The sequence below is a fragment of the Streptomyces huiliensis genome, from assembly GCF_020037025.1.
In the GTDB taxonomy this organism is placed as follows: Bacteria; Actinomycetota; Actinomycetes; order Streptomycetales; family Streptomycetaceae; genus Streptomyces; species Streptomyces huiliensis.
The window spans coordinates 1-55,592 of sequence record NZ_JAIQLH010000089.1; the positions used below are offsets into that span (position 1 = coordinate 1).

At 71.7% G+C, this 55,592-nt stretch carries 54 protein-coding genes; 21 read left to right on the plus strand and 33 right to left on the minus strand.

Annotated elements, in window-relative coordinates:
• Positions 1-709 (plus strand): alpha/beta hydrolase (locus JNW98_RS17605; protein ID WP_223769201.1); only part of this gene is annotated, 709 nt, incomplete at its 5' end.
• 150 nt (positions 710-859) lie between these two features.
• Here JNW98_RS17605 and JNW98_RS17610 read toward each other — a convergent pair.
• Positions 860-1,777, minus strand: a complete 918-nt coding sequence (locus JNW98_RS17610; RefSeq protein WP_372459267.1) for a menaquinone biosynthetic enzyme MqnA/MqnD family protein — start codon at positions 1,775-1,777, stop codon at positions 860-862.
• A 287-nt stretch (positions 1,778-2,064) separates the two neighbouring features.
• Here JNW98_RS17610 and JNW98_RS17615 point away from each other — a divergent pair, with 287 nt between their 5' ends.
• Positions 2,065-2,268, plus strand: coding sequence for a cold-shock protein (locus JNW98_RS17615; RefSeq protein ID WP_126914791.1), 204 nt, complete (start codon positions 2,065-2,067; stop codon positions 2,266-2,268).
• A 230-nt stretch (positions 2,269-2,498) separates the two neighbouring features.
• Here the strand turns inward: JNW98_RS17615 and JNW98_RS17620 are convergent, their stop codons facing one another.
• Positions 2,499-4,283, minus strand: a complete 1,785-nt coding sequence (locus tag JNW98_RS17620; RefSeq protein ID WP_223769202.1) for an AMP-dependent synthetase/ligase — start codon at positions 4,281-4,283, stop codon at positions 2,499-2,501.
• Positions 4,284-4,443: 160 nt separating this feature from the next.
• On the opposite strand from JNW98_RS17620, the gene JNW98_RS17625 reads away from it, so the two are divergent.
• Entirely contained in the window at positions 4,444-5,520 is a 1,077-nt protein-coding gene (locus tag JNW98_RS17625; RefSeq protein WP_223769203.1) for an AraC family transcriptional regulator ligand-binding domain-containing protein, read from the plus strand.
• 208 nt (positions 5,521-5,728) lie between these two features.
• Complete coding sequence (locus JNW98_RS17630; RefSeq protein WP_223769204.1) at positions 5,729-6,895, plus strand: lipase family protein; 1,167 nt, start codon at positions 5,729-5,731, stop codon at positions 6,893-6,895.
• Positions 6,896-6,914: 19 nt separating this feature from the next.
• Here JNW98_RS17630 and JNW98_RS17635 read toward each other — a convergent pair whose 3' ends face one another.
• Together JNW98_RS17635 and JNW98_RS17640 are read right to left on the minus strand one after the other, a co-directional pair.
• On the minus strand, positions 6,915-7,562 hold the full coding sequence (locus JNW98_RS17635) for a TetR/AcrR family transcriptional regulator (protein WP_223769247.1): 648 nt from the start codon (positions 7,560-7,562) through the stop codon (positions 6,915-6,917).
• Between the two features lie 561 nt (positions 7,563-8,123).
• On the minus strand, positions 8,124-8,768 hold the full coding sequence (locus tag JNW98_RS17640) for an ATP-binding protein (RefSeq protein ID WP_372459268.1): 645 nt from the start codon (positions 8,766-8,768) through the stop codon (positions 8,124-8,126).
• 110 nt (positions 8,769-8,878) lie between these two features.
• On the opposite strand from JNW98_RS17640, the gene JNW98_RS17645 reads away from it, so the two are divergent.
• From JNW98_RS17645 to JNW98_RS17660, 4 genes are all read left to right on the plus strand, one after another.
• The gene (locus JNW98_RS17645; RefSeq protein WP_223769206.1) at positions 8,879-10,219 is read left to right on the plus strand and encodes an NsdA family TPR-like regulatory protein; all 1,341 of its coding nucleotides are present in this window, start codon (positions 8,879-8,881) and stop codon (positions 10,217-10,219) included.
• Positions 10,207-10,929, plus strand: coding sequence for a creatininase family protein (locus JNW98_RS17650; protein WP_223769207.1), 723 nt, complete (start codon positions 10,207-10,209; stop codon positions 10,927-10,929). Before JNW98_RS17645 ends, JNW98_RS17650 begins: the two co-directional genes overlap by 13 nt.
• A complete protein-coding gene (locus JNW98_RS36625; protein ID WP_308015621.1) occupies positions 10,926-11,063 on the plus strand; it encodes an NUDIX hydrolase in 138 nt (45 codons plus the stop codon). The genes JNW98_RS17650 and JNW98_RS36625 overlap by 4 nt, the downstream gene beginning before the upstream one ends.
• Before the next feature lie 519 nt (positions 11,064-11,582).
• A complete protein-coding gene (locus tag JNW98_RS17660) occupies positions 11,583-12,290 on the plus strand; it encodes an SDR family oxidoreductase (RefSeq protein ID WP_223769208.1) in 708 nt (235 codons plus the stop codon).
• A 155-nt stretch (positions 12,291-12,445) separates the two neighbouring features.
• On the opposite strand, the gene JNW98_RS17665 is transcribed toward JNW98_RS17660, so the two are convergent.
• The 5 genes from JNW98_RS17665 to JNW98_RS17685 all read right to left on the minus strand — a co-directional run bounded on the left by JNW98_RS17665 (position 12,446) and on the right by JNW98_RS17685 (position 17,031).
• On the minus strand, positions 12,446-13,813 hold the full coding sequence (locus tag JNW98_RS17665) for a dicarboxylate/amino acid:cation symporter (protein ID WP_223769209.1): 1,368 nt from the start codon (positions 13,811-13,813) through the stop codon (positions 12,446-12,448).
• A 426-nt stretch (positions 13,814-14,239) separates the two neighbouring features.
• The gene (locus JNW98_RS17670) at positions 14,240-14,527 is read right to left on the minus strand and encodes a DUF4229 domain-containing protein (RefSeq protein ID WP_223769210.1); all 288 of its coding nucleotides are present in this window, start codon (positions 14,525-14,527) and stop codon (positions 14,240-14,242) included.
• 151 nt (positions 14,528-14,678) lie between these two features.
• Complete coding sequence (locus JNW98_RS17675; protein ID WP_223769211.1) at positions 14,679-15,200, minus strand: GNAT family N-acetyltransferase; 522 nt, start codon at positions 15,198-15,200, stop codon at positions 14,679-14,681.
• Positions 15,201-15,295: 95 nt separating this feature from the next.
• Positions 15,296-16,459 carry an aminofutalosine synthase MqnE gene (gene mqnE, locus JNW98_RS17680; RefSeq protein WP_223769212.1) on the minus strand — a complete coding sequence of 388 codons (1,164 nt, stop codon included), beginning with the start codon at positions 16,457-16,459 and terminating at the stop codon, positions 15,296-15,298.
• A gap of 116 nt (positions 16,460-16,575) precedes the next feature.
• Complete coding sequence (locus JNW98_RS17685; protein WP_004943663.1) at positions 16,576-17,031, minus strand: Lrp/AsnC family transcriptional regulator; 456 nt, start codon at positions 17,029-17,031, stop codon at positions 16,576-16,578.
• A gap of 129 nt (positions 17,032-17,160) precedes the next feature.
• Between JNW98_RS17685 and JNW98_RS17690 the strand changes: the two genes are divergently transcribed.
• On the plus strand, positions 17,161-17,304 hold the full coding sequence (locus tag JNW98_RS17690; RefSeq protein ID WP_223769251.1) for a hypothetical protein: 144 nt from the start codon (positions 17,161-17,163) through the stop codon (positions 17,302-17,304).
• On the opposite strand, the gene JNW98_RS17695 is transcribed toward JNW98_RS17690, so the two are convergent.
• Genes JNW98_RS17695 through JNW98_RS17710 form a run of 4 tightly spaced genes read right to left on the minus strand, consistent with a single transcriptional unit; the run spans position 17,301 to position 21,013 of the window.
• Entirely contained in the window at positions 17,301-18,005 is a 705-nt protein-coding gene (locus JNW98_RS17695; protein ID WP_223769213.1) for a UbiX family flavin prenyltransferase, read from the minus strand. The two genes, JNW98_RS17690 and JNW98_RS17695, sit on opposite strands and share 4 nt — an antisense overlap.
• A 48-nt stretch (positions 18,006-18,053) precedes the next feature.
• Positions 18,054-18,614: a Uma2 family endonuclease gene (locus JNW98_RS17700; RefSeq protein ID WP_223769214.1), complete on the minus strand. Its 561-nt coding sequence runs from the start codon at positions 18,612-18,614 to the stop codon at positions 18,054-18,056.
• Positions 18,615-18,656: 42 nt separating this feature from the next.
• Positions 18,657-19,559, minus strand: a complete 903-nt coding sequence (gene mqnP, locus JNW98_RS17705; protein WP_223769215.1) for a menaquinone biosynthesis prenyltransferase MqnP — start codon at positions 19,557-19,559, stop codon at positions 18,657-18,659.
• A complete protein-coding gene (locus JNW98_RS17710) occupies positions 19,556-21,013 on the minus strand; it encodes a menaquinone biosynthesis decarboxylase (RefSeq protein ID WP_223769216.1) in 1,458 nt (485 codons plus the stop codon). The genes mqnP and JNW98_RS17710 overlap by 4 nt, the downstream gene beginning before the upstream one ends.
• Positions 21,014-21,101: 88 nt before the next feature.
• Between JNW98_RS17710 and JNW98_RS17715 the strand changes: the two genes are divergently transcribed.
• Both JNW98_RS17715 and JNW98_RS17720 read left to right on the plus strand, forming a co-directional pair.
• Positions 21,102-21,440, plus strand: coding sequence for a PLD nuclease N-terminal domain-containing protein (locus JNW98_RS17715; RefSeq protein WP_223769217.1), 339 nt, complete (start codon positions 21,102-21,104; stop codon positions 21,438-21,440).
• 266 nt (positions 21,441-21,706) lie between these two features.
• On the plus strand, positions 21,707-23,122 hold the full coding sequence (locus tag JNW98_RS17720; RefSeq protein WP_372459269.1) for a phosphocholine-specific phospholipase C: 1,416 nt from the start codon (positions 21,707-21,709) through the stop codon (positions 23,120-23,122).
• 24 nt (positions 23,123-23,146) lie between these two features.
• On the opposite strand, the gene JNW98_RS17725 is transcribed toward JNW98_RS17720, so the two are convergent.
• The 9 genes from JNW98_RS17725 to hemL all read right to left on the minus strand — a co-directional run bounded on the left by JNW98_RS17725 (position 23,147) and on the right by hemL (position 32,933).
• Positions 23,147-24,769, minus strand: coding sequence for an FAD-binding oxidoreductase (locus JNW98_RS17725; protein WP_223769219.1), 1,623 nt, complete (start codon positions 24,767-24,769; stop codon positions 23,147-23,149).
• A gap of 157 nt (positions 24,770-24,926) precedes the next feature.
• Entirely contained in the window at positions 24,927-25,457 is a 531-nt protein-coding gene (locus JNW98_RS17730; RefSeq protein WP_223769220.1) for an SRPBCC domain-containing protein, read from the minus strand.
• Positions 25,458-25,493: 36 nt separating this feature from the next.
• Positions 25,494-26,051: a Uma2 family endonuclease gene (locus JNW98_RS17735; protein ID WP_223769221.1), complete on the minus strand. Its 558-nt coding sequence runs from the start codon at positions 26,049-26,051 to the stop codon at positions 25,494-25,496.
• A gap of 127 nt (positions 26,052-26,178) precedes the next feature.
• Entirely contained in the window at positions 26,179-27,330 is a 1,152-nt protein-coding gene (gene ccsB, locus JNW98_RS17740) for a c-type cytochrome biogenesis protein CcsB (RefSeq protein WP_223769222.1), read from the minus strand.
• Complete coding sequence (gene resB, locus JNW98_RS17745; protein ID WP_223769223.1) at positions 27,327-29,285, minus strand: cytochrome c biogenesis protein ResB; 1,959 nt, start codon at positions 29,283-29,285, stop codon at positions 27,327-27,329. The genes ccsB and resB overlap by 4 nt, the downstream gene beginning before the upstream one ends.
• 3 nt (positions 29,286-29,288) lie before the next feature.
• Positions 29,289-30,026 carry a cytochrome c biogenesis CcdA family protein gene (locus JNW98_RS17750; RefSeq protein WP_223769248.1) on the minus strand — a complete coding sequence of 246 codons (738 nt, stop codon included), beginning with the start codon at positions 30,024-30,026 and terminating at the stop codon, positions 29,289-29,291.
• 46 nt (positions 30,027-30,072) lie between these two features.
• On the minus strand, positions 30,073-30,705 hold the full coding sequence (locus JNW98_RS17755) for a TlpA family protein disulfide reductase (protein WP_223769224.1): 633 nt from the start codon (positions 30,703-30,705) through the stop codon (positions 30,073-30,075).
• A gap of 249 nt (positions 30,706-30,954) precedes the next feature.
• On the minus strand, positions 30,955-31,602 hold the full coding sequence (locus JNW98_RS17760; protein WP_223769249.1) for a histidine phosphatase family protein: 648 nt from the start codon (positions 31,600-31,602) through the stop codon (positions 30,955-30,957).
• Positions 31,603-31,640: 38 nt separating this feature from the next.
• Complete coding sequence (gene hemL, locus JNW98_RS17765; RefSeq protein ID WP_308015622.1) at positions 31,641-32,933, minus strand: glutamate-1-semialdehyde 2,1-aminomutase; 1,293 nt, start codon at positions 32,931-32,933, stop codon at positions 31,641-31,643.
• A gap of 327 nt (positions 32,934-33,260) precedes the next feature.
• Between hemL and JNW98_RS17770 the strand changes: the two genes are divergently transcribed.
• The 3 genes from JNW98_RS17770 (at position 33,261) to JNW98_RS17780 (ending at position 35,169) form a co-directional block, all read left to right on the plus strand.
• Positions 33,261-33,908, plus strand: coding sequence for a hypothetical protein (locus tag JNW98_RS17770; protein WP_223769226.1), 648 nt, complete (start codon positions 33,261-33,263; stop codon positions 33,906-33,908).
• A 106-nt stretch (positions 33,909-34,014) separates the two neighbouring features.
• Complete coding sequence (locus tag JNW98_RS17775) at positions 34,015-34,785, plus strand: SDR family oxidoreductase (RefSeq protein WP_223769227.1); 771 nt, start codon at positions 34,015-34,017, stop codon at positions 34,783-34,785.
• A 3-nt stretch (positions 34,786-34,788) separates the two neighbouring features.
• Positions 34,789-35,169 (plus strand): VOC family protein, encoded by a 381-nt coding sequence (locus JNW98_RS17780; protein ID WP_223769228.1) that lies wholly within the window; start codon positions 34,789-34,791, stop codon positions 35,167-35,169.
• Between the two features lie 28 nt (positions 35,170-35,197).
• Here JNW98_RS17780 and JNW98_RS17785 read toward each other — a convergent pair whose 3' ends face one another.
• From JNW98_RS17785 to JNW98_RS17795, 3 genes are all read right to left on the minus strand, one after another.
• Positions 35,198-35,917 (minus strand): DUF6406 domain-containing protein, encoded by a 720-nt coding sequence (locus tag JNW98_RS17785; protein ID WP_223769229.1) that lies wholly within the window; start codon positions 35,915-35,917, stop codon positions 35,198-35,200.
• Between the two features lie 155 nt (positions 35,918-36,072).
• Entirely contained in the window at positions 36,073-36,669 is a 597-nt protein-coding gene (locus JNW98_RS17790) for a DUF3592 domain-containing protein (protein WP_223769230.1), read from the minus strand.
• A 114-nt stretch (positions 36,670-36,783) separates the two neighbouring features.
• Entirely contained in the window at positions 36,784-37,977 is a 1,194-nt protein-coding gene (locus JNW98_RS17795; protein ID WP_223769231.1) for an RtcB family protein, read from the minus strand.
• 196 nt (positions 37,978-38,173) lie between these two features.
• On the opposite strand from JNW98_RS17795, the gene JNW98_RS17800 reads away from it, so the two are divergent.
• Positions 38,174-39,109, plus strand: coding sequence for a hypothetical protein (locus JNW98_RS17800; RefSeq protein ID WP_223769232.1), 936 nt, complete (start codon positions 38,174-38,176; stop codon positions 39,107-39,109).
• A gap of 105 nt (positions 39,110-39,214) precedes the next feature.
• Positions 39,215-39,913: a DUF3558 domain-containing protein gene (locus JNW98_RS17805; protein ID WP_223769233.1), complete on the plus strand. Its 699-nt coding sequence runs from the start codon at positions 39,215-39,217 to the stop codon at positions 39,911-39,913.
• 69 nt (positions 39,914-39,982) lie between these two features.
• Here the strand turns inward: JNW98_RS17805 and lysS are convergent, their stop codons facing one another.
• Positions 39,983-41,716 (minus strand): lysine--tRNA ligase, encoded by a 1,734-nt coding sequence (gene lysS / locus JNW98_RS17810; protein WP_223769234.1) that lies wholly within the window; start codon positions 41,714-41,716, stop codon positions 39,983-39,985.
• Positions 41,717-41,911: 195 nt separating this feature from the next.
• Between lysS and argS the strand changes: the two genes are divergently transcribed.
• A complete protein-coding gene (gene argS, locus JNW98_RS17815; protein WP_223769235.1) occupies positions 41,912-43,675 on the plus strand; it encodes an arginine--tRNA ligase in 1,764 nt (587 codons plus the stop codon).
• Between the two features lie 4 nt (positions 43,676-43,679).
• Here the strand turns inward: argS and JNW98_RS17820 are convergent, their stop codons facing one another.
• From JNW98_RS17820 to JNW98_RS17845, 6 genes are all read right to left on the minus strand, one after another.
• The gene (locus JNW98_RS17820) at positions 43,680-44,117 is read right to left on the minus strand and encodes an ATP-binding protein (RefSeq protein WP_223769236.1); all 438 of its coding nucleotides are present in this window, start codon (positions 44,115-44,117) and stop codon (positions 43,680-43,682) included.
• Positions 44,118-44,373: 256 nt separating this feature from the next.
• Positions 44,374-45,369 (minus strand): porphobilinogen synthase, encoded by a 996-nt coding sequence (hemB, locus tag JNW98_RS17825; protein ID WP_223769237.1) that lies wholly within the window; start codon positions 45,367-45,369, stop codon positions 44,374-44,376.
• Positions 45,366-47,015, minus strand: coding sequence for a bifunctional uroporphyrinogen-III C-methyltransferase/uroporphyrinogen-III synthase (locus tag JNW98_RS17830; protein WP_223769238.1), 1,650 nt, complete (start codon positions 47,013-47,015; stop codon positions 45,366-45,368). Before JNW98_RS17830 ends, hemB begins: the two co-directional genes overlap by 4 nt.
• Positions 47,012-47,974, minus strand: a complete 963-nt coding sequence (hemC, locus tag JNW98_RS17835; protein ID WP_223769239.1) for a hydroxymethylbilane synthase — start codon at positions 47,972-47,974, stop codon at positions 47,012-47,014. The genes JNW98_RS17830 and hemC overlap by 4 nt, the downstream gene beginning before the upstream one ends.
• Positions 47,971-49,362: a glutamyl-tRNA reductase gene (locus tag JNW98_RS17840; RefSeq protein ID WP_223769240.1), complete on the minus strand. Its 1,392-nt coding sequence runs from the start codon at positions 49,360-49,362 to the stop codon at positions 47,971-47,973. Before JNW98_RS17840 ends, hemC begins: the two co-directional genes overlap by 4 nt.
• Positions 49,359-50,156, minus strand: a complete 798-nt coding sequence (locus tag JNW98_RS17845; protein WP_223769241.1) for a redox-sensing transcriptional repressor Rex — start codon at positions 50,154-50,156, stop codon at positions 49,359-49,361. The genes JNW98_RS17840 and JNW98_RS17845 overlap by 4 nt, the downstream gene beginning before the upstream one ends.
• A gap of 392 nt (positions 50,157-50,548) precedes the next feature.
• Between JNW98_RS17845 and JNW98_RS17850 the strand changes: the two genes are divergently transcribed.
• The 4 genes from JNW98_RS17850 to JNW98_RS17865 all read left to right on the plus strand — a co-directional run bounded on the left by JNW98_RS17850 (position 50,549) and on the right by JNW98_RS17865 (position 54,728).
• Positions 50,549-50,818, plus strand: coding sequence for a glutaredoxin family protein (locus JNW98_RS17850; RefSeq protein WP_223769242.1), 270 nt, complete (start codon positions 50,549-50,551; stop codon positions 50,816-50,818).
• A gap of 172 nt (positions 50,819-50,990) precedes the next feature.
• Entirely contained in the window at positions 50,991-51,965 is a 975-nt protein-coding gene (locus tag JNW98_RS17855) for an HAD family hydrolase (protein ID WP_223769250.1), read from the plus strand.
• 470 nt (positions 51,966-52,435) lie between these two features.
• Positions 52,436-53,254 (plus strand): ECF subfamily RNA polymerase sigma factor, BldN family, encoded by an 819-nt coding sequence (locus JNW98_RS17860; RefSeq protein WP_223769243.1) that lies wholly within the window; start codon positions 52,436-52,438, stop codon positions 53,252-53,254.
• A gap of 244 nt (positions 53,255-53,498) precedes the next feature.
• The gene (locus JNW98_RS17865; RefSeq protein ID WP_223769244.1) at positions 53,499-54,728 is read left to right on the plus strand and encodes a DUF5667 domain-containing protein; all 1,230 of its coding nucleotides are present in this window, start codon (positions 53,499-53,501) and stop codon (positions 54,726-54,728) included.
• Positions 54,729-54,803: 75 nt separating this feature from the next.
• On the opposite strand, the gene JNW98_RS17870 is transcribed toward JNW98_RS17865, so the two are convergent.
• Positions 54,804-55,592 (minus strand): lysophospholipid acyltransferase family protein (locus JNW98_RS17870; protein ID WP_223769245.1); only part of this gene is annotated, 789 nt, incomplete at its 5' end.

Here is a 55,592-nt window from a genome sequence, read left to right on the forward strand (position 1 = left end):
CCCGGTGCTGATCGCGCTGCCGGGCGGCGCGGGGTTCCCGAGCAACTACTGGATGGGCGCGGACCTCAAGCTGGAGGACTCCGTCCAGAAGTGGGCCAAGGCGGGCAAGAGCCTTCCGTTCATCATCGCGATGCCCGTCCTCAACCCGGAGAACCACGACGGGAAGGGCGACCCGACCCCCGGCCGCTACTGGGACGGCAGTGACATCCCGGGCCAGCCGAAGATGGGCACCTGGCTGACCGAGGACGTCCCCCAGCTGGTCAAGGAGAACTTCCGGACGATCAAGTCCCGGGACGGCTGGGCCTTCATGGGCTCCTCCACCGGCGGCTCGGCCGGCCTGAAGTCGGTGCTCCAGAAGCCGGACAAGTTCAAGGCCGTGATCGCCTCCGGCCCGGACATCGTCCCCGACTCCCTCCTGTGGCAGGGCCACGAGAAGGAGCGGGCGGACAACAACTCCAAGGTCCTCGCCCAGCGGCTGATCGCCAAGGGCGGCCCCGAGGTCTACCTCGGCTTCCAGGTCGGCTCCAGCGAGTCGGTCAAGCCGCCGATCGACTCCTTCATCGCCAAGTACGGCAACAAGGGCCCGGTGAAGACGAAGTACCACGTCATCCAGGGCGGCGGGCACAACGCCAAGACCTACGTGCCCAACATGGAGGCCGGCGGCCTGATCCAGTGGATCAGCGAGCACATGCAGGGGCCCGTCGCCTGAGGCCCCCCGCACCACACCGCCCGGCCCCTCAGAGCCTGGGACCCAGCCCCTCAGGACCTGGGACCCGGCCCCTCAGGACCTCGGAGCCGGCCCCTCAGAGCTTGGGACCAGCCCCTCAGGACCTGGAGCCCTGCCCCCTCCCCCAAGGGGTCAGGGCTCCAGCAGTTCCACCCGGACGTCGGCGGGGAAGCCGGTCGTCGGCCCGGTGCGGCGGGCGAACTCGGTGACGCCCTCCAGCTGCCGGGGGCCGAAGCGGAAGTCCAGCGTCGTGAAGTAGCGCTCCAGCAGCTCCGCGTCGAACGCCTCCCAGCGCGCCGCCTGCTCCGCGACCTTGCCGACCTCCTCCAGGGACAGGTCCCGGGAGGCCAGGAACGCCTGGTGCACCTTGCGGACGGTCTCCGGCTCGCGGGCCAGGTAGTCGCGGCGCACGGCCCACACGGCGAAGACGAACGGCAGCCCCGTCCACTCCTTCCACATCAGCCCCAGGTCGTGGACCTCCAGGCCGAGCTTGGGCGCGTAGTGCAGCGAGGCCCGCAGCGCGGCGTCGCCGATGAGCACGGCGGCGTCCGCCTCCCGCATCATCAGGCTCAGGTCGGGCGGGCAGGTGAAGTACTCCGGCCGCACCCCGATCCGCTCGTCGAGCAGCAGCTGCGCCAGGCGCACGGAGGTGCGGGAGGTGGAGCCGAGGGCGACGCGCGCCCCGTCGAGCTCCTTCAGCGGCACCTGCGAGACGATCATGCAGGACATCACCGGGCCGTCGCAGCCGACCGCGATGTCCGGCAGCGCGACCAGCTCGTCCGCGTGGCGCAGGTACTCGACGAGGGTCACCGGACCGATGTCGAGATCCCCCCGGACGAGTGCCTCACTGAGCCGCTCGGGGGTGTCCTTGGACAGGTCCAGGTCGAGCAGCGCCCCGGTCCGCGCGAGCCCCCAGTACAGCGGCAGGCAGTTCAGGAACTGGATGTGGCCGACGCGGGGGCGGCTGCGCCGTCTGGGATGGGCGTCGGCGGCCGGTGCGGCAGGGGCGGGTGCGTCGGGGACGGGTGCGTCCGGTGCTGAATTGTCCACATCCGGAGGCTAGCCCCGCGGCGCCGGGGCCACCCGCCCGGGGGGTCGGCCCGGGTCCGTGCCCGACGGACGAGCTTTTCCTGCTTTGGCGGGCCGAAAACCCACCTTGAGCGTGATCTTCGACTCTTCCACCGCGAGAAGGCTCCGTGCTACGCTCGCCGCAAGTTGCAGTTTGGTTTCCCTTGCAGTACAGAGCCTGCGGAGCATGTAACCCGCAGGCTTTCGTCGTTTTAGGACTTCTCGCAGGTTCTGGAGCAGGGCAACCCTTTGGGCCCAAGGAGGGCTTTATGGCTACCGGAACCGTGAAGTGGTTCAACGCTGAAAAGGGCTTTGGCTTCATCGCCCAGGACGGCGGGGGCCCCGACGTCTTCGTCCACTACTCCGCGATCAACGCCGCCGGCTTCCGCTCCCTCGAGGAGAACCAGGCGGTGACCTTCGACGTCACCCAGGGTCCGAAGGGCCCGCAGGCGGAGAACGTCACCCCCGCGTAACACGGGGCCGGCCTCCGGGCCGGCGTGCGGTGACCGGCCGGTCGCGGCCGATACGCAGTACCACCAAGGAGCCCTGGCCCGCCGTTTCGACGGCGGGGCGGGGCTCCTGCCTTTGTGGACGGGAAGGCGGCGGTACGGAGATCAGGTTTTCCGGATTCTCCCCGCCCCGGGCGCCCCTCCCGCCACAAATCCCCCACCGCGCGGACTCACGGCGTTTGTTTAACGCATTCTTAACTCCGCACATCCATACGTTGTTCGTATAGAGCTTCGTACAAGGAGTCGATTTCCTTGGCGTACCGTTCGAGGATTACCGAACGGCGCAGCTTGAGGGTCGGCGTCAGCTCCCCGCTCTCCACCGTGAAATCGCCCGGCAGGACCGCGAACGCCCGGATCCTGGCCGGCCCCGCCGAGCGGGCGTTCGCCGCGTCCACCGCCTCCTGGCACAGCCGCCGCACGGCGGGGTGCCGCTCGGGCCCGGCGGGGCCCAGGTCGACGCCCTCCCGGGCCGCCCAGCCCGCGATCTCGGCGGCGTCCAGGGTGAGCAGCGCGACCGGGTACGGGCGGCGGTCGCCGACCAGCACCGCGTGGGAGATCCAGCGGGACTCCCGGAGGGCGGCCTCGGGGAGGGCGGGCGTGATGTTCTTGCCGCTCGACGTGATGACGAGGTCCTTCTTGCGGCCGGTGACGGTCAGGAACCCGTCGGCGTCCAGCGCGCCGAGGTCCCCGGTGCGCAGCCAGCCCTCGGCGTCCAGGACGGCGGCGGTCGCGGCCGGATCGCGGTGGTAGCCGGGGAAGATCCCCGGTCCGCGGACGAGGATCTCGCCGTCGGGCGCGATCCGCACCTCACAGCCGGGGACCGGCCGGCCGACCGTGCCCGGCCGGTACGCCCCCGGCCGGTTCAGCGAGACGACCCCGGCCGTCTCGGTCATCCCGTACCCCTCGTGGACGAGGACGCCGCAGGCGCGCAGGAAGTCCAGGGTGTCCGGCGCGATGGGCGCGGCCCCGGTGAGGGCCCAGCGCAGCCGACCGCCGAAGACCTCCCGCACCGGCGCAAACACGCGCTCCTCTGCGGCCTCCCAGGCGGCCCGCAGCGGCCCGTCAGGCTCCTCGCCGCGCTCGCGCAGGGCGGCGACCGCGACGCCGGTCCGCACGGCCGCCGTGAGCCGCGCCCGCCCGTCCGGCCCCTCGGCGTCGGCGAGGGCCAGCGCCATGCCGTGCACCTTCTCGAACAGGCGGGGCACCGACGGCAGGTGTGTCGGCCGCGTCGCGGCGAGCCCGGCGACGATGTCCTCGTTCCGGCCGCCGTGGTAGCAGAGCGTAGCGCCACGCAGCAGGGCACCGAACTGCACGAGCTGGGCGAGCAGATGGGCGAGGGGGAGGTAGAGGTAGGTGCTGTCGCCGGGCTCGTACCGGATGAGATCGGCCGTCGCGTCGTGGGCCGCGGCGAGGTTGGCGTGGGTGAGCCGGCAGCCTTTGGGGAGGCCGGTGGTGCCGGAGGTGTAGATGATGCCGCAGAGGTCTGAGGGGCTCACTTGCCCGGCGCGACGGAGAAGTTCCCCGAGGGACGCGGTGGGGTCGGTTCCCGCCGGAAGGTCCATACGGACGACGTGCCGCAACTCCGGCAGCCGCTCACGGAGTCCGCCGATCCGGCCCGCCTGAACCGCGTCCTCGACGACGGCGACGCTCGCGCCGGAGTCGGACAGCACCCAGCCGAGCTCCTCGTCCCCCGCCGTCGGGTAGACGGGCACCACGACGGCGCCGGCGGCGAGCGCCGCGAGCTGGACGTACGTCCACTCGGGCCGGGTGCGGGCGAGGACGGCGACCCGGTCGCCGGGCCGGACGTCCAGCGTGAGGAGGGCGCGCCCCACGGCCCGTACGGTCCCGCGCAGTTCCTCGTAGCCGACGTCCGTCCAGCCGCCGCCGTCCGGCGCGGGGAAGCGGAGGGCCGGGCGGCCGCCGTACCGGTCGGCGGTCCACTCGGCGAACAGGGCCAGGGTGCGGGGTCGGTCGGACATGGCGCCTCCGCTGGTCGGGGTGGTGCCCGGGGGCCGGCCGCCGGGCTTCCCACCCGTGCCCCGGGACCGCGCTCCGGAACCCTACGCACGCGGCCCGCGCCCAGGGATTGACCGGAATGCTCGGCACCCCAGGCCGTACCGCTCGGCGCACCATGCCCCCATGGCCCCCAAGTCTCCGTTCGCGACCGCCGAGCCCACGATCGGCACCCACTTCGTCCGGGCCGCCCTCGGCGGGGCCGTCCGCCTGGGCCACGACCCCGTCCCCCTGCTCCAGGCCGCCCGCATCCCGCCGCTGCTGCCGGGCGACGACCGGGCCCGGGTGACGCCCGAGCAGTTCACCCGGCTGGTCCGGGCGGTGCGGCGGGCGACCCGGGACGAGTTCCTGGCGCTGGGGACGGCGCCCAGCCGGCCCGGGACGTTCGCGATGATGTGCCACGCGTGCGTCGGCTGCCCGGACCTGGGCGCGGCGGTCGACCGGGCGACCCGGTTCTACGGCCTCTTCCCGGGAGGCCCCCGCCTGACCCTGGAACGCGGCGCGGCCGAGGCGGTGTTCGCGGTCCGGGACGACCTCGGCCACCTGCCGGAGGGGCGTTTTCTCGCCGAGTGCGCGCTGGTGATCTGGCACCGCCTGGCGAGCTGGCTCATCGGCCGCCGGATCACCCTGCGCTGGGCGGAGTTCGCCTACCCGGCACCCCCGTACGCGGCCGACTACGGACGGATGTTCGGCTGCCCGGTACGCTTCGGCGCCCGCCGGACGGGGGTCGGCCTGGCCCGGCACTGGCTGTCCGCGCCGGTCCTGCGGGACGAGGCGGGGCTGGCGGAGCTCCTCCGCCACGCGCCGGCCGACCTGCTGCACCGCCGCGACTACGGCACGACCGTCAGCGAGCAGGTCCTCGGCACCCTGGCCGGTGCACTGCGCGCGGCCCACCGCCCGGTCCGCCTCCCGGAGGCCACCGAGACGGCGGCCCGGCTCGCCCTGAGCCCGGCCACCCTGCGCCGCCGCCTTGCCGCCGAGGGCACGTCCTACCGCCGCCTCAAGGACCAGGTCCGCCGGGACGCGGCCCTGGCCGCCCTCACCACCCCCCACGACCCGACCACCACGGAACTGGCGGCCCGCCTGGGCTTCTCGGAGGACACGGCCTTCCACCGGGCGTTCCGCCGCTGGACGGGAACGACGCCGGGGGCATACCGGCGGGGGGCGACCGAGGAGCCGCCCACCAGCCCGTCCGGCGCTTGAGGACGAGCGGCGGAGCCGCGACAAGGGGGTCTGGGGCGCAGCCCCAGGAAACGGCGAAGGGGCGGGACCGGGGCACAACCACCCGCCCAAGCGGACCGAGCACCCCGGCCACCAAACCCGAGCACTCCAGCCACCCCCACCCCTACCGACCGGTCAGTACCGTACGCCCAACCAGCGCACACCACCCACCAGTTGGGAGACGAAGCGCATGCGCCTACGCACCCTGACCCTCACCACCATCGCCGCACTGACAGCGGCGCTGGGCCTCACAGGCCCAGCCACCGCCCACACTCCCGCCGCGACAACCCACGTCGCCCCCGGCAACGTCCTCACCTCCACCCCCACCTCCTTCCACCCCCTCCCAGGCCAACCCACCCCCACCCGCGCCTGGCACATCACCTACCGCTCCACCACCGCCAAGGGCGCCCCGAACACCGTCTCCGGCACGGTGATCGTCCCGAAGGACGGCAGAGACGACCGCCAACGCCCCCTGATCACCTACGCGGTGGGCACGGTCGGCCTGGGCGACCAGTGCGCGCCCTCCGCGGGCTTCCCGCGGGGAACGGCGGTCGAGGCCAACCTCATTCAGCTGCTGACGGCACGCGGCTGGGCCGTCGCCGTGACCGACTACGAGGGTCTGGGTACCGAGGGCGACCACACCTACGTCGTCGGCCGCTCGGCGGGCCACGCCGTCCTCGACGCGGCCCGCGCGGCCCTGCGGCTCCCCGAGGCGGGCCTGTCCAAGGACGCGCCGATCGGGATCATGGGCTACTCGCAGGGCGGCCAGGCCACCTCCTGGGCGGCGGAACTGCGCGCCGACTACGCCCCCGAGCTGAACGTCAAGGGCACGGCCACCGGCGGCGTCCCCGCCGACCTCCTCAGGACGGCGGACTTCAACAACGGCGGCATCGGCGCCGGCCTGATCCTCATGGCGGCGTCCGGCCAGAACGCCGCGTACCCCGAACTCCGCCTGGACGACTACCTCAACGACCGAGGCCGCGCCTACCTCCGCTTCCTCGACAAGAACTGCGTGGCGGCGAACGTGGCCGCCGGCCTCTTCAAGAAAATATCGGACGTCACCGTCCGCAACCCCCTCTACGAAGCCGACTGGCAGCGCGTCCTGCGCTCCTCGAACCTCGGCACGCGCGCCCCCGACCGCCCCGTGTACCTCTACCACGGGACGGTCGACGAGCTGATCCCCTATGACCTGGGGAAGCGCCTGCGCGCGGACTGGTGCGGACGAGGCGCGACCGTCCGCTGGACGCCGCTGCCACTCACCGAGCACGTGGGTGGCGCGGTGGTCCAGGCGATCCCGGCGGCGAACTGGCTGGCGGATCGTTTCGCCGACCGCCCGGACAACGGCAACTGCGCCTGAAGCACGCGCATTTCGCCCGTCAGACGGACGACGGGGGCCCCGCCTCGGCGGCGGCCTCCCATCGCCTCCCGCTCACGAGATTCTCCAGCCCCACCCACGCCACGTTCATCAGCGTCTCCGCCGTCTCCCCGGCCGAGGGGACGGTACCGGCGGGCCCGTTCGCCCACGCGGCGAGCGACTCGGCGGCACCGACCAGCGCATGGGCGAGGCCGGCCACCTCCCGTCCGTCGAGCGGCGCCCGGCCCGGCGCCGCCTCGGCGGCCTCCTCGATCAGCCGCACGACGACCTCCACGATCTCCTCGCGCAGCTCGGCCACCACTCGGTCGAACGGTTCCCCGTGCGTACGGGCCCGGCAGCTGAGCACCGCCCACCCCTCCGGGTGCGCCGCGGTGTGCGCGAAGAACGCGCGCAACCCGTCCCAGAGCCGGCGGTCCGCCGGGGAGTGCGGCTCGACGGCGGACCGCACCGCGCCGAGCAACGCCGCCGCCTCCCGCCGGATACAGGTCCCGAACAGCTCCTCCTTCGAGTTGAGGTACAGGTAGACCAGGGGCTTGGACGCCCCGGCGAGCTCGGCGATCTCGTCCATCGAGGCGGCGCTGTAGCCGCAGCGGGCGAACACCCGCACGGCGGCGTCGATCATCTGCCGCTCCCGCACCTCCCGTGGCATCCGCCGGACCCTGGGCTTCTCCCGCCGGCCCGGCGCGGGCGCCCGCGCACCGGCCCGGGCCCTGACGGCGTCGGCCTGCGCAGTGGCCGCAGTCGTCGCGCTGGTCGCACTGGTCGCAGTGGTCACATCAAGCATCCCTCCGCCCCCGTGACAGTACGGGCAGGTAACATCACACAGGGAGCGACCGTCAAGGGCGGCCATCAGGCCGCGGAACGAGCGCCGGCGCTCGGACGGCCGCGCCGCCGGGCGAACGCTCCGCCCTCACCGCGAACACGACGCTCACGGACGGGCCGGCACCACCGGGCTCAGGCCCCACGGATCACCCTCCGCGCAGCACAGCCTCACATCCGCCGGTCCGCTACTCAACGCCCCACTCGGCCAATTCACCGCGCCCTAGCGGCGCTTGACCCCGACCGCACGCCTCCAGCCACACCAACTGTCGCACGACGCTCCACGGCAGGTCCCGCGCCCGCGCGTCCAGCACCCGGAACAGCCGCCGGTGCGTCACGTGCCGCCACCACCACTCCTCCACCCGAAAGAAGCCGGCGGCCAGCGCCTCCCTCACCACGACCCACCCCGCACCACATCGACGGCACTCCCCGCGTGCACCCGCAGCTCCGCCCCGCCCCGGAACCCCACCACGACCTCGGCCCGCCCGTCCGCCCGGTCCTCCCGAACGCCCACCACCTCCCGCACCCACCCGTCCCCGACCACCCGATCCCCCACCAGCACCCGCTGCACCCACACCCGGATCCGCACGCCGCCCCCCTCGTCGTCCCCGCCCTGTCCCGGCACGGCCACCAGAGCCCACACGGACTTGCCGACCCCGTCCCGCGGACTCACACCCCAGCGCCGGGCGAGAGCGGCGACGACGACGAGGCCGCGCCCGCCTTCACCGTGTGGGACCCCGGGCTCAGGGACCCGACCGTCCGCGTCCTCGACGGCGATCCGGACTCCGCCGGCCTCGCGGCGGAATCGGGTCACGATCTGCCCGCCCGCCGGTACGCGAGCGTGCACGACGGCATTCGTCAGCAGCTCCGAGAGCACCGTGGCGGCCGAGTCTTCGAGCGCCGCCATGCCCCATTCCGCCAACGTCTTGTGCAAGTGGGCACGGGCTCGGGCAACGCATCGAGGGTGTCGCTTCCAAACCAGCCGTACTTCGGGCTCGTTCCTGTCCAACGGCCTGCGTTCCATGGCGGTCAGCATCGTCGGGGCCGTTTGCCGCGGAAAGCCCGAGGTGATGACTCACCGTGGGTAACATCCTTGGATACAGGGCGGTGCCCACGCCCGCCGGCCTCGTCTCCGGAGCGCTGCCCATGCCCGAGTACGACCCACCCGCGGGTTTCCCCGCCCGGCTGCTCAACAGCGAGGACATGGAGGCGGCTTGCCGGGCCCGTGACTTCGCCACCGTCTTCCGGCTGGCGAAACGGGCCGGAATCCACCCGGCCCTCATCGGCCGCCGCTGTCTGCTGACACCGAGCCGGGTCGCGGAGATCCTCAAGGGACAGCGGAAGGTCGTGGACATCCAGGTCGTCGAACGCATCGCGGACGGCCTGCGCATCCCCGGCCTCATGCTGGGGCTGGCACCTCGCGCGTGGGAACAGGAGTTCACGGAAGGCGCGCGGCCGGCGCCGCCGGGTTCCACCGAGGCCGAGGCAGCCGACGAGTTCGCCCCCGCGCCCTCCGATTCGGCTTTAGCGGAGGAGACATGCGATCCCGCGTTCGTCGCGGACCTTGTGGCGAGTCAGCTGACGCAGCACTACCGGTGCGCCGACTTCTTCGGAGCCCGGCACACACTTCCGCCCGCCACCCACCAGATGCGTACGCTGGCCGGGTGCCTCGTGACCGCCACGGGCCCACGGCGAACGGCGCTCCTGCGTACGGCTTCCCGGATGGCCGAGTTCGTCGGCTGGCTCCACCAGGACCTCGGGCACCTGGCATCCGCCTCGTACTGGTCGGACCGGTCGATGGAGTGGGCTCAGGAGGCAGCCGACGACCACATGCAGGCTTACGTCCTCTTCCGCAAGAGCAACCAGGCAGCCATACGATCACAGGGCGCCAAGGTCGTATCCCTCGCTCGGGCAGCCCAGCGCCTCCCCGATCTGCCGCCACGGCTGAAGGCGCTGGCAGCTCAGCAGGAAGCGCAGGGCTACTCCCTCATGCGCAACTCACGGGCGGCGCACGCCAAGTTCGATGAGGCGCTGGCCCTCGCTTCGCAACCGGACGCCGGGCCGGCGTCGGGCGTCGACACGTCCTACTGCACGCCCGAGTACGTCGAAATCCAGCGCGCCACGTGCCGGTCGGGGCTGGGGGAGCCCGAGAAGGCCATCGCGGCATTCCAGGCCCAGTTGGCCGGACTTCCTCCGATCTACCGCAACGACCGTGGTGTCTACCTCGCCCGCCTGGCTCGCGCGTACACCTGCGCCGGTGAGCACGGGCAGGCGGTCGGCACGGCGACTCAAGCGCTGACCATCGCGTCACAGACCGGATCGGCCCGCACGATGGCGGAGCTCACCGCTGTCGCCGATGCCGTGCGCGCTCATTGCACCGATCAGGAGGTCTCGACGTTCCTTGCACGCTTCGAGACGATTTCGAATCGCCTTTCGACGGGACATGCCCAGCCCCAGCACGAAATGCTGGCCACATGGATGAGTTGATCACACAGGCCACCACTGCGGACGCACAGGCACATGGCGCCGGCGTGGCCGTACTTCCCGTCGGCAGCTTCGAACAGCACGGCCCCCACCTGCCGTTGGTCACGGACACCGCCATCGCCTGCCTGGTCGCCCGCCGCCTGGCCGACGACCACGGGCTGTTCCTGCTGCCGCCGATCACGATCTCCTGCTCCCACGAGCACGCGCACATGGCCGGCACCGTCAGCATCAGCGCCGGAACGCTGTACGCCATGGTGCACGACATCTGGCGGTCACTCGCCGCCTCCGGCGTCCCCGGCCTCCTCATCGTGAACGGGCACGGCGGCAACTACGTGCTCCAGAACGCCGTCCAGGAGATCAACACCACCGCCCCTCCCCGCGTCGCGCTCTTCCCGGTGTCCGAGGACCGTTCCCGGGCCCGGGCCGAAGCCGGGCTGGAGAGCAGCGGCGCGGAGGACATGCACGCCGGCGAGTTCGAGGTCTCCCTGCTGCTGCACGGCGCGCCGCACCTCGTCCGGGACGGCGTCGAAGGCGACGACCACGCGGCACCGAACCGCCCGCACCTGCTCACCCTCGGCATGGCGGGATACACGCCCAACGGCGTGATCGGCCGGCCGTCCCTCGCATCCGCCGCCAAGGGCAAGGCGCTCCTGGACAGCTTCTCGCGCTCGGCGCGGGCGCACTTGGACGTGATCGAAGGCGCCCGGCGATGACCGCCGCCACGAGTGGGCACGGCAACGAGCACGAGAAGCGCATGGCGCGCCCCCGGATGGCCGCCGGGGCGCTCTTCTTCGACGAGGGGGGCCGGGTGCTGCTGGTTCGTCCCTCCTGCAAGCCCGGTTGGTAGATTCCCGGTGGCTACGTGGAGACCGGCGAGTCGCCCCTCGACGTCTGCCGACGGGAAATAGCCGAGGAGTTGGGGGTCACGCCGCCCATCGGGCACCTCCTCGTCGCGGACGGGGCTCCGAGCCCCCGTCGAGGGCGACAAGGTCCTGTTCGTCTTCGACGGCGGCCCGCTGGACGAGCGGCAGCGCGCGGCCGTCCGCCCCGCGCCCGGCGAGCTGCCGGCGGCCCGCTTCCACCCGCGCGACGCCCTCGACACCCTGCTCGTCCCCCGGCTCGCCCCCCGCTCGCCCGCCGCTCGCCCGCCGCGTCCGCGAAGCCGTCGCCGCGTGCGACGCGGCCGGCTTCCGCTACCTGGAACACGGCGTTCCCGCCGCGCGGAGCAGGCCGACGCGCCGAGTCGATGGTCCGTGAGGACTACGTCCAAGGCCGCGGCCCGCCCGCGCCTCACGGCCGGTACGGGTACGGGGGACGACGGCATAGCGTGCTGCCAGGTCCAGACCGTCCGCGCAGGGGAGAGAACATGAGCACCGCCACACCGGTATCGCTGGTCACGGGCGCCAACCGGGGAATCGGCCGGGAGACCGCGCGTCAGCTGGCCGCGCTCGGCCACACCGTCCTGCTGTGCGCCCGCCGTCCGGAGGACGCCGAGCGGACCGTCGCCGAGCTGGCCCCCGGAGTGCCCGGCACGCTGCTGCCCCGTCGGCTGGACGTGACCGACGCCGACGGCGTCCGGGCCCTCGCCCGCGGCGTGGAGGAGGAGTTCGGGCGCCTCGACGTCCTCGTCAACAACGCCGCCGTCAACTACGACACCGCCCGACGCGCCGTCTCCACCGACCTCGACGAGGTCCGGCGCACCCTGGAGACCAACCTCTTCGGCGCCTGGCACACCGCGCAGGCGTTCCTGCCGCTGCTCCGCCGCTCGGCCCACCCCCGCCTGGTGAACGTCTCCAGCGAGTCCGGCTCCCTGGAGCACATGGCCGGCGGAACCCCGGCCTACGGGGTCTCGAAGGCGGCGCTCAACGCCCTCACCCGCAAGCTCGCCGACGAACTGCGCGCCGAGCGGATCCTGGTCAACGCCGTCTGCCCGGGGTGGATCGCCACCGACATGGGCGGCCCGGGCGGCGGACCCGTCGAGCAGGGCGCCGCCGGTGTCGTCTGGGCCGCCACCCTGCCCGACTCCGGCCCCACCGGCGGCTTCTTCCGGGACGGCGAACCCTTGGCCTGGTAGGCGCCGTTGGCGGGGCAGGCACCATGGCCCGGCAGGCACCGCGGCCCGGCAGGCACCGCGGCCCGGCGCCCCCGGGAGAACGGCGGGAGCCCCCGGCCCCGTCCGGCGAAAGCGGACGAAGGCCGGGGGCTCCCCCCGTCGGAACAGCGGGCGCGTCACGCCGCGCTCAGCACCGGCTCCTGCTCGCGCGGAAGCTCGCGCTCCGGCTCGCCCTCCAGCTTGGAGCCGTCGGCCGTGGCGTACGCCTCGCGGTCGAGGATGCCCTCGCGGGAGGCGACGATGATCGGGACGACGGACTGGCCGGCGACGTTGGTGGCGGTGCGGATCATGTCGACGATCGGGTCGATCGCGAGCAGCAGGCCCACGCCCGCCATCGGCAGGCCCAGCGTCGACAGGGTCAGGGTGAGCATCACCGTGGCGCCGGTCAGACCGGCGGTCGCGGCCGAGCCGATGACCGAGACGAACGCGATCAGCAGGTAGTCGCGGAGCTCCAGCGGCACGTCGAAGACCTGGGCCACGAAGATCGCGGCGATGGCCGGGTAGATCGAGGCGCAGCCGTCCATCTTCGTCGTCGAGCCGAACGGTACGGCGAACGACGTGTACTCCTTCGGCACGCCCAGCCGCTCGGTGACCCGCTGGGTGACCGGCATGGTGCCCACGGAGGAGCGGGAGACGAAGGCGAGCTGGATCGCGGGCCAGGCGCCCTTGAAGAACTGCAGCGGGTTGACCTTGGCGACCGTCGCGAGCAGCAGCGGGTAGACGCCGAAGAGGACGATGGCGCAGCCGACGTAGATGTCCGCGGTGAAGGTCGCGTACTTGCCGATCAGGTCCCAGCCGTACTTGTGGATGGCGTGACCGACGAGGCCGAGGCTGCCCAGCGGGGCGAGGCGGATGACCCACCACAGCACCTTCTGGAGGAGCTCGAGGACAGACTCGCTCAGGGTGAGCAGCGGGCGGGCCTTCTCGCCGACCTGGAGGACGGCGACACCGGCGACGGCGGCCATGAAGACGATCTGGAGCACGTTCAGCTGGGTGAACGGCGTGATGACGTCGGTCGGGACGATGCCGGTGAGGAAGTCGAGCCAGGAGCCCTTCTTCTTCGGGTCGCCGCCGTCGGCGGCGGTGAGGCCGGTGCCCTCGCCGGGGTTGGTGAGCAGGCCGATCGCCAGGCCGATGGAGACGGCGATCAGCGACGTGATCATGAACCAGAGGAGGGTCCGGGTCGCCAGCCGCGCGGCGTTCGAGACGTTCCGCAGGTTGGTGATCGAGACCAGGATGGCGAAGAAGACCAGCGGGGCCACCACGACCATGAGCAGCTGGACGAAGATGTCACCGATCTTGTCGAGCGTGGTCTTCAGCCAGGTGACGTCGCCGTAGCGCGCCGCCCAGCCGAGCAGGGCGCCGAGGACGAGGCCGAGCAGGATCTGCGCCCAGAACGGGACCTTGGGTATGCGGCCGAGGGCGGCGCGGGCCCCGGTGGGCGGGGTCGCGGAGGGAGCGGAGGAAGGGGGCGTCGATGACAACGGAAACTCCGGGGACAGGCGTGGGGGTGAAGAAGAGGGCGCGAGGCGCCGGGAGGTCCGTACGTACGGGATCTCCGGCCGCGTCGAGGTGATCGTCGGGAAAGCGATCAGCGGCGGCGACAGGCCGCGGACAGACAGCGGCAAAGATCGACGTGCAGGCGCGCCACGAGGCCGGGGCCCGTGGGGATTCGGTGCGCTGCTGCTGTCTTCATGTCGACACGTTAACACTGCGACTTTGAGAAACCCAAAGGAATTCTTTGGGATGCGAGCGCCGCGCAGCCCGAAGAGGCTCGTAGCGGCACGAAAAAGCGCCGCGCGTCGCGCCACCGGGCGGTTGCCCGGCGGCGCGACGGCGGCGCGATGTGACGAAAACTACCCTCGGCGGCTAAAGGTGCCCTTCACCCAAGCCATCCGGATGTGTCCGGGTTACACCCGGTCTTCCTGCCCGGCGTTCGCCTGCAGCCGCTCCCGCGTCCGCTCGACGCGCTCGGCCACCTGCATGGCCATGGCGTCCCGCTGCTTGCGGAGCAGCACCCAGCTCAGCGGCGCGGAGATGACCAGGGCCAGCAGGATCATCCAGATGAAGTTGGAGTTGTTCGCCCCGAGCGGGATGGCGCGGAGGTAGCAGAGCACCCACACGACGGCGAAGGAGGCCACGAGCAGGCCGAATCGCAGAGCGGTGTAACGGAGCGAGGCGTACTTCTGGCTACTCACGGGACGGACCTTCTTCTCAACGGCAGCCGAAAGGGTCCCTACCAGTCAAGCACGAGGGGGAGTGGATCAATCCAGAGGGAGCCACATCAGCCCGGATCGAGTCCCCCTCGGCCCAGCGGAAGCCACGACTCAGTCCAGCGGAAGCCACAACTCAGCCCAGCGGAAGCCACATCTGCACGTCGTCGCGGTAGTCGTCCGCGGACAGCCGCAGCCCGCCCGGCACCCGCCCGACCTCCTTGAACCCGAGCCGCCCGTAGAACTCCTCCAGCCCCATGCCGCCGCGCACCTCCAGCCGCAGCGCCTCCAGACCGGCCTCGCGCGCCATCTCCACCGTCTCCCGCATCAGCCGGAGCCCGTGGCCGCCGCCCTGCAGCGCGGGATCGAGCATGACCAGGACGACCATGGCCCAGTGCCGCATCTTGAAGTCGGTGTGGAGCCGGAGGAACGTCGTCCCGACGAGGCGCCCCCCGGCTTCGTACGCGCCGAGCATCCGGTGCTCCCCGGCGGCCACCCGCGCGACCTGCGCCTCGGTCGCCGCGCGCACCTCGTCCTCCGTCACCGACGGCACGAAGCCGACCGAGCCGCCGGCCCGCGACACGTCGTACCAGAGGCGGGCGAACTCGTCCCGGAGCCCGGGGGTCAGCTGCGGATCACGCTGGAACGTAAGAGCCATGGAACCGATGCAACCATTACCTACCTCCGGCACGCAAGAGAGAAGCCCTGGTGAGACGACCGCCTCACCAGGGCTTCCCAGGCAACCCGAAAGATTCAGACCCGCATCGGCTGCGGCGACTCCCGCCGGCCCGCGTCCGGACCGTCGTACTCCCGGATGACCTCGTACCGTGTGTTCCGCTCCGCCGGGCGGAAGCCCGCGTCGCGGATCAGCTCCAGCAGGTCGTCGCGGGTCAGCTTGCTCGGCGTGCCGTAGTTGTCCGCGTCGTGCGTGATCTTGTACTCGACGACCGAGCCGTCCATGTCGTCGGCGCCGTGCTGGAGGGCGAGTTGCGCGGTCTGGAGGCCGTGCATCACCCAGAAGACCTTGACGTGCGGGACGTTGTCGAAGAGCAGCCGGGAGACCGCGAACGTCTTCAGCGCCTCGGCGCCGGTGGCCATGGAGGTCCGCGCCTGGAGCCGGTTGCGGATCTTGCCGTCTTTCATGTCCACGAAGTCGTGCTGGTAGCGCAGCGGGATGAAGACCTGGAAACCGCCGGTCTCGTCCTGGAGCTCGCGCAGCCGCAGCACGTGGTCCACGCGGTGGCGCGGCTCCTCGATGTGCCCGTAGAGCATCGTGCTCGGGCCCTTGAGGCCCTTCTCGTGCGCGAGCCGGTGGATGCGCGACCAGTCCTCCCAGTGGGTCTCGTGGTCGACGATGTGCTGCCGGACCTCCCAGTCGAAGATCTCCGCGCCGCCGCCGGTCAGCGACTCCAGACCGGCGTCGATCAGCTCGTCGAGGATCTCGGAGGCCGGCATGCCGGAGATCTTCTCGAAGTGGTGGATCTCGGTGGCGGTGAACGCCTTCAGGGAGACCTGCGGCAGCGCCTCCTTGAGCGCCTTCAGCGACCGCGGGTAGTACCGCCACGGGAGGGTGGGGTGCAGGCCGTTGACGATGTGCAGCTCGGTGAGGTGGTCGTTCTCCATCGCCTTGGCGAGGCGGACGGCCTCCTCGATGCGCATGGTGTACGCGTCCTTCTCGCCCGGCTTGCGCTGGAACGAGCAGTACGCACACGAGGCCGTGCACACGTTCGTCATGTTGAGGTGGCGGTTGACGTTGAAGAGGACCGTGTCGCCGTTCTTCCGCGTCCGCACCTCGTGGGCCAGACCGCCGAGCCAGGCGAGGTCGTCGGACTCGTAGAGGGCGATGCCGTCCTCGCGGGTCAGCCGCTCACCGGCGCGCACCTTCTGCTCCAGCTCGCGCTTGAGTCCCGCGTCCATGCGATCGCCTCTCTGGTATGTCCGGAGTACGTCCGGTTTCCTCCGCCTGGCCCGGTCGAGCCTACTCCCCCGGGCGGGCGCGCCTTCAGACGCCCTCGTCCCCGTTCCGCGACCCGTCAGATGTCCTCGGGCAGCTCGCCCACCCGGTTCTCCCACTTGGTGGAGAGCACGATCGTGGTGCGGGTGCGGCTCACGCCCTTGGTCCCGGACAGCCGGCGGATGGTGCGCTCCAGGCCGTCCACGTCGCCGACGCGCACCTTGAGCATGTACGAGTCGTCGCCGGCGATGAACCAGCAGTCCTCGATCTCCTCCAGGTCGCGCAGCCGCTGCGCCACGTCCTCGTGGTCGGCGGCGTCGGAGAGCTGGATGCCGATCAGGGCCGTGACGCCCAGGCCCAGCGACGCGGCGTTGACGGTCGCGCGGTAGCCGGTGATCACGCCGGCCGCCTCCAGACGGTTGATCCGGTCCGTGACGCTCGGGCCGGACAGTCCGACGAGCCGGCCCAGTTCCGCGTACGAGGCCCGCCCGTTCTCCCGGAGGGCCTGGATGAGCTGCCTGTCCACCGCGTCCATGGCTGGAACCTTTCAATAATCAGCGAACTTGCCGTCTTGCATGTAGAATCTAAGGCATTGAAGGGCTGACGCCCCGAAAATCTTTCACCGAACGCTCACGGCACCAACGATCCTTCAGGAGTGAACCCCGTGTACACGATCGAGATGGCCTACGCCCGCATGCGCGAGCTGCAGGACCTGGCCAACCGCTCGCGTGCCCACCAGTCCGTCACCGCCGCCCGCCGCGCCGAGGCCGCAGGGGCCCGCGCCGCGCGCGCCACGAAGAAGCGCTAACTCCCCTCCGGGGCGCGGCCTCCGCCGAGCTCTCCCTTCCACCGGCGGTAGTACCGGTGCGGCACGTCCGCCGCGTCCAGTACCCGCCCGGCGACGAAGTCCACGAGATCCTGGATGTGCGTCGCCCCCGCGTAGAACGCCGGAGAGGCGGGCAGCACGATCGCGCCCGCCTCGTCGAGCGCCACCAGCTGCCGCAGCGTCTGACCGCTCAGCGGCGTCTCCCGCACCGCGACCACCAGCGGCCGTCGCTCCTTGAGCGTCACGCTCGCGACGCGCTGCAGCAGGTCCTTGGACAGCCCCAGCGCCACACCCGCCACACAGGCCGTGCTCGCCGGGACGATCAGCATCCCCTTCACCGGGTACGAGCCCGACGACGGCCCCGCGGCCAGGTCGCCGGCGGCCCAGTGGCGCACCCGCGCCAGGTCCTCGTCGCCCACCTCGAAGGTCCCCGACTTCCCGTCGGCTCCCAGCGACAGCCACTGCCGCAGGTCGTCGCGCCAGTGCGCGTCCCGGAACGAGATCCCGGTCTCGTCCAGCAGCGTCAGCCGCGAGGCGCGGCTGACCACCAGGTCCACGTCCTCCCCCGCGGCCAGCAGCCCGCGCACCACGGCCGCCGCGTACGGCGTCCCGGACGCACCGGAAACCCCGACCACCCAGGGCCGGCGCTCGGATCGTTGCGTTGCGTGTTCGTACGGCTCCACGCCCCCGAGCCTAGTCGGCCGGGGCGCGGGGGCTCCGTCGGGCGGGGGTCAGCCGCCGAGGTCCACCGGGAGCCCGGAGGTATCGAAGCTCAGGGGGCCGATGGACGACTCGACCGTGACCGTCTTGCCATAGGGAACGGTGTCCCGGCCGAGGTAGCCATCCGGGCCTGGGTTCCAGAGGGTGAGGCAGTGCCCCTGGTACGGGTCGAAGACGAGGTAATTGGCGATACCCGCCCTGGCGTAGGCGCGGTCCTTGACCCGGTAGTCGTTGCGGACGCTGGACGGAGAGACCACCTCGACGGCCAACTCGATCAGGTCCGCCGGGTAGGAGCCGAGGTTCCGCGTCTCCTCCGCCGCGGGGATGACCGCCAGGTCCGGGCAGAACTCGTCGTCCTCTGAGAACACAAAGGCCACGTCCTCGACGACGTCCCACTCCCCCGCCAGTTGGGACTCCAGCATGGGACCGAGACGACGCATGGTCTTGCCATGGATCGGCTTGACCGGACTCATCATGATGGCGCCCCCGACGATTTCACCCTTGTAGCCCTCAAGCTGGCTCTCCAGCTTGGTGAGCTTCGAGTGCAGGCGGTCGAGCTCCGAGATGGCCACGACAGTCTCCCTTCCCTGCCCCGATAGTAGGAGGAACCGTAGCTACACCCCCAGCCCCCGCACCCCCAGATCCAGCAGCGCGCACACGAACAGGGCAATCCCGATGAAGCCGTTGACCGTGAAGAAGGCGCGGTTCAGGCGGGAGAGGTCGTGCGGGCGGACGATCGAGTGCTCGTAGAGGAAGGCCGCGGCGACGATCAGCAGGCCGGTCCAGAAGAAGGCGCCCGCGTGGGTGGCGACCCCGTACCAGGCCAGCAGGGCGGTGGTGATCACGTGGCAGACGCGGGAGCCGTACAGCGCGGCCGGGATGCCGAAGCGGGCGGGGGTCGATTTCACGCCATGCGCGCGGTCGGCGGCGACGTCCTGGCAGGCGAAGATCAGGTCGAAACCGCCGATCCAGACGCCGACCGCGAGCCCCAGGATCACCGCGTCCCACGACCAGGAGCCGGTCACCGCCAGCCAGGCGCCGACCGGGCCCATGGCCTGCGCCAGGCCCAGGATCGCGTGCGGGAAGTCGGTGAACCGTTTCCCGTACGGGTAGACCACCATCGGGATGACCGCGATCGGGGCCAGCGCCAGGCACAGCATGTTCAGCAGGCCCGCGGCGCCGAGGAAGACGACGACGGCCACCAGCGCGCCCGTCCACGCCGAGCGGACGGAGACCGCGCCGGTGACGAGCTCGCGGTTGGCGGTGCGCGGGTTCCGGGCGTCGATCTCGCGGTCGATGATCCGGTTGCAGGCCATCGCGAAGGTGCGCAGCCCGACCATCGCCACGGTGACCAGGAAGAGCTTCCACCAGTGGACGCGCCCGTCCTCCTGGAACATCGCCGTGAACGCGGCGATGTACGCGAAGGGCAGCGCGAACACCGAGTGCTCTATCAGCACCAGGCGCAGGAAGGCCCGCGTCCGCCCCGGCTGCGGGACGGCGGCGGCGGAGGCGCTCACAGCCCGTACTCCTTCCAGCGCTTCGTCACCCGGTCGGCGGTCTCGGGGTCCGACTCCACCATCGACGGCCAGCCGCCGTCCCGCGTGTAGCCCTCCTCGGGCCACTTCGCGGTGGCGTCGATGCCCGCCTTGCCGCCCCAGAACTGCTGGTACGACGCGTGGTCGAGGTGGTCGACCGGGCCCTCGACGACGGTGAGGTCGCGTGCGTAGTCGACGTTGCCGAACGCGCGCCAGGACACCTCGTGCAGGTCGTGGACGTCGCAGTCCTTGTCCACGACCACGATCAGCTTGGTCAGCGACATCATGTGCGCGCCCCAGACCGCGTGCATGACCTTCTGCGCGTGCTTCGGGTACTTCTTGTCGATCGAGACGATCGCGCAGTTGTGGAACCCGCCGGACTCCGGCAGGTGGTAGTCGACGATGTCCGGGATGATGATCTTGAGCAGGGGCAGGAAGAAACGCTCCGTCGCCCGCCCCAGCGGCCCGTCCTCCGTCGGCGGCCGGCCGACGACGATCGACTGGAGCAGCGGGCGCCGCCGCATGGTGACGCAGTCGATGGTCAGCGCGGGGAACGGCTCCTGCGGCGTGTAGAAGCCGGTGTGGTCGCCGAACGGACCCTCCGGGAGCATCTTCCCGGGCTCCAGCCAGCCCTCCAGCACCACCTCGGCCGCGGCCGGCACCTGGAGCGGGACGGTCTTGCAGTCGACCATGTCGATCCGCTTGCCCTGCACGAAGCCGGCGAACAGGTACTCGTCGATGTCGGCCGGCAGCGGCGCGGTGGACGCGTACGTCACGGCGGGCGGGCAGCCGAAGGCGATGGCCACCGGCAGCCGCTCCCCGCGCCGGGCGGCGACCTGGTAGTGGTTCCGGCTGTCCTTGTGGATCTGCCAGTGCATCCCGATGGTGCGCTTGTCGTGGCGCTGGAGCCGGTAGAGGCCGAGGTTGCGGACGCCGGTCTCGGGGTCCTTGGTGTGGGTGAGCCCCAGGTTGAAGAAGGAGCCGCCGTCCTCGGGCCAGGTGAAGAGCGCCGGCAGCGCGTCGAGGTCGACGTCGTCCCCGGTGAGCACCACTTCCTGGACCGGCGCGTCCCCGGGCTTCACCTTGCGCGGCGGCACGTGCGCCATCGCGCCCAGCTTGCCGAACGCCTCCCGGATCCCGACGAAGCCCTGCGGAAGCTCGGGCTTGAGCAGCCCGCCGATCTTCTCGCCGATCTCGTCGTAGGACTTCAGGCCGAGCGACTTGAACAGCCGCCGGTCCGTCCCGAAGACGTTCATCGCCAGCGGCATCGCCGAGCCCTTGACGTTCTCGAAGAGCAGCGCCGGGCCGCCGGCCTTGTTCACCCGGTCGACGATCTCGCCGACTTCCAGATGGGGGTCGACTTCGGCCTTGACGCGCTTGAGGTCGCCGTCGCGTTCGAGCGCTCTGAGGAACGAGCGGAGATCGTCATAAGCCATGCGTTCCAGTATCGAGCACGGACTACCCTGGGCTTGTCACGGGGCCGCGGTACGGCCCCACCGCCACGTCCAGGGGGGCCTTCGGCCAATGCTCAGGTATCTGCCGTTCCTGCTGGTCCTGGCGCTGTGGATCTACGCCTTCATCGACTGCCTGAACACGCCCGAGGAAGAGGTCCGCAAGCTGCCGAAGACCGCGTGGGTGATCATCATCCTGCTCTTCGGCGAGGTGCTCCTGGGGCCGATCGCATGGATCGCCGTGGGCCGGCCGCGCGCTTCGGCGGGCCCGGGCGGCGGCCGGCGCGGCGGCGCCGCCGGGTCCGGTGCGGGCGGCGGGGGCCGCTGGGTGGCGCCGGACGACAACCCCGAGTTCCTGCGCTCGCTGGACAAGGACCAGCGACCGCGCGGGGAGGGCGAGGACCGGGACTGAGCGGGGGCACCGGCCCGGGACCGCGTGCGAGCCCACCCCGTTCGGCGGTCCGGGCGTCCGCCCATCGGCCCAGCCGCCGATCCCTCGATCGGGTAATACGATCTACATACCAAACCCCCGGCGCCCCTCAACTCCCCTTCCTTCACGGCCAATTGCCGAGCAATTCACCCGCACCCCCCTGCCTCCCACACTCCCGGCCCGGGAGAGTCGCAACGGCCACACTGTGGCCTGACCGCGACCCCAGGGAGGGTGCCATGCCCGCGATGATGAGCAGACGAAGACTCCTCGGCTCCGCCGCGGCCGGAGCCGGCGCCGCCGCGCTCTCACTGCTGCCGCCCAGCGTCCAGCGCGCGGTGGCGGCCGGACCGCCGCGCCGCGCCTCGCTGGACGACGTCGAGCACGTGGTCATGCTGATGCAGGAGAACCGCTCCTTCGACCACTACTTCGGCACCCTCAAGGGCGTCCGCGGCTTCGCCGACCCCAAGGCCCTGCGGCTCTCAACCGGCCGCAGCGTCTTCCACCAGCCCGACCCCGAGAACCCCAAGGGCTACCTACTCCCCTTCCACCTCGACACGCACAAGAGCAGCGCCCAGGCCATCCCGTCCACCAGTCACGCCTGGTCCGTGCAGCACGAGGCGTGGAACGGCGGGAAGATGGACCACTGGCTGCCCGCGCACCGCAAGGCGGACGGGAAGAACGGCCCGTACGTGATGGGCTACCACACCCGCGAGGACATCCCGTTCCAGTTCGCCCTCGCCGAGTCCTTCACCATCTGCGACAACTACTTCTGCTCGGTCTTCGGCCCCACCTGGCCCAACCGTCTCTACTGGATGACGGGCACCATCGACCCCGGCGGCACCAAGGGCGGCCCGGTCATCAGCAACAAGATGCCGTCCCCCTACCGCTGGACCACCTACGCCGAGCGCCTCCAGGCCGCCGGCGTCAGCTGGCGGGTCTACCAGCAGCAGGACAACTACGGCTGCAACATGCTGGAGTGGTTCCAGCGGTTCCGCGACGCGAAGCCCGGCGACCCGCTGTACGAGCGCGGGATGCGCCGGCAGTCCGAGGGGACGTTCGAGGACGACGCCCGCAACGACCGGCTGCCGACCGTCTCGTGGATCATCCCCACCGGCCCGCAGTCCGAGCACCCGCACTTCATGCCGGCCGCCGGCGCGGACTTCGTCGCGAAGAAGATCGAGGCCATCGCGGACAACCCCGACGTCTGGGCGAAGACCGTCTTCATCCTCAACTACGACGAGAACGACGGCCTGTTCGACCACGTCCCGCCGCCGGTGCCGCCGAAGGGCACCAAGGACGAGTTCGTCCAGGGCCTGCCCATCGGCGGCGGCTTCCGCGTCCCCTGCCTGATCGTGTCGCCGTGGACGGTGGGCGGCTGGGCGGCGGGCGAGGCATTCGACCACACCTCGTCGCTGCGCTTCCTGGAGCGGCTGACGGGCGTCCGGGAGCCCAACATCAGCGCCTGGCGCCGCCGCACCTTCGGCGACCTGACCTCGGCGTTCGGCTTCGACACCCCCGCCTCACGGGCGCCGCGGCTGCCGCGTGACACGGCGAAGCGGCTGGAGGAGGCGGAGTGGGACGTCGCCCACCTGCCGAAGCCGGCCCTGCCGGGAGCGACGCAGCAGGTCCCGGTGCAGGAGAAGGGGACGCGGCCCCGCCGCTGAGCCCGCGCCGGGGCCTGCCGCACGTCAGGCCCCGGCACCCGGCAGCCGCACGGACAGCGCGTGGCGGAACTCGTCGCGCGGGTCCCAGCGCGCCTTGACCCGCTGGAGACGGGGATAGTGCCGCTTGTGGTACAGCGCGTGCCACGGCGTCCCGGACGTGTTGAGGGCCGGGTCGGCGAGGTCCGCGTCCGGGTAGTTGACGAACGAGCCGTCACTGACCGCGCCGGGCACGGGAACCCCGCCGGTGTCGGCGTACACGGCACGGTAGAGGTCCCGCACCCATCGCAGGGCGGGCCCGGCCCCGTCCGGGTCCTCCCAGCCGCCGAGGTAGATCGCCTTGAGGACGGAGTCCCGCTGCGCGACGGCCGTCGCCTCGGCCGGCACCGCGTTGACCTGCCCGCCGTAGGAGACCAGCCACACCGTGCCGTCGACCTCCTCGCCCCGCCGGCCCGACAGGTGCTCGTACAGGACGCCCGCCTGCCGTTCCGTGCAGCGCCGCCGCAGGTAGCCGGCCTTGGCCTTGAAGAACGCCGGCTCGCTCTCCTGGACGGCGGCGGCCGCCTGGAGCCAGGTCCGGCTCCGCCCGGACCGCGCGGGCCGCGCCCTGACCCCCTGGCCGACCTCCGCCACGTACGCGTCGGCCAGCCGCCGCGCACCCGCGTCCGCGGAGTCCACCTGGCCCATCAGGTCGACCGTTCCTGCCCTGCGGCTGTTGAGCATCAGGACGCTGAACAGCCCGGCGTAGGGGGAGCCGGGCGCGCTGTTGCGCTCGTGCCAGCCGCCGTGGTTGTCCACCAGGCGGGTGAACGACCGCCGGTCGAGGTCCTTCCAGGACCAGGAGGCGCGGAAGGAGTACACGGACTCCGGCGCCCGGGGGAGCAGCCGCGCCGGATCGGAACCCGTCGCGCCGGGGGACCGGAACCAGTAGCGGGTGACGACGCCGAAGGTGCCGCCCCCGCCGCCCGTGTGCGCCCACCACAGGTCACGGTGGGGATCACCGGGCTCCCGCGTGGCCACCACGGCGCGCGCCCTGCCCCGCGCGTCGACGACCACGACCTCCACGCCGTACAGGTGGTCCACGGACAGGCCGTGCCGGCGCGACAGGGCGCCGTAGCCGCCGCCCAGGATGTGGCCGCCGGCCCCGACCTCCGCCGTCGCACCCGCCGGGACGGTCACCCCCCAGCCCAGGAACAGCCGCCGGTACACCTCGCCCAGCAGCGCCCCCGGCTCCACCACGAACGCCCGCCGCCGCGCGTCGTAGGAGACGGAGTTCATGGGCGAGAGGTCGATGAGCGCCTTGACCGACGGGCCGTCGACGAAGTCCTCGAAGCAGTGCCCCCCGCTCCGTACGGCGATCCTCCGCCCCTCGTCCACCGCCCGCTGCACGGCGTCGACCGCGTCCCGGGTCGAGGCCGCGAGGCGTACGTGGTCGGGGGCGCCCACGAACCGCGCGTTGCGGCCGCGGCGGGTCAGGGACGCGTACCGCGTGTCACCCGGAACGATCGCCGCCGGACCGATGGCCGACGGGCCCTGGCCGCCGGCGCGCACGGCGGCTGCCGACGCGCCGCCCGGCGCGCCCAGCCCCGCGGCCGCCCCTCCGAGCGCGGCCGCTCCCCCGAGAACGCCGCGTCGTGTCACGTCTGCCATCGCCCACCCCTCCGGTCGCCGGCGCCGGACGGCCGTCCTCGCCTCCCGGTCCACGATCGACGACGCGAGGGCGCGGGACATCGTGCGCGGTGACCGCGTCCCGTCCGCCGAAGGAGGTACGGCGCCCCCTCCTCCGGAAGGATGTCCCGCGGGCGTCCTACGGGAGCTCCCGCTTCCCCTTCTCGTACTCGCCCCGGAGCTCCCGCCACCGGTCGAGCCGCCAGGCCGCCCAGTCCGCCGGGTGCCCGGCGAGCGACTGCATCAGGTACTCGAAGTGGTGGTGCCAGCCGGCCAGGCAGTCCAGCCGCTGGTCGTCCGTCCCCGGCATCTCGTTGGTGAAGTGCAGCAGCGTCCCGCCGACGCTGACCGGCGCCTTCTCCAGCTCGAACCGGATGCGGCCGTGGATCTCGACGGTGTACTCGGCGAGGCTCTCCGGCTCCCAGGCGGTCACCCGGCCCGGCGCGACGGTGGCGTTGCCCTCCAAGTCGGTGTTCAGCCACCGCAGGGTGATCGCCCCGCCCTCCCGCCGCTCGAACGGCTCGGCGGCGGCCAGCCAGGTCGGCAGCCCTTCCGGCGTCGCGACGGCCGCCCACACCCGCTCCCGGGGGTACGGGAGCGACAGCTCGTAGCAGAGCGTGTGAACGTCACCGTGGGTCTCCGAGGCCCCGTAGGGGGACGGCATCTCCATGCCTCCAGCACACCACAGCGGGGCCGGGCCCGCGCGTCAGTCGCGCGGCCAGGCAGACGTGTCGATCATGATGCCAGAGACCGGGAGCGCGAACTTCTCACCGAAGGTGTGGCTCGTCTCATCGGTGTACACGCCGTCGCGCGGAGCGTGGAAGACGTGCACGACACCGGTCTTCGGATCGGCGATGAGGTACGTCGGGATGCCCGCGGCGGCGTAGACCTTCAGCTTGGCGTCGTAGTCGTCGCGCCGGCTGCCCTTGGAGACGACCTCGGCGACGAACTCGATGTCCCGGTAGTCGTGGAGTCCGTTGTCGTCCTCTTCCGCGCCGTCCCGCACAAGGGCGATGTCGGGGGCGTAGCCGTTGAGGGTCCCCGGGAAGTCGATACGAACGGCCCAAAGGATGTTGGCATCCACTCCGAGAGCGGCTTCCAAGGCCCGATTCAACCCTCGAATGATCGCCGCGTGCACCTTGCGCTGCGGATTCAGAACGATCTCCCCCTCGATGATCTCCGCCCGATACCCCGCAGGCACATTCATGGCCTCGATGAGGGCGAACATCTCATCCAGCTCGGCCGAGTCCTCAACGGTCACCATCGGCACCTCCCCGTCTGAAATCCGAGTCTAGGAACGCACTCCGTCTCTCGCCCTCGCACAAAGGCCCGCTCCCCCCGAAAGAGGGAGCGGGCCCGTGTGGGTGACGCGCGGCGGGTGCCGGTGCCGGTCAGACGCCCGAGTAGGAGTGCTTGCCGCCGAAGAGGAAGTTCACCCCGTAGTAATTGAAGATGTAGCAGGCGAACGCGGCCAGGGCGAGGTAGGCGGCCTTGCGGCCCTTCCAGCCGGCGGTGGCGCGGGCGTGCAGGTAGGACGCGTAGGCGACCCAGGTGATGAAGGACCAGACCTCCTTGGGGTCCCAGCCCCAGTAGCGGCCCCAGGCCGCCTCGGCCCAGATCGCGCCCGCGATGATCGTGAACGTCCACAGCGGGAAGACGGTGGCGTTGATCCGGTAGCCGAACTTGTCGAGCGTGGCGGCGGACGGCATGCGGCTCAGCATGTTGTCCCAGGCCATGTGGAGGCGGACGCCCAGGCGGAGGCCCAGGCCGGCGTCCTTCGGCAGGCCCTTGAGCTTCTTCTCCAGGACGCCCGGGCCGGTCTTGCCGGCCGCCAGGCGGATCTCGTAGCCGTCACGGAAGCGGTAGAAGAGGGTGGAGACGGCACCGACGTACAGCGAGGCGCCGGAGATGATCGCGCAGGAGACGTGGATCCACAGCCAGGGCGAGCGCAGTGCGGGCACCAGCTGGTCGCTGGATGTGTAGAGCACGCTGATGGCCAGACCCAGGTCGAGCAGGATCGTGGTGACCAGCGGCAGGCCCAGCCAGCGGATGTTCTTCTTGGCGAGGAGCAGGCCGAGGTAGACGGCGACGGCGACCATGCCGAACGTCGTCGAGAACTCGTACATGTTACCCCACGGCGCCCGCCGCACCGACAGGGCGCGGGTGAGCACCCCGCCCGCGTGCAGCGCGAACGCCAGCACCGTCAGCGAGATCGCGATGCGGCCGTAGAGGTCGCCCTTCTCGCTGCCGCCGGCCGCGCCGGGGCCGTCGGGGACGTCCTCGCGGGTGCCGGGGGCCGACCGGGTGACGACCTTGGGCCGCTCCAGGACCGCCGTACCGCCCGCCTTGCGGACGGTGACCGCGACGGCCGGGCGGGCCTCGGCCGTGATCGCGGCGGCGGTACGGCCGACGGCGCTGCGGCTGCCGAAGACCCACTCGGTGATGTGTGCGAGGAAGGCGAGGGTGTAGACGGCCATCGCCGAGTAGATCAGCACATTGCTGGTATGGGCCATGTTCTCGTTGGCCGCGGCAGCGATGTTCACGCGCGCGCTCCTTCGGAGGAATCTGTGGGTTCAGCGGGTCGGGTGGGTTCTTCGGCGGTCGCGTCGGCGTTCGCTTCGGCGGGCTTCTCCACGGCCCTTTCCTCGGCTGTCTCCACGGCCTTCTTCTCGCCGGCCTGATCGCCGGTCTTTTCGGCGGGCTTTTCGGCGGTCTTTTCGGCGGGCTGATCGCCGGCCTGATCGCCGGGCTTCCCGGCAGGCTTCTCGCCGGCCTCTTCTGCGGGCTTCCCGTCGGGCTCCCCCGCCACCGCCGGCGCCGCGCCCTGCAGCGCGACCGCCAGCTCGTACAGCTCCTCCGGCACCTTCGCCGACTCGCTGCGCCCGAGCCCGGCCAGCTCGACGACCGTCCGCCCGTCCGCACCGCGCACGGCCCGCACCCACACCCGGCGGCGCTGGATGAACAGCGACGCGGACACGCCGATCAGCGCCGCGACGGCACCGGCCAGCGCCGGCATGTCGCCGGGCTTGTGCGAGATCTGGAAGGTCGCCCAGGTGCTGATGCCGTCGAACTTCAGCGAGCCCGCGCCGTCCGGCAGCGTCATCGTCTCGCCGGGCTTCAGCGCCCGCGCGAAGTTCCGGTCGCCTTCCTTGAACTGCTTCATGTTCCGCGTGTCGAGCTTGTAGACGCTCTGCGGCAGGCCGGAGTCGATGCCCAGGTCACCGTGGTAGGCGGTGAGGACCAGCACCGGGTTGTCCAGCGCCGGGAAGACCGACGCCATGCTGCCGGTGCGCAGGTCCAGCGTGGGGACGAAGTTGCCCCGGAAGCCGATCTGGCCCTTCTTGCCGTTCTTGTCCCAGTAGTCGGGGACCTTGATGACGGTGGTCTCGGTGATGTTGTTGTCCAGCGGCAGCGAGGCCACCGCGCCCTGGTAGACCACGTTGCCCTGGCCGTCGCGGACGGTCACGCGGGGTGCGTAGCCGTGCCCCTGCAGGTAGACCTTGGAACCGCCGACCTCCAGCGGTTCGTTCACCTTGATCGTGGTGTCGCGGGGCGTGCCGTCCGCGCCCTCCCAGTAGCTGATGTGCGCCCGGTAGTCGCGCGGGGTGCCCTTCTGCGGGCCCGTGCGCTCGTACGTCCCGGTGAAGCCCTTGAGCCCGAAGCCGAACGGGGGCAGGTCGTCGGTGTCGAACAGCGAGCCCGACTTGAAGTCGTCGTACTGGGTGAGCGTGTTCGAGAACTTGTCGCCCTCGACGACGAGCTTGCCGCCCTCGTACTTCCACAGCTGTGCGGACGCGAACGCCACCAGCATCACGATCAGCGAGACGTGGAAGAGGAGGTTGCCCGCCTCGCGCAGGTAGCCCTTCTCGGAGGCGACCGAGTCGTCCGCCGCGACCGTGCGGAACCGCTTGCGGCGCAGCAGCCGCCGGGCCTCGGCGAGCACCTCGTCGGGATCGGCGTCGGTGCGCCAGGTGGTGTAGGCGGGCAGCCGGGTGAGGTGGCGCGGCGCCTTCGGCGGCCGGCCGCGCAGCTGGCCGACGAACTGCCAGGTGCGCGGGACGATGCAGCCGATCAGCGAGACGAACAGCAGGATGTAGATCGCGGAGAACCACACCGAGCTGTAGACGTGGAAGAGCTGGAGCTTCTCGTAGAGAGGCGTCAGCGTCTTGTGCGCTTCCTTCCACGTGTCGGCCTTCACCGAGTCGACGCTGGTCTGCGGGATCAGCGAGCCTGGGATGGTCGCGAGGGAGAGCAGGAGCAGCAGGATCAGCGCGACCCGCATCGAGGTCAGCTGCCGCCAGAACCAGCGCAGCCAGCCGATGACCTCCCGTCCGGTCCAGGCGAGCGCGCCCGCCACGCCCGGCCGCCGGACGCCGCCGAACGAGCCCGGCACCGCCTGGCCCCGCTCCCCGGTCTCCTCGACCGGGGCGGTGGACAGCCGGGCGCCCGCGGCGGCGTCGTCCTGCGCCTCGGTGGTGGTGCTATCGGTCTTGGCCATGGTTCAGATCCCGGGTTGGTACTTGTTCGACCACGTCTGCAGGTCCTGGATGAGGTAGTCCCACACTCCCGTCACCAGGAGGACGCCGACCAGGACGAGCATGCCGCCGCCGATCCGCATGACCCATGCGTAGTGCTTCTTGATCCAGCCGAAGGCGCCGAGCGCCCGGCGGAAGGCGAGGGCGGTGAGGATGAACGGCAGGCCGAGCCCGACGCAGTAGGCGAGCGTCAGCACCGTGCCCCGGCCCGGGCTGGCCTCCTTGAACGACAGGGCCTGGACGGCGGCCAGCGTGGGCCCGATGCACGGGGTCCAGCCGACGCCGAAGCCTATGCCCAGCAGCGGCGCCCCGAGCAGTCCCATCGTCGGTTTCACGTGGAACCTGAACTCGCGCTGACCGAATCGGTTCAGCAGACCCGTGAAGAGCAGCCCCAGGACGATCATGACGGCGCCCAGGACGATGGAGATCGTCCTCTCGTGCTCCTTGAGGGTGTTCCCGAAGTACCCGAAGGCCGCCCCGAAGGAGACGAGGACGGCACTGAAGCCCAGGACGAACAGGGAGGAGCCCAGCAGCATCCGGCCCCGGCGCGTCTCCGCCAGGTCCGCGCCGCCGACCCCCGTCACGTACGACAGGTAGCCCGGCACCAGGGGCAGCACGCACGGCGAGAAGAACGACACCAGGCCGCCGAGCACCGCCACGGGCAGGGCCAGCAGCAGCGCTCCGGAGAGGATGGTGTGGTTCATGCCGTCACCGGAGGCGGCGAGGACGGTCGACGCGACGTACACGGCGTCACTTCTCCGCGACCAGCTGGTCGAGCGTCTCGTTCAGCTCGTCCTGGCCCAGCGGCTTGAGCGCCCGGCCCGCGATCTTCCCGTTCCGGTCGATGAAGACGGTGGAGGGGATGGCCTGCGGGTTGAGGTTGCCCTTGGGGAAGCGAAGGATCAGCTTCCCGCCGGAGTCGTGGATGCTCGGATACGGGACCTCGAAGGACTTCTCGAAGGCGACGGAGTTCGCCTTGTCGGGGTCGCGGACGTTCAGGCCCACGAACTCGACGCCCTTGCCCTTGTACGCGTTGGCCGCCTTGACCAGGTTCTTCGCCTCGGCCCGGCAGGGAGCGCACCATGAGCCCCAGACGTTAAAGACAATGATCTTGCCCTTGAACTTCTCGGTGGCGTTGAGCTCCTCGCCCTGGAGGGTCTTGCCGGACAGCTCCGGCGCGTCCTTCCGGGCGCTCGCGTTCTTGACCATGGAGACCCCACCGGTCCCCTGCACGAACTGCGTCTCGCCGCCTCCGCCGGAGGTCCCCCCGGTCCCGCAGGCGCCCAGCGCCAGCGCCGCCAGCGCGGCGCCGACGGCCGGCACGGTGGTACGACGGCGGAACGGGCGGAACCGGGTGCGTCGATCGGCGCGGCAGGCACTCATGTGAAAAGTTTCGCATGGCGATTTACGGGATCTTCCGCGCCCCCCTTGCCCCACACGACCCTGGTGCTCAGGGGCTCGGAGCACCCTCCCCGCCGACGCGCGGCCGACGGACACCGTCCGTCGGCGGTGCGTTCGAGCCCGTACGGCGACCGCACCGGCCCGGGACCGTACGGCGACGCACCGGCCCGGGACCGTACGGCGGCCGTGCGGCCCAGGACCGTACCCGTCCCGGGCCGCACGGGGAACCGCTCAGGCCCCGAACGCCTTCGAACCGCCCTTGACCGGCTTGGCACCCGCCCGCAGATGCGCCGGAACGAGGTCCCGGGCCGGCTCGCTGTAGCCCACCGAAACGATTTTGTCGCCCCGGTAGGTGAACGTCGTCAGGCTGGCGAGCGTGCACTGCCGCTTGCGCGGGTCGTGCCACAGCCGGCGCCGCTCCACGAAGCTGCGCACGATCCAGATCGGCAGCTGGTGGCTGACGCACACCGCCTCGTGCCCGCGGGCCGCGTCCCGCGCCGCGTTCAGCGCGCCCATCATCCGCACCACCTGCTCCACGTAGGGCTCGCCCCACGACGGCCGGAACGGGTTGGTCAGGTGCTTCCAGTTGGCCGGCTTGCGCAGCGCGCCGTCGCCGACGCCGAAGGTCTTGCCCTCGAAGACGTTCTCCGCCTCGATCAGCCGCCCGTCCGTCGCCAGGTCCAGCCCGTGCGCCTTGGCGATCGGCGTCGCCGTCTCCTGCGCCCGCTCCAGCGGCGAGGCCACCACGTGCGTGATGTCCCGGCCCGCCAGGTGCTCGGCCACCCGGTCCGCCATCTCCCGGCCCAGGTCGGACAGGTGGTAGCCCGGTCTGCGGCCGTACAGCACGCCGTCCGGGTTGTGCACCTCGCCGTGCCGCATCAGGTGCACGACGGTGATCTCGCTGCCGCCCTCGCCACTCACTTCTGCTCCTCCGTCGCCTCGGCCGCCGCCCGCGCCGCCGCGGGCAGGGCCGCCGCGATCCGCTCGATCGCCGCACTGTCGTGGGTCGTCGACACGAACCAGGACTCGAACGCCGACGGCGGCAGGTAGACGCCCTGCGCCAGCATCGAGTGGAAGAAGGCGGTGTACCGGAACGACTGCTGCCGCTTGGCCAGCTCGTAGTCCGTGACCTCCCGGTCCGTGAAGAAGACCGAGAACATGTTGCCCGCCGTCTGCAGCCGGTGCGCCACGCCCTCCTTCGTCAGCGCCGCCGTCACCAGTCCGCTGATCTCCGCGGAGACCGCGTCCACCCGCTCGTACGCCGCGTCGTCCAGCAGCCGCAGCTGCGCCAGGCCCGCCGCCGTCGCCACCGGGTTACCGGACAGCGTGCCCGCCTGGTAGACCGGGCCCGCCGGGGCCAGGTGCGCCATCACGTCGGCCCGGCCGCCGAACGCCGCCGCCGGGAAGCCGCCGCCCATGACCTTGCCGAAGGTCATCAGGTCCGGCTTGACGCCGTCGATGCCGTACCAGCCGGCCTTCGAGACCCGGAAGCCCGTCATGACCTCGTCGGAGATGAACAGCGCGCCGTTCTTCGTGCACGCCTGCTTCAGGCCCTCGTTGAAGCCCGGACGCGGCGGGACCACGCCCATGTTGCCCGGCGACGCCTCGGTGATCACACAGGCGATCTCACCCGGGTACGCGTGGAACGCCTCGTGCACGGCCTCCAGGTCGTTGTACGGCAGGACGATGGTGTCGCCCGCCTGGGCGCCCGTGACGCCCGGCGTGTCCGGCAGCCCGAACGTCGCCAGCCCCGAGCCGGCCGCGGCCAGCAGCGCGTCCACGTGGCCGTGGTAGCAGCCCGCGAACTTGATCACCTTCGCCCGGCCGGTGAACCCGCGCGCCAGCCGGATCGCCGACATCGTCGCCTCGGTCCCGGACGAGACCAGGCGCACCTGCTCCACCGGCTCCACCCGCGCCACGATCTCCTCGGCGAGGGCCACCTCGCCCTCGCCCGGCGTGCCGAACGACGTACCGCGGGCCACCGCGGCCTGCACCGACGCGATCACCTCGGGGTGCGCGTGGCCGAGAATCATCGGTCCCCACGAGCAGACCAGATCCACGTACTCCCGGCCGTCCGCGTCGGTGAGGTACGGACCGGTCGCGGACACCATGAACCGGGGCGTACCGCCCACGGCGCGGAACGCCCGCACCGGAGAGTTCACGCCACCGGGCGTCACGACCGCCGCGCGCTCGAAGAGCGTCTGGGACACTGGGGCTTCATATGAATAAGGCACTCTGTTCCTGCCTGCGACAGACGTAGGGAGGGACGGCGACGGCCGCCGCACGCCCCGGCTTGTGGGCCCTGCTGGGATTCGCTCGGGTTCGCTGGGTTTCTCCTGCTTCCGACCGGGTGTCAGCCCCCGCGCATCTGGGACACTGGGGCCGGACAGGGGTAGCTCACGCTAGCCATGGTCTCAGAGCCCCGTGGGCACGTGTGTCCGGGCGTTTCGCACGCTCTCGACGGGGGAGGTGTCTGAGACGATGATCGGGTTGCGCGGCGGGGGCTGTGCTGCGTAAAAAAGCGATCGGGTGGAGATATGCATCGCGGTGGCGGACTGGGTGAGGGCACCGACGACCTGGGGCCCGAGCGAGCCCGGCCGCCCCGCAGGGGCCGGCACCGGCGGGACGACCACCTCAGGGCCGGCGGGACGGACGGCGCCGGCGCACCCGGCGCGGCGGGCAGGGCCGACAGGACCGGCGACGACGACAGGGTCGACGGGGGACACAGCGCGATCAGGAGTGGCCGAGTGGGGGTGACCTACAAGTACTTCGGTGCACCCAACGGGGCCACCGCGGCACGCGTGCCCATCTCCATGCGCCCCGAGGAACTCGGCGGCGACGAGCTCGGCATGGGCGGCATGTTCACCAGGATCAAGCCGGAGACGGTCGCCGCCATGGTCCTCACCGGCATCCAGGGCATACCCCTGCACAAGGTGCCCCCGCTGGAACTGGTCGTCCTCCACCCCGACTACGCCGTCGTCAAGCTCCCCATGACCGTCGTCGACCCGCTGCGCGGCATCGGCGAGGAATCCGTCGGCGCCGCCGCCTTCATCTGGTCCACCGTCCCCGACCGGGGCGGCCCCCGCGACGCCTTCACCGTCTACCGGCTGCTCCACGAGTGGCAGGACTTCTCGCACCGCCTCCACGAGGCCGGCCACCAGCCGTACTGCCTGGTCTGGCCCTGACGGCCCGGGCCCTCCGGACCACGCCCCGTACCCGAGGCGAACACCCGTCATATCCTCGGCACCAGCCACGCCCGTCCGTGCCGCCACCGCCGCCCGAGGAGGCCCCATGACCACCCCCACCGCCGTGATCACCGGCGCGAGCAGCGGCATCGGCGCCGCCACCGCCCGCGCCCTGGCCGCCGCCGGCTACCGCGTCGTCCTCACCGCCCGCCGCAAGGACCGCATCGACGCCCTCGCCGCCGAACTCAACGACGCCGGCCACCAGGCCGTCGCCTACGAACTCGACGTCACCGACCGCAACGCCGTCACCGTCTTCTCCGTCTTCCTCGACGACTTCGCCCCCGTCGAGATCCTGGTCAACAACGCCGGCGGCGCCATCGGCACCGAGACCGTCGCCAACGCCGACCCCGCCGACTGGCGCGCCATGTACGAGGTCAACGTCCTCGGCACCCTCCAGACCACCCAGGCGCTCCTCCCCCTCTGGCGCGACTCCCCCGGCACCGTGGTCATCGTCTCCTCCACCGCCGGCCTCGCCACCTACGAGGGCGGCGGCGGCTACGTCGCCGCCAAGCACGGCGCCCACGTCATCGCCGAGACTCTGCGCCTCGAACTCAACGGCCTGCCCGTCCGCGTCATCGAGATCGCCCCCGGCATGGTCCGCACCGAGGAGTTCGCCCTCAACCGCTACCGCGGCGACGAGGGCAAGGCGGACGCCGTCTACACCGGCGTCAGCGAACCGTTGACAGCCGAGGACGTGGCGGAGACGATCGCCTGGGCGGTCACCCGGCCGCACCACGTGAACGTCGACCTGCTCGTGCTGCGCCCCCGCGCCCAGGCGTCCAACTACAAGGTGCACCGCGAGCCTCAGGAGAACTGACTCATGCGCGTCACCGGCTTCGACCACCTCGTCCTCAACGTCACCGACGTCGAGCGCTCCCTGGCCTTCTACACCGGCCCGCTCGGTCTGGAGCCGGTCCGCGTCGACGAGTGGCGCGCCGGGAAGGTCCCCTTCCCCTCCGTCCGCGTCTCCGCCGACACCATCATCGACCTGTTCCAGCGCGACCGCGGCGAGACCAACGTCGACCACTTCTGCCTGGTCGTCGAGCCCCTCGACTGGCAGCAGGTCATCGACGCCGGCACCTTCGACGTCGTCAGCGGCCCCTCGAACAACTTCGGCGCCCGCGGCCAGGCGGAGTCCCTCTACGTCCGCGACCCGGACGGCAACACGATCGAGCTCCGCTGGTACCCGCAGGACAAGTGACGCACGGGGGCGCCCGGGTGACCGGGGCTCAGCCCACCGGCCGCAGGTCCACATAACCGGCCCTGAACTCCCGGTCGCCCTCGCCGACGTCCATCTTCCCGACCCCGATCTCCGCGACCCGCCAGAGCCGCCCGGCGATCTCCAGGGTGTCCCCGATCCGGGCGTCGTCGTACGACGCCCCGCCATCCACCTTGTTCGGGGTGACACCGATGTGGGCCCGCTTCGGGCCGTCGTACACGTCGTAGAGGACGACGCTCTCGTTACCGCCCGCATACCGGGAGTGCGGCACGTGCCAGCGCAGCCGCCAGCGTCCGCCGGCGAGGGGCGGCCAGGCGTTCTCGCCACTGGGCACGGGAGCCGGTGTCGGCACGGGAGCGTCCCGGGGCGTGAGCACCACCCGGTAGGAACAGATCTGCCGGACCGTGTACCGCCGGCCGTCGACCGTCAGCTCGTCCCGGGGCGCCACGGTCCGGCGCCGCCCGTCCTGGCGGTCGGCGGGCGTCGCCGCCTCCACCAGGACGGCCTGACGCGACCTGCCGTCCGAGCGCGCCTCCGTGTACCAGACCGCCGCCCCTCCGGGCAGCCGCGCCTTACCGCCCCGCAGGACGTGGACGCCCGCGAGCCGCGGGCCGCCGTCCTTGTCCCCGGCACACAGGGGCCCCTTGTCCGGCGGCGGAGGCGGAACCGCTTCGGTCCGGTCGGGGGAGGGAGCGGAATCCGCCGTACTGCAGCCCGTGACGAGCAACAAGGCGCAGAGAGCGCCCGCGGCGAATGATCGCTTCCGTCCCACCGACGATGACATCTCGTCCGTGCCTGCCGCCCGCTCCACTGCTCTCCCCCGCCCGTCGGATGATCCGTAGCGTAATGCGGGGGTCCGACGGCGGGTCCCGTGGAGCCGGGCGGTCAGAAGTAGCGCGCCTTGCGGCGCAGTCTGCCGTAGAGGATGAAGGCTTCCATCGCCGCGAGCAGCCCGCCGCACGTCCAGGCCATGCCGGACGACAGGCCGTGGGTCTCGTTGCTCAGCCGTGCCGCCAGCCAGTCCTCCGGGTCCACGACGAGCGTCACGCGCCGCCCCGGGGCGAAGTTCTCTCTGCAGCCCTGTGAGTCGTCGATCCCATAGGTCCGGATCCGCCCGCCGTCCGACCGGACGACGGTGCAGGTGTGCCCTGTGTCGTGCTTCCGGTGGTAGCTGGTGTTGGCGGTGACCACGGCCTCGTGCCGGGTGCCGCGCCGGTCCAGGACGTAGTCGTCCAGCGCGGGCCCGGCGAAGAGGACGAAGGCGAACCCGAGGACCGCCAGGCAGGTGCCGGGCCCGGCGCCGCACAGGGCGCCGGCCACGGCCAGGAGCAGCAGGGTGAGCACGACCGAAACGGCGAGGAGCAGACCCGACCCGGCCTGGTTCAGCCATCCGCACGCCGCGAGGTTCACCGGCAGGAGGACGACGAGGCCGAGGGTGACGGGCCAGCGGCGGGGCGGCCCGAGGTCGCTCGTACTCGTCACCGTCGGCGATGTCCTCGTCGTCGCGCTCACCGGCCCGCTTCCTCCCCCTGGGACTTCTTGATCCACGAGGCATCCTCGCCGACCCGGCGGCGGGAGGGGAAGCCGCGCCGGGGCTCAGCCCTTGACGCAGATGATCTGCTTGAGCTTGGCGACGACCTCGACGAGGTCCCGCTGCTGGTCCATGACCTGCTCGATCGGCTTGTAGGCCGCGGGGATCTCGTCCACCACGCCGGAGTCTTTGCGGCACTCGACGCCCCGGGTCTGCTCGGCCAGGTCCTTGGCCGTGAACCGCTTCTTCGCCTGGTTGCGGCTCATCCGGCGGCCGGCGCCGTGGGAGGCCGAGTTGAAGGAGGCCGCGTTGCCCAGGCCGCGCACGATGTACGAGCCGGTGCCCATCGAGCCGGGGATGATCCCGTACTCGCCGCCGCCCGCGCGGATCGCGCCCTTGCGGGTGACGAGCAGGTCCATGCCCTCGTAGGTCTCCTCCGCCACGTAGTTGTGGTGGCAGGAGATCACGGGCTCGAAGGCGACCTTGGCCTTCTTGAACTCCTTGCGGACGACGTCCTTGAAGAGGGCCATCATGATCTCGCGGTTGTGGCGCGCGTACTCCTGGGCCCAGAAGAGGTCGTTCCGGTAGGCCGCCATCTGCGGGGTGTCCGCGACGAAGACCGCGAGGTCCCGGTCGACCAGCCCCTGGTTGTGCGGCAGCTTCCGGGCCTCGCCGATGTGGTACTCGGCCAGCTCCTTGCCGATGTTGCGGGAGCCGGAGTGGAGCATCAGCCAGACCGAACCTGTCTCATCGAGACAAAACTCGACAAAATGGTTTCCGCCTCCGAGCGAACCCATCTGCTTAAGCGCCCGATCCCGACGGAATTTGACCGCTTCCGCGATCCCGTCGAACCGCCCCCAGAAGTCGTCCCACGAAGCCGTCGGGAACCCGTGCAGCCGCCGCGGATCCACCGCCTCGTCGTGCATCGAGAAGCCCACCGGGATCGCCCGCTCGATGCGGGAGCGCAGGTGGGAGAGGTCGCCGGGGAGGTCGTTCGCCGTCAGGGACGTCTTCACGGCGGACATGCCGCAGCCGATGTCCACGCCCACGGCGGCCGGGCAGACGGCCCCGCGCATGGCGATCACCGAGCCGACGGTCGCGCCCTTGCCGTAGTGGACGTCCGGCATCACGGCCAGGCCCTCGATCCACGGGAGGGTGGCGACGTTCCGCAGCTGCTGCATGGCGCCGTCCTCGACCGTGGCCGGGTCCGCCCACATGCGGATGGGCACCCGGGCGCCGGGCAGCTCGGTGTACGGCATGTTTTCCTCATTCCCCCATAAACGGTAGATAACGCAAAAGCCGGATCAATGTGTGGATTCACGACAGCGGACCAGCGGTGCGGCGGCGCGTGCGGTAGACATTGTGTCCAGCGGCCACCCAGCCGCGACAACCGGTTTTCGGCCTCCGGCAGGGGCCGGAGGCGGGTGGACGAGCGGGCGAAGGGAGCCACGGACAGTGCAGCGAAAGGCGCACCGGCTGGTAGCTGCACCGGTGGCCGGGCTGGCCGCCGCCGTGTTCGCGGCGGGGCTGACCGGATGCAGCGGCGGCGCGGGCGGCGGGGGCGGGGACGACGATCCCAAGCCCGGCCTGGGCGAGTCCGCGGCGCCCGCGGCCGAACCGGGCAAGTACCACAGCCTCCCCGAGCCGTGCGGCTACGTCAGCCGCGACACGCTCCGCCGGATGCTGCCCGGCGGCGGCGAGGACGGCGACCAGGACGCCGAGAAGCTCTACCGGGGGCAGCCCACCGTCACCTACGACGCGGACCGCCGCGTCGGCTGCCGGTGGAACCAGGAGACCCCGGACGGCACCCGCCGGCTGTCGGTCGACTTCGAACGCGTGGTGTCCTACCAGGGCGGGGTCAGCGACGAGGAGCGGGCGCGCCAGCTGTACGACAAGCTGGCGGACGCCGCGCACATCCCCCCGGCGTCCTCCGGTGGCTCGGGCTCCGCGTCGTCCGCCCCCGCCACGCCCCCGCCGTCCGGCAAGGGCACCGCGAAGCCCGACAAGAGCGGCAAGAACGCCAAGGACGGCAAGGAAGGCAAGGACGGCAAGGCCAAGGGCGCCAAGAACGACCCCAAGACCACCGACGCGTCCTCCCGCCCCGCCCCCACGACCGCGCCCGCCACCCCGCCGGCCCGCGACGAGCCGGAGCTGGGCTCGCGAGCGCTGGACGACGTGGGCGACGACGCGTTCGTCAGCGACAAGCTGACGGCCGGCGGCGCCGACGTGCACCGGGACGTGACGGTGGTCTTCCGGGCCGCGAACATCCTGGTGACGATCGTCTACCACCAGCAGCCCACCGACCGGACGCGCGTCCCGGGCAGCCAGGACCTCCAGGGCAAGGCCCACGGCCTGGCCCGTGAGATCGAGGCCGGGCACTTCAGCAACTAGCCCGGCGAGTACCCCACCATTTCGGCCGCCGCCGCGGCCGGGCCGCGTACCGTGCCAGTAGCCCTGCCCGGCCGTCCGGCCCCGCACCGATTGAGCGAAGGACCCATGCACCGACGAACAGCTCCGCGACTCGCCCGACTCCTCGCCTGCGCCGCAGTACCGGTGATGCTCGTCGCCGCCGGCTGCTCGGACTCGGACGGCGGGGAGAAGAAGAGCTCCGCCACGCCCTCGGCCTCCGCCCCGGCCAAGCCCAGCGCGACGCCGACGGTCAGCGCCGGGAAGTACGCCAAGGTCCCCGACCTGTGCAAGGCCCTGTCGGCCAAGACGGTCGAGAAGCTGGTGCCGAAGGCGAAGAACAAGTCGGGCGAGCTGCTGACCGGCAGTTGCTTCTGGAACGGCCTGGACAGCGAGGACACCGACGACCAGCAGTTCCGGTCGGTGAACCTGCACATCATGGCCCTGAGCGGCGACCCGAACCTGGGCTCGGCGGACAAGCGCGCCCAGACCTACGCGGACCAGCAGGTCAAGAAGGCCACGACCGAGGACGACCCGAAGGACGTCAAGACCACCAAGACCGGTGGCATCGGCGACTGGGCGACGACGGTGACGACCAAGACCAAGAAGGGCGTCGACTTCACGAACGCGACGGTGGTCACCCGGACCGCCAACGTGGTGATCGCGCTGAAGTACAGCGGCGCGGGCTACGAGGGCGCCAAGGCCCCCGACGCGGCCGACCTGACGAAGGACGCGCAGGCCGCGGCCAAGGAGGCGGTGGCCGCGGTGGCCGCCGCCAACAAGAAGTAGCGCGGGAAGAAGCGAGAGAACGGCGAAGGGCCCGCCTCCCCTCGGGGGAGGCGGGCCCTTCCGCGTGCGTCAGACGGCCAGCAGCTTCCGCACCCGGTCCGCGCCGACGGCGAGGAGCAGGGTGGGCAGGCGCGGGCCGGTGTCCCGGCCGACGAGCAGCTGGTAGAGCAGCGCGAAGAAGGAGCGCTGGGCGACCTTCAGCTCGGGGGTGGGCTTGGCGTCCGGCTCCAGGCCCGCCTGGATCTTGGGCACGCCGTAGACGAGCGTGGTGAGCCCGTCGAGCGACCAGTGCTCGTCCAGCCCGGCGAGGAGCAGCCGCAGCGACTCGCGGCCCTGCTCGTCGAGGGCGGCGAGGGTCTCGGCGTCGGGCTCGTCGCGGACGATGGTGCGCTGGTCGGCCGGGACCTGGGTGTTGATCCAGTGCTCGGCGCGGTCCAGCCGGGGCCGGGTCTCGTCGAGCGAGGTGACCGGGTTCTCCGGGTCGAGCTCGGAGAGGATCCGCAGGGTCTGCTCGTCGTGGCCGGCGGTGATGTCGACGACCGAGGCGAGCGTGCGGTACGGCAGCGGGCGCGGGGTGCGGGGCAGTTCGCCGGCGGCGGTGCGGGCGGCGCGGCTGTACGCGGCGGCGTCGGCGGGCAGCACGGAGCCGTCGGCGACCTTGGCCTCCAGCTTGTCCCACTCGTCGTAGAGCCGCTGGATCTCCTGGTCGAAGGCGATCTTGAAGGACTGGTTGGGCTTGCGGCGGGCGTAGAGCCAGCGCAGCAGCGGCGCCTCCATGATCTTCAGCGCGTCGCCCGGGGTGGGGACGCCGCCCTTCGACGACGACATCTTGGCCATGCCGCTGATGCCGACGAAGGCGTACATCGGGCCGATCGGCTGCTCGCCGCCGAAGACCTTGCGGACGATCTGGCCGCCGACGACGAAGGAGGAGCCGGGCGAGGAGTGGTCGACGCCGGAGGGCTCGAAGATCACGCCCTCGTAGGCCCAGCGCATCGGCCAGTCGACCTTCCAGACCAGCTTGCCGCGGTTGAACTCGCTGAGCATGACGGTCTCGGAGTGGCCGCAGACGCAGGTGTAGGCGAGCTCGGTGGTCGCGTCGTCGTACGCGGTGACCGTGGTGAGGTCGCGCTCGCAGGCGCCGCAGTACGGCTTGTACGGGAAGTAGCCCGCGCCGCCGCCGCTGCCGTCGTCCTCGTTGGCCGCGCCGGAGCCCTCGGCGGCCTCCAGCTCGGCCTCGTCGACCTTCTTCTGCTGCTGCTTGGGCTTGCCGGTCGCCTTGTCCTTCGTCCGGTACTGGTCGAGGATCGCGTCGATGTCACCGCGGTGCTTCATCGCGTGCAGGACCTGCTCGCGGTAGACACCGGAGGTGTACTGCTCGGTCTGGCTGATCGGGTCGTACTCGACGCCCAGCTCGGCCAAGGCCTCGACCATGGCGGCCTTGAAGTGCTCGGCCCAGTTCGGGTACGCCGAGCCGGCGGGGGCCGGGACCGAGGTCAGCGGCTTGCCGATGTGCTCGGCCCAGGACTCGTCGATGCCCGCGACGCCGGCCGGGACCTTGCGGTAGCGGTCGTAGTCGTCCCAGGACAGCACGTGGCGGACCTGGTGGCCGCGGCGCCGGATCTCGTCGGCGACCAGGTGCGGGGTCATGACCTCGCGCAGGTTGCCCAGGTGGACCGGTCCGGAGGGGCTGAGGCCGGACGCGACGACGATCGGTTTGCCGGGCGCGCGGCGCTCACTCTCGGCGATGACCTCGTCGGCGAAACGGGAGACCCAGTCGGCCTCGGTGCTCTGAGCCTGAGCCACGGCACTTCCTTCCTTACGGTCTGGCATGACCATTGTCCCAGACGGCGGCGGGGGTCCGCCGGTTGCCCGGTGAGCCGGGAAAAAGCGCGCGGGGCCTGTGATATCGGCATGGGATACTCGGTGCGACGGCGCCGTTCTGCTCCGATACGCCGCCCTCAGCACGCACGCCCCCTACAAGGAATGGGCCCGCTTCCCATGGCTTTGGTTCCCTCCCTCGCTTCCACGCTCGACCGGCGCATCGCGGACGCGCTCTCGGCGGCCCTGCCGGAGGCCGGCGCCGCCGACCCGCTGCTGCGACGGAGCGACCGCGCGGACTTCCAGGCCAACGGGATGCTGGCGCTGGCGAAGAAGCTCAAGGGGAACCCGCGCGAGCTGGCCGGCAAGGTCGTGGAGAACCTGCCGGCGGACGAGCTGATCGCGGACGTCGAGGTGTCGGGCCCGGGCTTCCTCAACATCACGCTCACCGACGGCGCGATCCTGAAGACCCTGGCCGCGCGGCACGCGGACGACCGCCTGGGCGTGCCCTTCAAGGAGCACCCGGGCACCACGGTCATCGACTGGGCGCAGCCGAACGTGGCCAAGGAGATGCACGTCGGCCACCTGCGGAACTCGGTGATCGGCAACTCGGTCGTACGGATCCTGGAGTTCGTCGGCGAGAAGGTCGTCAGCCGTCACCACATCGGCGACTGGGGCACCCAGTTCGGCATGCTCATCCAGTACCTGATCGAGCACCCGCACGAGCTGGACCACAAGGGCGAGATCTCCGGCGAGGAGGCGATGTCCAACCTCAACCGGCTCTACAAGGCGTCGCGCGCCCTCTTCGACTCCGACGACGAGTTCAAGGCCCGCGCCCGGCGCCGGGTGGTGGACCTCCAGGCGGGTGACGAGGAGACCCTCGCGCTCTGGCAGCGGTTCGTCGACGAGTCGAAGATCTACTTCTACTCGGTCTTCGACAAGCTGGACGTGGAGATCCGCGACGAGGACATCGTCGGCGAGTCCGGCTACAACGACATGCTCGCGGAGACCTGCCGTCTCCTGGAGGAGTCCGGCGTGGCGGTCCGCTCCGAGGGCGCGCTGTGCGTCTTCTTCGACGACGTGAAGGGCCCGGAGGGCAAGCCGGTCCCGCTGATCGTGCAGAAGTCCGACGGCGGCTTCGGCTACGCGGCGACGGACCTGTCGGCGGTCCGCGACCGGGTGTTCAACCTCAAGGCCGACACCCTGCTGTACGTGGTGGACAGCCGCCAGTCGCTGCACTTCAAGATGGTCTTCGAGACCGCGCGCCGGGCGGGCTGGCTGACCGACGACACCAAGGCCGTGATGCTCGGCTTCGGCACGGTGCTGGGCAAGGACGGCAAGCCGTTCAAGACCCGTGAGGGCGAGACGGTCCGGCTGGTGGACCTGCTGGACGAGGCGATCGACCGGGCCACGGCCGTGGTGCGCGACAAGGCCGAGAAGGTGGGCCTGTCGGAGCAGGAGATCGTGGAGAACGGCCGGCACGTGGGCATCGGCGCGGTGAAGTACGCCGACCTGTCCACCTCGGTCTCCCGCGACTACAAGTTCGACCTGGACCAGATGGTGTCGCTGAACGGCGACACGTCCGTCTACCTCCAGTACGCCTACGCGCGGATCCGCTCGATCCTGCGCCGGGCGGGCGAGGTGGCGCCGGCCGCCCACCCGGAGCTGCCGCTGGCCCCGGCCGAGCGGGCGCTGGGCCTGCACCTGGACCAGTTCGGCGAGGTCGTGGCGGAGGTCGCCGCGTCGTACGAGCCGCACAAGCTGGCCGGGTACCTGTACCAGCTGGCGTCGCTGCTGACGACGTTCTACGACCAGTGCCAGGTGCTGAGCGACGAGAACGCGCCGGAGGTCGTGGAGAACCGCCTGTTCCTCGTCGACCTGACCGCGCGCACGCTGCGGCAGGGCATGGCGCTGCTGGGCATCCACACGCCCGAGCGCCTCTGACGCCTCAGCCGGCCGCGCCCGTCGGCGCCCCGAGCTCGAACCAGATCAACTTCCCCACCAGTCCCTGAGGTTGATCCCGGAGCGCGAACCCGCCCCAGCTGTCGGCACACCGCCGCACGAGGCCGAGCCCCCTCCCCTGCTCGGCCTCGTCGGCCACCGGCGCCGCGTCCAGCGCCGGCATCCGCGGATTGGTGTCCCACACGGCCACCCGCACCCGGTCCCCGTCCCGCCGCACCCGCACGGACGCCGGCCCGTCCGAGTACCGGTACGCGTTGGTGACCAGCTCCGACGTCAACAGCTCGGCCGTATCGGCCAGTTCGAGGAACCCGTGCTCCTCGAAGATGGTGCGGAGGGTGCGTCGGGCGATACACGGCGCCATCGGGTCGGAGGGGACCTGAAGCGTGTATTCCCAGTCGTCGGCGAGATCCGGCTCATGACTCATGCACGCCTCCACAGAGTGAGCGTTCTGACACGCAGAGTAGTCATGTTCGGTTTGCGGACGCCAGGGGTGTCCGGATTCGGGGAGAGATGACCTGTGTGGGTGACACGGGGGGTTTGAAACGGTGTCCTCAGACGCCGGCCGGGCTGAAGTCAGCCCGTCCGGCGTCTGAGGACGCGCGCCGCAGGCGCGCTCGGGGGTGCGGGGGCCTGCCCCCGCAAGAAACGGTGAAAGGGCGGGACCGGGGCCCCCAAAAGCATCAGCCCAGCTTCCGGGCGACCTCCGTCGCCCAGTACGTCAGGATCATGTTGGCACCGGCCCGCTTGATCCCCGTGAGCGTCTCCAGAATGGCCCGATCCCGATCGATCCACCCATTGGCAGCCGCCGCCTCGACCATCGCGTACTCACCGGAGATCTGATAAGCCGCGACGGGCACGTCCACCGCCTCCGCGACCTTGGCGAGCACGTCAAGGTAGGGCAGGGCCGGCTTGACCATCACCATGTCCGCCCCCTCCTCAAGGTCGAGCGCGAGCTCCCGCATCGACTCCCGAAGATTGGCCGGATCCTGCTGATACGTCTTCCGGTCCCCCTGCAACGACGACCCGACAGCCTCCCGGAACGGCCCGTAGAAGGCGGAAGCGTACTTCGCCGTATAGGCGAGCACCGAGACGTCCTCGTGCCCGGTCTGGTCGAGAGCATCCCGGATGACCCCGACCTGACCGTCCATCATCCCGCTGGGCCCCACCACGTGCACGCCCGCGTCGGCCTGCACCTGAGCCATCTCGGCATACCGCTCAAGCGTCGCGTCGTTGTCGACGCGCCCCTCGGAGTCGACGACACCGCAATGCCCGTGATCGGTGAACTCGTCCAGGCACAGGTCGGACATGATGACGAGCTCGTCACCGACCTCGGCCTTCACGTCCCGGATGGCGACCTGGAGGATCCCGTCCGGGTCGGTACCCGCCGTCCCGAGAGCGTCCTTCTTCGCCTCCTCGGGCACACCGAAGAGCATGATCCCGGAGACACCCGCGGCCACCGCCTCGACGGCGGCCTTCCGCAGCGTGTCACGGCTGTGCTGCACGACCCCGGGCATCGCCGAGATCGGCACCGGCTCGCTGACCCCCTCCCGCACGAAGGCGGGAAGGATCAGGTCGGACGGGTGCAGCCGGTACTCGGCGACCATCCGGCGCATGGCCGGGGTGGTGCGGAGCCGCCGGGGCCGGGCCCCAGGGAAGGTGCCGTACGTGGTGCTCAACTCCGTGCCCTCCTACGCGATCCGGGCCGCCGCTCGCTCGGGCGCGTGACCGGGTCACCGGCCTCGATCGCGGCGTCGCGCCGCGCGGCCCCGAACTCCGCGAGCGCCTCGGCGAGCTTGTGCACCGAGGGCTCGGGCGACAGCACGTCCACCCGCAGGCCGTGCTCCTCCGCGGTCTTCGCGGTGGCCGGGCCGATGCAGGCGATGACGGTGACGTTGTGCGGCTTGCCGGCGATGCCGACGAGGTTCCGCACGGTGGACGAGGACGTGAAGAGCACGGCGTCGAAGCCGCCGCCCTTGATCGCCTCGCGGGTCTCGGCCGGCGGCGGCGAGGCGCGCACGGTCCGGTAGGCGGTGACGTCGTCCACCTCCCAGCCGAGCTCGATCAGGCCGGCCACCAGGGTCTCGGTGGCGATGTCGGCGCGCGGCAGGAAGACGCGGTCGATCGGGTCGAAGACCGGGTCGTAGGGCGGCCAGTCCTCCAGCAGCCCGGCGGCCGACTGCTCGCCGCTCGGCACCAGGTCGGGCTTGACGCCGAACTCGATCAGCGACTTGGCGGTCTGCTCGCCGACGGCGGCGACCTTGATGCCGGCGAAGGCGCGCGCGTCGAGCCCGTACTCCTCGAACTTCTCGCGCACCGCCTTGACGGCGTTCACGGACGTGAAGGCGATCCACTCGTAGCGGCCGGTGACCAGGCCCTTGACCGCGCGCTCCATCTGCTGCGGGGTGCGCGGCGGTTCGACGGCGATGGTCGGCACCTCGTGCGGCACGGCGCCGTACGAGCGGAGCTGGTCGGAGAGCGACGCGGCCTGCTCCTTGGTGCGCGGCACCAGGACGTTCCAGCCGAACAGCGGCTTGGACTCGAACCAGGACAGCGGCTCCCGGTGGTCGGCCGCGCTGCGCTCGCCGACCACGGCTATCACCGGCTGCCCGCCGTCGGGCGACGGCAGCACCTTCGCGGCCTTGAGCACCTGGGCGATGGTGCCCAGGGTGGCCGTCCAGGTGCGCTGGCGGGTGGTGGTGCCGGCGACGGTGACGCTCAGCGGGGTGTCCGGCTTGCGGCCGGCCGCGACCAGCTCGCCGGCGGCGGCGTTGACGGCGTCCAGGGTCGTCGTCACCACGACCGTGGCGCGGCTCGCGCCCACCTCGGACCAGCAGGTGTCGGAGGCGGTCCGGGCGTCGACGAACCGCACGTCCCCGCCCTGCGGGTCGCGCAGCGGCACGCCCGCGTAGGCGGGTACGCCGACGGCGGTGGCGATGCCCGGGACCACCTCGAAGGTGATGCCCTCGGCGGCGCAGGCGAGCATCTCGTCGGCGGCGTTCCCGTCGAGGCCGGGGTCGCCGAGGACCGCACGGACGACCCGCTTGCCGCCGCGCGCGGCCGTCATGACAAGATTGGCCGTGTCCCTGAGGACAGGGATGTCGGCGGCCTTTGACGCCTCGTCAGGGACGGGCTGCGCCGGCGTGTCCACATGCGCGCGCGCATGGGCGCGCACCACCTCCAGCACCTGTGGGTCGGCGATCAGGACGTCCGCGGACGCCAGTGCCTCCACGGCGCGGAGCGTCAGCAGTCCCGGGTCTCCGGGGCCCGCACCGAGGAAGGTGACGTGCCCGTGCGCGGGGTGGTTCGGGGCGGTGGGGTTCAATGTGCTCGCTCCCCCATAAGACCGGCCGCACCCTTGTCCAGCATGTCGGCCGCGAGTTCGCGTCCGAGGGCCAGGGCGTCGGGGTGCGACGCGGGAACGGGACCGGTGGTGGACAGCTGCACCAGCGTCGAGCCGTCGGTGGTGCCGACGACGCCGCGCAGGCGCATTTCGGTTACGTCCTGCTCGTCTCCCAGAAGGTCGGCCAGCGCACCCACGGGTGCGGAGCAGCCGGCCTCCAGGGCGGCGAGCAGGGAACGCTCGGCGGTCACGGCGGCCCGGGTGTGCGGGTCGTCGAGCTCGGCGAGCACGGCGGCGAGCGGCGCGGCGGCCGCGGCGCACTCGATCGCCAGGGCCCCCTGGCCGGGGGCGGGCAAAACGGTGTCGGGCGACAGGAACTCGGTCGCCACGTCGATCCGGCCGAGGCGGGTCAGCCCGGCGGCGGCCAGCACGACGGCGTCGAGCTCCCCGCCGGTGACGAAGCCGAGCCGGGTGTCCACGTTGCCGCGGACCGGCACGGTCTCGATCTCCTTGCCGAGCGCCCGGGCCCAGGCGTTGAGCTGGGCCATGCGGCGCGGCGAGCCGGTGCCGATGCGGGCGCCGGCCGGGAGTTCCTCGAAGGTCAGGCCGTCGCGGGCGATCAGCACGTCGCGCGGGTCCTCGCGGCGCGGGACGGCGGCGAGGACGAGGTCGTCGGGCTGCGCGGTCGGCAGGTCCTTGAGCGAGTGCACGGCGAAGTCGACCTCGCCCGCGAGCAGCGCGTCGCGCAGCGCGGAGACGAACACCCCGGTGCCGCCGATCTGCGCCAGGTGCTCGCGCGAGACGTCGCCGTAGGTGGTGATCTCGACCAGCTCGACCGGGCGGCCGGTCAGTCGGGTCACCGCCTCGGCGACCTGGCCCGACTGGGCCATGGCCAGCTTGCTGCGCCGGGTGCCCAGGCGCAGCGGGGTTGTGCCGTTCATGCCGACTCCCGTGCGTTGTTCTTGCTGTCGTGCCGCGCGTCGGCCCGGCTGACGGCGGCGACCGCCTGCGGGTCGAGGTCGAAGAGCTCCCGCAGGGCGTCGGCGTAGCCGGCGCCGCCGGGGGTCGAGGCGAGTTCCTTGACGCGCACGGTCGGTGCGTGCAGGAGCTTGTCGACGACGCGGCGGACGGTCTGGGTGATCTCGGCGCGCTGCTTGTCGTCCAGCCCGGGCAGCCGCCCGTCGAGCCGGGCGATCTCGCCGGCGACCACGTCCGCGGCCATGGTGCGCAGGGCGACCACGGTCGGGGTGATGTGGGCGGCGCGCTGGGCGGCGCCGAAGGCGGCGACCTCGTCGGAGACGATGGTCCGCACCCGGTCGACGTCGGCGGCCATCGGCGCGTCGGCCGAGGCCTCGGCGAGCGCCTCGATGTCGACGAACCGGACGCCGTCGACGCCGTGCGCGGCGGCGTCGATGTCGCGCGGCATGGCCAGGTCGAGCAGAGCGAGACGGGCGCCGCGGGTGCAGTCCGCGTCGACCGCGCAGCCCGGGCGGCCGGCGAGCGCGGCGGTGACCGCGTCGGCGGTGAGGACGAGGCCGGTGGCGCCGGTGCAGGAGACCACGACGTCGGCGAGCGCGAGCTCGTCGGGCAGGGCGGTCATCTCGACGGCGCTCGCGGTGACGCCGCTGCCGCCGGGCTCGGTGAGGATCTCCACCAGGCGCCGGGCGCGCTCCAGGGTCCGGTTGGCGACGGCCACGTGGGCGACGCCGGCGCGGGCCAGGGTGGCGGCGGCGAGGGAGGACATCGAGCCGGCGCCGATGACGAGGGCGCGCTTGCCCGCGGCCCACTCCTCGACGGACGGGCCGTCGTGGAGCTGCTCCAGGCCGAAGGTGACCAGCGACTGCCCGGCCCGGTCGATGCCCGTCTCGCTGTGGGCTCGCTTGCCGACCCGCAGGGCCTGCTGGAACAGGTCGTTGAGCAGCCGGCCGGCGCTGTGCAGCTCCTGGCCGAGGGCGAGGGCGTCCTTGATCTGGCCGAGGATCTGGCCCTCGCCGACGACCATCGAGTCCAGGCCGCAGGCCACCGAGAAGAGGTGGTGGACGGCCCGGTCCTCGTAGTGGACGTAGAGGTGCGGGGTGAGCTCGTCCAGCGGGACGCCCGCGTGGTGGGCGAGCAGCGTGGACAGCTCGGCGACACCGGCGTGGAACTTGTCCACGTCGGCGTAGAGCTCGATGCGGTTGCAGGTGGCGAGCACGGCCGCCTCGGTGGCCGGCTCGGCCGCGAGGGTGTCGTGCACCAGCGCGGCCCGGGCCTCGGGGGTCAGGGAGGCCCGCTCCAGCACGCTCACCGGCGAACTGCGGTGACTGAGACCCACGACGAGCAGGCTCATGCCGGCATCACGGCGGGGACGTCCCCGTCCGGACCCTTCCTGCCGTCGCGGGCCGCGGCGGCGCCGGCCGGACGGGTGCTTCCCGTTCGCGAAGCCGTGGTCCGCGCGCCCTGGCCGGGCTGGTTGACGTCCTCCCCGGCCTTGCGCTGCTCGTGGAAGGCGAGGATCTGCAGCTCGATCGACAGGTCGACCTTGCGCACGTCGACGCCGTCCGGCACCGCGAGCACGGTCGGCGCGAAGTTGAGGATCGAGGTGACCCCGGCGGCCACCAGGCGGTCGCAGACCTGCTGGGCGGCGCCGGCCGGGGTGGCGATGACGCCGATGGAGACGCCGTTGTCGCTGATGATCGACTCGAGTTCGTCGGTGTGCCGCACGGGCAGCCCGGCCACCGGCTTGCCCGCCATCGCGGGGTCGGCGTCGATCAGGGCCGCGACGCGGAAGCCGCGGGAGGCGAAGCCGCCGTAGTTGGCGAGGGCCGCGCCGAGGTTTCCGATGCCGACGATGACGACCGGCCAGTCCTGGGTCAGGCCGAGCTCGCGGGAGATCTGGTAGACGAGGTACTCCACGTCGTAGCCCACGCCGCGGGTGCCGTACGAGCCGAGGTAGCTGAAGTCCTTGCGCAGCTTGGCGGAGTTGACCCCCGCCGCCGTCGCGAGCTCCTCCGAGGAGACCGTGGGGACCGAGCGCTCGGAGAGCGCGGTCAGCGCGCGCAGGTACAGCGGAAGCCGGGCGACGGTGGCCTCGGGAATCCCTCGGCTTCGGGTCGCCGGTCGGTGAGTTCGGCCAGTTGCCACGGTGCTCCTGCGGGTAGAGCGGGGCTGCGGGCGGCGTCCTGTCCCAGGACCGCCCCGTCGTATGCAGGCTATGTCTTTGTGAACGCGTGCACAAAGATGGTGTCCGCTTTGTCCGTGCAAAGTGACAGGCGTCACGCGGTCTTTCGAGCCGTTCGGGGAACCATTGACCGACTCACGCCTACAACCACGCACGTCACGCCCGCACCAGGGGTCGGTCGACGGGGACACGGGCGCTCACTCCTCACCGCTATACCCCCGGACACCAACAAATCGCCCATGATGGTAGTCGACTCAGGCACCTATCCGCCCCTCCCGGAACGGCGGCGCCTCCCTGATCACCAGGGCCCGTCCGGCCCTCTCCGCACCCCGTCCGGCCCCGGCACAATGGCCGCATGAGTCTGCTGCGCCGCCGCAAGAACCCCGCGGATCACGTCGTCACCCTGGTCGGCAAGCCCGGCTGCCACCTCTGCGACGCCGCCGAGACCGTCATCGCCGAGGTCTGCGGCGGCCTCGGCACCCGCTGGGAGAAGAAGGACATCACCCAGGACGAGGAGCTGCACCGCAGGTACTGGGAGCAGATCCCGGTCGTCCTGATCGACGGCGAGCAGCACGACTTCTGGCGCGTGGACCCGGCCCGGCTCCGCAAGGCCCTCGGCGGCTGATCCGCCCCGGCACGCGGCGACGCGGGGTTACCGACACGTATCGTTCATGTCAGAGCCCCGTCACCGCCCTGATCACTCCGAACAAACTGGCTATGCTCGCGGCATGGCCCACCCGTCGCCCGACCGCCGTCCCGGCAGGAGCCCCTTCGCGGGGCGCCTCGAATTCCGCTGGCTGTCCTGGCTCACGTGGCTCTCGCCGCGCCGCTACGCCACCGCGCGCAGCGTCCGGGCGGGCGAGGCGGCGGCCGAGGCCGCCCGCAAGACGGTCCAGGAGCAGGAGGCCCGGGAGGCCGCCCCGGCCGTCGAGGAGGCCCCCGCCGCCACGGGCGGCAAGAAGGCCGCACGGGCCGCGGAGCCCGAGTTCCCCGTCGCCGGCGACACCAAGGCGGCGGCCTTCTTCGACCTCGACAACACCGTGATGCAGGGCGCCGCCCTCTTCCACTTCGGCCGCGGCCTCTACAAGCGGCACTTCTTCCGCAAGCGCGAACTCGCCCGCTTCGCCTGGCAACAGGCCTGGTTCCGGCTGGCCGGCAACGAGGACCCCGCACACATCCAGGACGCGCGCGACAGCGCCCTGTCGATCGTCAAGGGCCACCGCGTCTCCGAGCTGATGTCCGTCGGCGAGGAGATCTACGACGAGTACATGGCCGAGCGCATCTGGCCCGGCACCCGTGCCCTCGCCCAGGCCCACCTGGACGCGGGCCAGAAGGTCTGGCTGGTGACCGCGGCCCCGATCGAGACCGCGACGATCATCGCCCGCCGGCTCGGCCTGACCGGCGCCCTGGGCACCGTCGCCGAGTCCGTCGGCGGCGTCTACACCGGCAAGCTCGTCGGCGAGATGCTGCACGGTCCGGCCAAGGCCGAGGCCGTCCGCGCCCTGGTCGCCGCCGAGGGCCTGGAGCTCTCCCGGTGCGCCGCGTACAGCGACTCCGCCAACGACATCCCGATGCTGTCGCTGGTCGGCCACCCCTGCGCGGTCAACCCCGACGCGCGGCTGCGGCGCCACGCCCGGGAGCACGGCTGGCGGCTGCGCGACTACCGCACCGGCCGCAAGGCGGCCCGGATCGGCATCCCGGCCGCCGTCGGCCTGGGCGCCCTGGCGGGCGGCACCGCGGCGGCCGTCGCCCTGCACCGCCGCCGGCGCTGACGCGCCTCCGCCTCCGCCTCCGCCACCGCCTTCAGCCGCGCCCCGACGGAAAGCCGTCCCCCGGCCCGCGCCCCGGCCCGCCCCCCCGCCGTCACCGGATCGGGCGATCACCCAGGCGAGCCGCAGACGCCACATTGGCCACGCTGCGTAACCGGCGTTCCCCCACAGGCAATCCGGTTGTCATACCCCCACACAGCCCCCGACAGTCCTGCCGTGTCCGGATTGCCACAACACGCTGCCCAATCGGCCACACCCGCAGCAAATACGGTCAACTTCCGCTGGCAGTTCGATATTTGAACGTGCAGCAATGGGTGGGAGTGCGAACGGAAACGATGATTTGAGCAACTCGGTGTAGTGCTGCCTGTACGAAGGGTTATTCTCCTCAGACGCAAACCGGTACCTCGCTTGTCCCTACGTCGAGTGAACGCATCGGTACTGCACGTGATGGAAGCTCTGCCTCTGGGAGTCCCGTGTACCCACACGTCGGGGTTGACGCCTCGGGCCTGGCTACGCTGCGCGCAGCGGTCGTCGACCGTCTGCGCGGCTTCGTCCCCACCGCGTACGCCGTCCCCGCCTTCGCCACACCCATCCCCGCGGTAGCCGTTGGCGCTGCCGGGCAAAGGAGCCCCTGCTACGCCCTGGCCGAGGCCGGCGCCGCCGTCGGCAGACGCGCCCGCCGCGGCACCGCGTCCACCGCGACGGCCACCGCCACCACCCCCCGCCGCCCCAGCGCCGACAGCGACAGCGCCCGCATGCTGGACCTCGTCGAACGCGCCCAGGCCGGCGAGGCCGAGGCGTTCGGCCGCCTCTACGACCAGTACGCGGACACCGTCTACCGCTACATCTACTACCGCGTCGGCGGCCGGGCCACGGCCGAGGACCTGACCAGCGAGACGTTCCTGCGCGCCCTGCGCCGCATCGGCACCTTCACCTGGCAGGGCCGCGACTTCGGCGCCTGGCTGGTCACCATCGCCCGCAACCTCGTCGCCGACCACTTCAAGTCCTCCCGGTTCCGCCTGGAGGTCACCACCGGCGAGATGCTCGACGCCAACGAGGTCGAGCGCAGCCCCGAGGACTCCGTCCTCGAATCCCTGTCCAACGCCGCCCTGTTGGAGGCGGTGCGCAAGCTCAACCCCCAGCAGCAGGAGTGCGTCACCCTGCGCTTCCTCCAGGGCCTGTCGGTCGCCGAGACCGCCCGGGTCATGGGGAAGAACGAAGGCGCGATCAAGACCCTCCAGTACCGGGCCGTCCGCACCCTCGCCCGGCTCCTCCCCGACGACGCCCGCTGAGCCGCCGCCGCCCCCCGGCGAGACACCGCCGGGACCGCCGGTCGGCCGCCCGAAGTCCCGCCCGACGGCCCGTCCGCGACGGCGGCGCGTAACCCGACTGCCACGCCGCTCGTTGTGCGGGATGCAGACTTCCCGCTGTCGCGCCATGCCGCACACACTCACTCGATCGAGTGGATGCACTCAAGGCGTGCAACCTCCAGGTGTCCGGGGGAGTCGATCGTCATGACGAGAGGAGGTGCCGCCTGTGATCGCGAACGTTTCGGCGCACCGGCGGGCGAACGCCTTCGCCCAAGCCCTGGAGGAGCAGGAACTCCAGGGCGAGGCGGCCGTACGGACCGGCCCACCGGCGGACGAGGCCGAACGGGGACGGCTGCTCAGCCTGGCGGGCGGGCTCGCCGCGCTGCCCGCCCCCGAGCTCGATCCCGAGGTGCGGACCGTGCAGCGGGCGCAGCTGATCGCCGCCATGGAGGCCCATTTCGCAGGGGGCGCCGCGTCGGTCCCGGAGCCCCGCAAGGCCGCCAGGGCGGACGGGTCGTCCGGATCCTCCGGCCGGGGAGCCCACCGGGCCGGCCCGCTCGGCCGGCTCAAGCCGCGCTCCCGCTGGTCCAAGGGACTGGCGGCCGGCGGTCTCACCGTGGGCGTCGCGGCCGGAGCGCTCGGCGGAGTCGCCGCCGCCAGCTCCAACGCCCTGCCGGGTGACACCCTTTACGGGCTCAAGCGCGGCATGGAGGACCTCAAGCTCGGCATGGCCGACAGCGACTCCGAGCGCGGCGACATCCTCCTCGACCAGGCGTCCACCCGCCTCCAGGAGGCCCGCCGGCTGATGGAGCGGGGCCGCTCGGGCCACCTCGACCACGAGGACCTGAGCGAGATCCGCAAGACCCTCACGGGCATGCGCCAGGACGTCTCCGAGGGCCACCGCCTGCTGCGCGCCGCGTACGACCAGGACGGCTCGCTGGGCCCGCTGCGGCGCCTCTCGTCGTTCACCGCCTCGCACCGCGAGGGCTGGAGCCAGCTGCGCGACCGGCTGCCGCTCCCGCTCACCGACGTGCGGGACGACGTCAGTTCGGTCTTCAGGGCCATAGACGACGAGATCGAGCCGCTGCAGTCGCTGATCCACGACAAGGACCGGCACGACAGCCACGGCCGGCACGCCGCCGGCACCCCGCACACCGACCACCGGAGCACCCCGGGCCACAGCGCCCCCGCGCCCCGTACGTCGGCGAGCGGCGGCGGCAAGCACGCGTCCCACCGTCCGGCGGCGCCCTCCCAGAGCGCCCAGGACGAGCAGGAGGGGCTGCTCGGCGGCACGGGTCTGCTGCGTCCCGCCCCGTCGGCGGAGAGCTCGGGCCCGTCCGGCACCGCGCCGCAGGGCAAGGACGGCAAGCCGTCCAAGCAGCCGGACGTCACGCTCCCGCCGCTGCTGCCGGAGATCCTCCCGGGCCTCGGCATCCACGGAGAGGACCAGAGATAGCGGTCGGACGCGACGGTGGCCGGTGCTCCCGCGGGAGCACCGGCCACCGTTCTTTGATCGGAAGACGCCCTTTGATCAGAAAAACACCGACCGCCGCTGCACCAGCAGCTTGTACAGGGTGTGCTGGATCGTCTCCCGCACCTGGTCGGTGAGGTTGAACATCAGCATCGGATCGTCCGCCGCCTCAGGCGGATACCCCTCGGTGGGCACCGGCTCGCCGAACTGGATCGTCCACTTCGTCGGCAGCGGGACGGCGCCCAGCGGCCCGAGCCACGGGAACGTCGGCGTCAGCGGGAAGTACGGCAGCCCCAGCAGCCGCGCGAGCGTCTTGGAGTTGCCGACCATGGGGTAGATCTCCTCGGCCCCGACGATCGAGCAGGGAACGATCGGCGCCCCGGCCCGCAGCGCCGTCGAGACGAAGCCGCCCCGTCCGAAGCGCTGCAGCCGGTACCGCTCCGAGAACGGCTTCCCGATCCCCTTGAACCCCTCCGGCATCACCCCGACCACCTCGCCGCGCTCCAGGAGCCGCTGGGCGTCCTCGGCGCAGGCGAGGGTGTGGCCGAGCTTGCGGGAGATCTCGTTGACGACGGGCAGCTTGAAGACCAGGTCGGCGGCGAGCATCCGGACGTGCCGGGCCGCCGGGTGGTGGTCGTGCACGGCGACCTGGAGCATCAGCCCGTCGATCGGGAGCGTCCCGGAGTGGTTGGCGACGACCAGCGCGGCGCCCTTCTCCGGGATGTTCTCGATGCCCCGCACCTCCACCCGGAAGTACTTCTCGGCGAACGGGCGCAGGGCGGAGAGCACGACCTGGTCGGTGAGCTCCTTGTCGAAGCCGAACTCGTCCACCTCGTAGTCGCCGGTGAT

Bases quoted from the DNA above. Each gene is read 5' to 3' on its own strand.
- JNW98_RS17820 (WP_223769236.1), bottom strand. From the start codon at position 44,117: ATGAGTCATGAGCCGGATCTCGCCGACGACTGGGAATACACGCTTCAG.
- JNW98_RS17730 (WP_223769220.1), bottom strand. From the start codon at position 25,457: ATGGAGATGCCGTCCCCCTACGGGGCCTCGGAGACCCACGGTGACGTT.
- JNW98_RS17750 (WP_223769248.1), bottom strand. From the start codon at position 30,026: ATGAACCACACCATCCTCTCCGGAGCGCTGCTGCTGGCCCTGCCCGTG.
- JNW98_RS17660 (WP_223769208.1), top strand. From the start codon at position 11,583: ATGAGCACCGCCACACCGGTATCGCTGGTCACGGGCGCCAACCGGGGA.
- JNW98_RS17850 (WP_223769242.1), top strand. From the start codon at position 50,549: ATGAGTCTGCTGCGCCGCCGCAAGAACCCCGCGGATCACGTCGTCACC.
- resB (WP_223769223.1), bottom strand. From the start codon at position 29,285: ATGGCCAAGACCGATAGCACCACCACCGAGGCGCAGGACGACGCCGCC.
- JNW98_RS17725 (WP_223769219.1), bottom strand. From the start codon at position 24,769: ATGGCAGACGTGACACGACGCGGCGTTCTCGGGGGAGCGGCCGCGCTC.
- JNW98_RS17675 (WP_223769211.1), bottom strand. From the start codon at position 15,200: ATGGCTCTTACGTTCCAGCGTGATCCGCAGCTGACCCCCGGGCTCCGG.
- JNW98_RS17805 (WP_223769233.1), top strand. From the start codon at position 39,215: ATGCACCGACGAACAGCTCCGCGACTCGCCCGACTCCTCGCCTGCGCC.
- JNW98_RS36625 (WP_308015621.1), top strand. From the start codon at position 10,926: ATGACCGCCGCCACGAGTGGGCACGGCAACGAGCACGAGAAGCGCATG.
- JNW98_RS17630 (WP_223769204.1), top strand. From the start codon at position 5,729: ATGCGCCTACGCACCCTGACCCTCACCACCATCGCCGCACTGACAGCG.
- JNW98_RS17620 (WP_223769202.1), bottom strand. From the start codon at position 4,283: ATGTCCGACCGACCCCGCACCCTGGCCCTGTTCGCCGAGTGGACCGCC.
- argS (WP_223769235.1), top strand. From the start codon at position 41,912: ATGGCTTTGGTTCCCTCCCTCGCTTCCACGCTCGACCGGCGCATCGCG.
- JNW98_RS17710 (WP_223769216.1), bottom strand. From the start codon at position 21,013: ATGGCTTATGACGATCTCCGCTCGTTCCTCAGAGCGCTCGAACGCGAC.
- JNW98_RS17615 (WP_126914791.1), top strand. From the start codon at position 2,065: ATGGCTACCGGAACCGTGAAGTGGTTCAACGCTGAAAAGGGCTTTGGC.
- JNW98_RS17770 (WP_223769226.1), top strand. From the start codon at position 33,261: ATGCATCGCGGTGGCGGACTGGGTGAGGGCACCGACGACCTGGGGCCC.
- JNW98_RS17645 (WP_223769206.1), top strand. From the start codon at position 8,879: ATGCCCGAGTACGACCCACCCGCGGGTTTCCCCGCCCGGCTGCTCAAC.
- JNW98_RS17760 (WP_223769249.1), bottom strand. From the start codon at position 31,602: ATGCGGCACGGCGAGGTGCACAACCCGGACGGCGTGCTGTACGGCCGC.
- hemC (WP_223769239.1), bottom strand. From the start codon at position 47,974: ATGAACGGCACAACCCCGCTGCGCCTGGGCACCCGGCGCAGCAAGCTG.
- JNW98_RS17755 (WP_223769224.1), bottom strand. From the start codon at position 30,705: ATGAGTGCCTGCCGCGCCGATCGACGCACCCGGTTCCGCCCGTTCCGC.
- JNW98_RS17715 (WP_223769217.1), top strand. From the start codon at position 21,102: ATGCTCAGGTATCTGCCGTTCCTGCTGGTCCTGGCGCTGTGGATCTAC.
- JNW98_RS17625 (WP_223769203.1), top strand. From the start codon at position 4,444: ATGGCCCCCAAGTCTCCGTTCGCGACCGCCGAGCCCACGATCGGCACC.
- JNW98_RS17795 (WP_223769231.1), bottom strand. From the start codon at position 37,977: ATGCCGTACACCGAGCTGCCCGGCGCCCGGGTGCCCATCCGCATGTGG.
- JNW98_RS17775 (WP_223769227.1), top strand. From the start codon at position 34,015: ATGACCACCCCCACCGCCGTGATCACCGGCGCGAGCAGCGGCATCGGC.
- mqnE (WP_223769212.1), bottom strand. From the start codon at position 16,459: ATGGACGCGGGACTCAAGCGCGAGCTGGAGCAGAAGGTGCGCGCCGGT.
- JNW98_RS17650 (WP_223769207.1), top strand. From the start codon at position 10,207: ATGGATGAGTTGATCACACAGGCCACCACTGCGGACGCACAGGCACAT.
- JNW98_RS17635 (WP_223769247.1), bottom strand. From the start codon at position 7,562: ATGCCACGGGAGGTGCGGGAGCGGCAGATGATCGACGCCGCCGTGCGG.
- JNW98_RS17640 (WP_372459268.1), bottom strand. From the start codon at position 8,768: ATGCTGACCGCCATGGAACGCAGGCCGTTGGACAGGAACGAGCCCGAA.
- JNW98_RS17685 (WP_004943663.1), bottom strand. From the start codon at position 17,031: ATGGACGCGGTGGACAGGCAGCTCATCCAGGCCCTCCGGGAGAACGGG.
- JNW98_RS17720 (WP_372459269.1), top strand. From the start codon at position 21,707: ATGAGCAGACGAAGACTCCTCGGCTCCGCCGCGGCCGGAGCCGGCGCC.
- JNW98_RS17735 (WP_223769221.1), bottom strand. From the start codon at position 26,051: ATGGTGACCGTTGAGGACTCGGCCGAGCTGGATGAGATGTTCGCCCTC.
- JNW98_RS17780 (WP_223769228.1), top strand. From the start codon at position 34,789: ATGCGCGTCACCGGCTTCGACCACCTCGTCCTCAACGTCACCGACGTC.
- JNW98_RS17840 (WP_223769240.1), bottom strand. From the start codon at position 49,362: ATGAGCCTGCTCGTCGTGGGTCTCAGTCACCGCAGTTCGCCGGTGAGC.